21 protein-coding genes (1 of these 21 running past the window's edge) are annotated in these 57,671 nt (G+C 54.9%); 14 read left to right on the forward strand and 7 right to left on the reverse strand.

Annotated features, from left to right (window positions below; genetic code table 11):
- Positions 1 to 338 (forward strand): hypothetical protein (locus tag OEV49_15610; GenBank protein ID MDH3892491.1); only part of this gene is annotated, 338 nt, incomplete at its 5' end.
- On the opposite strand, the gene folE is transcribed toward OEV49_15610, so the two are convergent.
- The 6 genes from folE to OEV49_15640 form a co-directional block, all read right to left on the reverse strand.
- Positions 313 to 882 (reverse strand): GTP cyclohydrolase I FolE, encoded by a 570-nt coding sequence (gene folE, locus OEV49_15615; protein ID MDH3892492.1) that lies wholly within the window; start codon positions 880 to 882, stop codon positions 313 to 315. The two genes, OEV49_15610 and folE, sit on opposite strands and share 26 nt — an antisense overlap.
- A 3-nt stretch (positions 883 to 885) precedes the next feature.
- The gene (gene ftsH / locus OEV49_15620; GenBank protein MDH3892493.1) at positions 886 to 2,745 is read right to left on the reverse strand and encodes an ATP-dependent zinc metalloprotease FtsH; all 1,860 of its coding nucleotides are present in this window, start codon (positions 2,743 to 2,745) and stop codon (positions 886 to 888) included.
- 196 nt (positions 2,746 to 2,941) lie between these two features.
- Positions 2,942 to 3,463 carry a hypoxanthine phosphoribosyltransferase gene (gene hpt, locus OEV49_15625; protein MDH3892494.1) on the reverse strand — a complete coding sequence of 174 codons (522 nt, stop codon included), beginning with the start codon at positions 3,461 to 3,463 and terminating at the stop codon, positions 2,942 to 2,944.
- Complete coding sequence (tilS, locus tag OEV49_15630; GenBank protein MDH3892495.1) at positions 3,450 to 4,844, reverse strand: tRNA lysidine(34) synthetase TilS; 1,395 nt, start codon at positions 4,842 to 4,844, stop codon at positions 3,450 to 3,452. The genes hpt and tilS overlap by 14 nt, the downstream gene beginning before the upstream one ends.
- Before the next feature lie 233 nt (positions 4,845 to 5,077).
- Positions 5,078 to 5,929, reverse strand: coding sequence for a bifunctional methionine sulfoxide reductase B/A protein (locus OEV49_15635; GenBank protein MDH3892496.1), 852 nt, complete (start codon positions 5,927 to 5,929; stop codon positions 5,078 to 5,080).
- Between the two features lie 444 nt (positions 5,930 to 6,373).
- Positions 6,374 to 7,483 carry a hypothetical protein gene (locus OEV49_15640; protein MDH3892497.1) on the reverse strand — a complete coding sequence of 370 codons (1,110 nt, stop codon included), beginning with the start codon at positions 7,481 to 7,483 and terminating at the stop codon, positions 6,374 to 6,376.
- Positions 7,484 to 7,595: 112 nt separating this feature from the next.
- On the opposite strand from OEV49_15640, the gene OEV49_15645 reads away from it, so the two are divergent.
- Positions 7,596 to 8,801, forward strand: a complete 1,206-nt coding sequence (locus OEV49_15645; protein ID MDH3892498.1) for a right-handed parallel beta-helix repeat-containing protein — start codon at positions 7,596 to 7,598, stop codon at positions 8,799 to 8,801.
- A gap of 126 nt (positions 8,802 to 8,927) precedes the next feature.
- Positions 8,928 to 9,884: a hypothetical protein gene (locus tag OEV49_15650; protein MDH3892499.1), complete on the forward strand. Its 957-nt coding sequence runs from the start codon at positions 8,928 to 8,930 to the stop codon at positions 9,882 to 9,884.
- 57 nt (positions 9,885 to 9,941) lie between these two features.
- Here OEV49_15650 and OEV49_15655 read toward each other — a convergent pair whose 3' ends face one another.
- Positions 9,942 to 11,993, reverse strand: a complete 2,052-nt coding sequence (locus tag OEV49_15655; protein ID MDH3892500.1) for a tetratricopeptide repeat protein — start codon at positions 11,991 to 11,993, stop codon at positions 9,942 to 9,944.
- Between the two features lie 625 nt (positions 11,994 to 12,618).
- On the opposite strand from OEV49_15655, the gene OEV49_15660 reads away from it, so the two are divergent.
- The 11 genes from OEV49_15660 to OEV49_15710 form a co-directional block, all read left to right on the forward strand.
- Entirely contained in the window at positions 12,619 to 13,950 is a 1,332-nt protein-coding gene (locus OEV49_15660) for a hypothetical protein (GenBank protein ID MDH3892501.1), read from the forward strand.
- A 294-nt stretch (positions 13,951 to 14,244) separates the two neighbouring features.
- The gene (locus tag OEV49_15665; GenBank protein ID MDH3892502.1) at positions 14,245 to 16,812 is read left to right on the forward strand and encodes a T9SS type A sorting domain-containing protein; all 2,568 of its coding nucleotides are present in this window, start codon (positions 14,245 to 14,247) and stop codon (positions 16,810 to 16,812) included.
- Positions 16,813 to 17,377: 565 nt separating this feature from the next.
- Positions 17,378 to 18,820, forward strand: coding sequence for a T9SS type A sorting domain-containing protein (locus tag OEV49_15670; protein MDH3892503.1), 1,443 nt, complete (start codon positions 17,378 to 17,380; stop codon positions 18,818 to 18,820).
- 58 nt (positions 18,821 to 18,878) lie between these two features.
- Positions 18,879 to 21,614 (forward strand): T9SS type A sorting domain-containing protein, encoded by a 2,736-nt coding sequence (locus OEV49_15675; GenBank protein ID MDH3892504.1) that lies wholly within the window; start codon positions 18,879 to 18,881, stop codon positions 21,612 to 21,614.
- Between the two features lie 22 nt (positions 21,615 to 21,636).
- On the forward strand, positions 21,637 to 37,656 hold the full coding sequence (locus OEV49_15680; GenBank protein MDH3892505.1) for an Ig-like domain-containing protein: 16,020 nt from the start codon (positions 21,637 to 21,639) through the stop codon (positions 37,654 to 37,656).
- A 10-nt stretch (positions 37,657 to 37,666) separates the two neighbouring features.
- Positions 37,667 to 45,196 (forward strand): putative Ig domain-containing protein, encoded by a 7,530-nt coding sequence (locus tag OEV49_15685; protein MDH3892506.1) that lies wholly within the window; start codon positions 37,667 to 37,669, stop codon positions 45,194 to 45,196.
- A 569-nt stretch (positions 45,197 to 45,765) separates the two neighbouring features.
- On the forward strand, positions 45,766 to 49,182 hold the full coding sequence (locus OEV49_15690) for a hypothetical protein (protein ID MDH3892507.1): 3,417 nt from the start codon (positions 45,766 to 45,768) through the stop codon (positions 49,180 to 49,182).
- A gap of 308 nt (positions 49,183 to 49,490) precedes the next feature.
- On the forward strand, positions 49,491 to 52,901 hold the full coding sequence (locus OEV49_15695) for a dockerin type I repeat-containing protein (protein MDH3892508.1): 3,411 nt from the start codon (positions 49,491 to 49,493) through the stop codon (positions 52,899 to 52,901).
- 400 nt (positions 52,902 to 53,301) lie between these two features.
- Entirely contained in the window at positions 53,302 to 55,692 is a 2,391-nt protein-coding gene (locus OEV49_15700; GenBank protein MDH3892509.1) for a S8 family serine peptidase, read from the forward strand.
- A 266-nt stretch (positions 55,693 to 55,958) separates the two neighbouring features.
- Positions 55,959 to 56,867, forward strand: coding sequence for a T9SS type A sorting domain-containing protein (locus OEV49_15705; GenBank protein ID MDH3892510.1), 909 nt, complete (start codon positions 55,959 to 55,961; stop codon positions 56,865 to 56,867).
- 203 nt (positions 56,868 to 57,070) lie between these two features.
- Positions 57,071 to 57,671, forward strand: partial view of a T9SS type A sorting domain-containing protein gene (locus OEV49_15710; GenBank protein ID MDH3892511.1) — the 5' end (the start) only. The gene runs 917 nt beyond the window's last position; 601 of the gene's 1,518 nt are visible here — the first part of the coding sequence; it begins with the start codon at positions 57,071 to 57,073; its stop codon lies off the right edge, out of view.

Raw genomic sequence — 57,671 nt, forward strand, 5'->3', positions numbered from 1 at the left:
GTGACATACTCGACGCGCGAAGCGGGAGGAAGTGGTTCACCACCTTCGACTGCGCTCAGGGTGACATACTCGACGCGCGAAGCGGGAGGAAGTGGTTCACCACCTTCGACTGCGCTCAGGGTGACATACTCGACGCGCGAAGCGGGAGGAAGTGGTTCACCACCTTCGACTGCGCTCAGGGTGACATGCTCGACGCGCGAAGCGGGAGGAAGTGGTTCACCACCTTCGACTGCGCTCAGGGTGACATGCTCGACGAGCGAAGCGGGAGGAAGTGGTTCACCACCTTCGACTGCGCTCAGGGTGACTGTGCCTTTACAAGCCGACTCGCCCTAACATAGTCAGAGCTTCGATGCGCGTGGCGGTTTTGCGCATCATGCCGCGGATAGCTGAAGTCACAATCCGGCTGCCCGGCTTTTTGATACCGCGCATGGTCAAACAGAGATGCTCCGCCTCAACCACGATCAACACACCCTTGCAATCGATAGCTTCCACCAACGAGTCGGCAATCTGTGTGGTCATCCGCTCCTGCACCTGCAAACGGTGCGACAAAATCTCCACCACTCGCACCATGTTCGAAAAACCGGCCACTTTGTCGTGCTGCGGAATGTAAGCCATGTGCACCTGGCCGAAGAACGGTAGCATGTGATGCTCACAAAGAGAATAGAACGAAATATCTTTGAGCGTGATCATTTCGTCTTTGTTGGAAGTAGTATACTTGCGAAGCTCGGCGGTCGGGTCGGCTGTGTAGCCGTCGAGCACTTCGTCGAAATACTCAAAGACCCGTTCGGGCGTGCGCTCAAGACCCTCGCGAAGAGGGTCCTCGCCGATTCCTTCGAGAATCAGCTTGACCCCCTGGGTGATCTTATCGCGATCTATGGCCACCGGTTAGCTCTCCGGTGTCGGGACGGGCGGCTCGACCGGTTCGGCATCGCCGGTCGACTCGCCAATTATGACATCCACTTCGGAGCCGTCGATGATCTCCTTCACCAGTAGCGCCTTGGCCAGCTTGTGCAGGTTGTCGATATTGCCGCGCAGCAATTCCCGGGCGGTATCTTCGGCGCTCTCTATAAAGGCGCGCACTTCCTGATCGATCACTTCGGCGGAGGAGTCTGAATAATCTTTCGGTTGGGCCATCTCGCGCCCCAGAAAAACGTGCTCTTCGGTTTTGCCGAACGTGACCGGTCCCACTTTGTCGGACATACCCCAGTTGCAAACCATCTTGCGAGCCAGTTTGGTTGATCGTTCCAGATCGTTGGCCGCGCCGGTAGCGATTTGTTCGAACACGAGCATCTCGGCCACCCGACCACCCATCAGAACGGCCAGGGTGGTTTCAAGGTATTCGCGCGAAAGGGTGTGTCGTTCATCCACCGGTAACGACTGGGTCAAACCAAGAGCGAGACCGCGCGGGATGATCGTGACTTTATGAATCGGGTCCGCCTTGGGCAGAAGTTTGGCCACCAAAGTGTGTCCGGCCTCGTGGTAGGCGATGATTTTCTTTTCTTCGTCAGCAATCACCAAAGACTTGCGCGCCGAACCCATCATTACCTTGTCCTTGGCCTCCTCGAATTCCACCATGCTCACTTCGGTCTTGTTGTGGCGTGCGGCCAAAAGCGCGGCCTCGTTGACCAGATTGGCCAGATCGGCGCCGGACATCCCGGGTGTACCGCGAGCAACCACCGACATATCGATTCCTTCAGCCAGCTTGATCTTGCGGACATGCACATCGAGAATCCCCTGGCGTCCCTTGACGTCCGGTGTCGGTACCACTATCTGACGGTCGAATCGACCGGGCCGCAACAGCGCCGGGTCGAGCACATCGGGCCGGTTGGTGGCCGCCACCAGGATAACACCTTCGTTGGATTCAAAACCGTCCATCTCGACCAGGAGCTGGTTCAATGTCTGCTCACGTTCGTCATGGCCGCCACCCAAACCGGCGCCGCGATGACGACCGACGGCATCTATCTCATCGATAAAGACAATACACGGTGCGTTTTTCTTGCCTTGTTCAAACAGGTCTCGCACACGGCTGGCGCCGACACCGACAAACATCTCCACAAAGTCAGAGCCGGACATCGAGAAAAACGGCACACCGGCCTCACCGGCCACGGCGCGGGCCAACAGCGTTTTACCGGTACCTGGGGGACCTAACAAAAGGGCACCCTTGGGAATCTTACCGCCGAGTTTTTGAAACTTGGATGGTTCTTTGAGAAACTCGATAATTTCCTGCAGTTCTTCCTTGGCTTCATCGGCACCGGCCACATCTGAGAAGGTAACTCTGGGGCGCTCATCGGTAAGCAGCTTCGCCTTGCTTTTGCCAAAAGAGAACAGCCCTTTGGGTCCACCGGAACCCTGCATCTGCCTGATGAAGAACAGCCAGATCAAAACCAAAATCACCCACGGCGCCGCCGCCACCAAAATCGAGAAAACGTCCGGCCCCTGAACCTTGGCCACTATCTTGGCCCCGGCTTCTTCCAAACGTGTGATCACCGCGTAGTTGATATCGGGAAACGGAATCCTCGTCTTGAACTTGGAGAACGATTGAGTATCGTTCGATGAAGCGAAAACTCTCGGCTCGACCAATCGTCCTTCCACGTCGCGGTCGGTAAAGGAGGCCTCCGAGACGTTCTTGTTGTTGATTTCATCGACAAACTCGGTGTAAGTAATCTCCACCGTGTCCCGGTTGAAACTGGTGTAGTAGCTATAAGCTGCAATTACAATCAAAGAGAATGCGGCCCAGAAGATCAGAGATCTTCCTGCGCCCCGCCAGCCGGTGGGCGGTGTGGGTTTATCGGAGGAGTCTTTCCCTTTTCCGGGAAGACTAAAACGGCCTTTGCCTTGTTTATCGTCGGTCACACATACACCGTAGTTAAAATGTTATCAGCTACCCGTTATACTCTCAAAAAGACTATCTATTCTATTCCTGTCGGCCTTTTCTGATTTCTTAGTGATCAATCACTTTGCCAATAAACGGCAGGTTGCGGTACAATTGCGTGTTGTCCAGACCGAATCCGATCACAAATTCGTTGCCTATCGAGAACCCTTTGTATTTTATATCCAGCCCCACCCGATGGCTGGCTGGTTTGTCCAATAGAGCAACAACTTGCACCGAGGCCGGTTCCTGGGCGGCCAGTTGTTTGATTATCATCGAAACAGTACGTCCGGTATCAACCACACCTTCGATTATCAAAACATGTCGACCCTTCAAGGGCATCGGCACGGCACCGCCGAATTGTACGTTCTCGTCCTGATCGCGACCGTTGCGGTAGGAAGCAGCCGAGACAAACTCTACTTCCATCGGTAAAGAAATCGAGCGCATCAGATCGGCCAGGAAAACGACACACCCCTTGAGCACTCCCAAAAGCACCGGCGTCTGACCTGCGTAGTCGTTATTGATCTCTTCACCCAGTTCGGTTATGCGCTGGGCTATCCTCTTTTGATCCAGCATGAGCTCAAACGGCTGCAACGGCTTTTTTTCTGGGGCGGACGATTTCAATTTTCAATACCTCTTTTGTTGAGCTATCTACCTTCACGCGGTCGGCAATCTCAAAACCGACCAGCCAAACAATTCCATCTGAGTCGCACACTACCGGAATCTCGTCGCGATAAACCGGTGGCACTTTGCGGTCGGTCAAGTAATCACCAACCTTACGAGAGCCTTTCAGACCCAGCGGGCGGAACCGGTCGCCCGACCGAATACTGCGCACGGTCAGCGGCATCTCCAGCTTGGCCAGGTCCAAAACGACCGTCCGTGATCTTCGTTTGCGATCGAGCTGTCCGGTGTACCGTTGCCTGAGACAACGCACGGTCAGCAGCAATCGATCAAGCAGACAATCGACACCTGGTTTCAGCCGAACCGAGAACCTGATCCTCTCGCGTCTATAAAGAACCAGTTTACGGGCGACAATCTCCGCCTGTAGCCTGCCTCGCAGCGAGATCGCTTTGCCTTTGTCGACGGCCAATGTGTCCAGCCGGTCGACCTGCGTCTTGTCCGGTTGCGTGTTGGTGCGCAAACATTCTGCGATACAATGCCTTAGCACACGTCGCCGTAACCATACATCATAAGTACGGAGTTTGACCAAATCAAGTTCAATTTTACCGCCAACAGTTTTGCGCCTGACATTTTTGAGCCGACTACTCGCCTGGGCGGCAAGATAACGTTCCTCCTCCAAACTGGTCTCGGCCAGGTTCAAGAGCGCGCGGTCGACCGAAGGATTCAGCCGCTCTCGAACTTGCGGCAGTAACTGATTGCGAATAAAGTTTCGTGAGTAGTCAAGGGCTGCATTAGATTGATCGATGCAGAAGGCGACCCGCTGTTTTTTGAGATAAGCCAGAATATCGGCTTTGCTGACAGTCAACAGTGGCCGGATAACCATGCCCCTCTTGATAGGGATACCAGTCAAGCCCCGCTTACCGGTACCGCGTAAAACTCGAAACAGAATCGTCTCCACGTTGTCGTCGGCATGATGGCCCAGGGCGATCCTTTTGCAATTGTGTTGATCGGCCAGCTGGGCAAAAACTCGATATCTCAGATCACGCCCAGCTTCTTCCACAGATTTCTTGACCCGCTTGGCCAACGAAGGTACATCCTCGCGCACCATGGTCAACTCGACTTTCAGTTTGTCGCAAAGATGCCGGCAAAACTTCTCCTCCTGGGCAGCCGCCTTTACTCTGATGCCATGATTGACATAGGCGGCGTGAAGGGAGAGCTTCATTGAACGTTTCAGCCGGGACAAAAGATGCAACAGCGCCACCGAGTCGGGACCGCCTGAGAGAGCGACGAGCACCGAATCGCCGGGCTCAAGTAATTCGTGCTCGGCAATAGTCGTTTTGACTTTGTTCAGCATCTTACCGGCAAAGATACCTTCTTTGGTGGAAATTGCGAACTAAAACGGTGGCGCCCATGAATGGGTCTCTTGCGCTCCGCGCCCTGCTCATTTCATGTTGAGCGGAGTCGAGGCATAAGATTGCCGCGCGAATCACGCCGATAGGAGCCACTGGTGGCCGCGGGATTCGCTCGCAATGACTCAGAAGGATGGGCTTTCAACAAACCCACTGTTGTGAGTGCGGGCCGCTATCCTCAAAACCGTTTCTGATAGACATGGCAGTAAGGCTCTTTGCCGGATCGTTCGTAGTAATCCTGATGGTAGTCTTCGGCCGCCCAAAACTTGTCGGCTTGCACCACCTCAGTAACGACCGCGTAGCCGTTGGCCTTCAATAGGCCTATCAGCTTCTCGGTGATCTCTCGCTGATGGTCGTCGACATAGAAGACCGCCGAACGATACTGATCACCCACGTCCGGTCCCTGTCGGTTGACCTGAGTGGGGTCGTGGATTTCGAAAAACAGTTTGGCCAGACTCTCAAAATCGATCTTGGAAGGATCGAACAAAACTTCGACCGTCTCGGCATGACCGGTGCTTCCTGAGCAAATGTCCCGGTAACTGGGATTGTCAATTCGTCCGCCCATATAGCCCGAGCGCACGCCGAGAACACCTTCGGCAGACTGCAGAAGATGCTCAGTCCCCCAGAAACAGCCACCGGCGAAGTACGCTTTGGCGCTTTCAAGCTGAGCCGTCTCGGAAGTGAAATTCATTGAGATCGAGTTGACACAGTGTCGGGTGTTCTTCTCGGTTAATCCTTCGCCGACAAAAACGTGTCCCAAATGAGCCCGGCAAAAGTTGCACACGATTTCGGTGCGGCGGCCGTCGGCATCGGGCACCTGGCTCACCGCCCCTTTGATGGCATCATCAAAACTGGGCCAGCCACAGCCGGAGTCAAACTTGTCGGTCGACTTGAACAAGGGCGCATCGCACCGCTTGCACGTATACACGCCGGCTTCTTTGTGATTGTAGTACTTTCCGGTGAATGGCGCTTCGGTACCTTTATCCACGATGACTCTTTTTTCATCTGATGTGAGCGTGTTCTGTTTCATGGTATTACCGTGCTCTTTTTCACCCTTGACTTTCACACTAAACGGCAGTGCAACCAACAATCCAACCAGAGCTACTCTGTAGAGTATCAATATCGAATGTTGGCTCCAGCGCACCTTTGTGTCAGTCCGGGGGGAGCGTTTTTGATTGAATGTGTGCATGGCTTTATCCTTTGTATCATAGACACACGGAGTCGCCATTTTGTTCCAGCGAAATCGGCGCCGGTGTTCTTGTGGCAAGGTCGATCGAGACCCCTGACCCGAAGGCGAGAGCCACGGCTTGTCCGTGTCGTCTTGAGCGCAGTCGATGCATGAACGAAGTCAGCAGCCCAGAGGATGAGATTGCCGCGTCGTCCCGCGCAGCGCGGCACTCCTCGCAATGACGCGAAACAAGGTTCTTTCGACAACTGTCCACCAACGTGTGCGTCCCCGACTTTCAAAGTGAATTCAGTCGGTGAACGGTACGGTGCGGATTCCGGTGGAAGCGGACAGTTGCTCCGCCTCCGCACTCGTGCGACAGAAACAGGCAAGCCTGTCTTTGGGTATCGCAGAGAAATCGATATCCCCACTGTGTCTGTATTCTTTCTCCTGCCGCCAGTCGGATTTGCTCCCGGCCGATTGTGTCAGCCAGGGTTCGATGACCGAAGGAGGTCCCTCGGCACTTTGGTAGTAGCACACCGGTTTGATTCCGAGGGCGTTTGCCGTCTTGCGTTCAATGCCAATACCGTAAGGTTCGAAGGACATCTGGCTATAGCGAGCGCGCCATCTAATAAGCGGAACCAATTCGCTCGGCCGAAGCGCAGAGAAGCAGACACACCGTGTATTACCCGGCATGTTGTTGCTGGAGGCTACTATCTTTCGGCTGTTCATAATCGACTCGAGCGTGTCAAAACCGCTTCTGGGACACTTCTGTGAGTGCACGACGTCCCGATAGTAATCAACTGCCCGCTCGGTGGGCCAACATGTGTTTGCGGCTCGTGTCCAATGAACGAGATACCTGTCCTTACACGAAAGAATCTCCTCGGTCAAATCTTCCGGCGCAATGGTGTAGCCCAGTTTTCCAACCCGCGTTTCGTGATTGATCCGCCAGCTATTAATAATCGGCTTGCCGTCGGTCTCGGCGGCTGCGACAAGCTCACTCATGACACCGCCCTTTCGGATCGATATAGGGACAACCACATCTGAGTCGAGCGCGATCAATTGATCGCGCTCCTGCATGAGTTTGTGCTTGTCGAACGATCGTTCATCAATGGCCAACAACGCGCGAAAGGTTACAAGAGTCTCATCGAGTGCAAACTGCTCCAAGGTCTGTTTCTTGATCTTGAAGAAGTCAGCTTTTGATGCTGCCGGAATCATCAGAATGAGCGGAAGTTTTTCAACCGAAGCCAACGCCGTGATTAGCTCCCAGGTTTGCACACCGACGGAACTGTGTAACACCAACGAGTTGGCTTTCACCCACCGGACGGCGCTCAAGGTCTGACGCACCCAGGCATCCTGGCCGCACGGTCGCAACGGTTGCCTGGACAGCAAAATGGCCGCTGAGCGTTGTATCTTCATCTGTTTCCTCGATAAGGTTAGTACCGATGGATTATAGAGCCTGCCTGCCCACTTGGCAAGGTGGATTGTTTTTGTTGCGCCGACCTGGGATCTTCGGGATCATTGACAGATCATGCTTTCACGTCGACTCATACCCGGGATACTCGCTTGCACGATCCTTGCCGTTTCCACCCAGGCTGCCACGCTTACCGTCGAGCGCGGCTCGAACCTGCAGTCGGTGATTAATTATGCGGTCGATGGCGACACCCTGCTTCTGGGAATCAAGACCTTCGAAGCGACTCCCTCAGAGTTTGTCGACTCCCTGTGCGGAAACTGTCTCGATCCAAAAACGCTGGTGACTGCCTCCACCGGATTCGTGATCAGAGGTAAGTCGCTGGTTATAATCGGCCGCGACCGCTACCAGACACGCCTGATGACCAAAGCCGGCTATGGTGTCTATATCGAAGACTCCCCCTCGACCAAACTGATCAACCTGACTATCACCGGTGGCCGACGCGATGCCGACGGCAACGCTACCGACGCCGCCGTGGTCGTGCGGCGCTCCAACGTACAACTGGAGAACCTCGAGATCATCGACAACGATCACCGGCTCGACAGTGTGGTTGTCGGCATAGGTGGTGCTTTCGGTCGCGAAGGATCGACCATGATGGTGGCGAACTGCAACATCGTCAACAACGGCTGGGACGGAATCGCGCTCTACCGCGGGGCCTGCGCAACCGTGACCGACTGCTTGATCAAGGGTGGACGCGGCGCCGGCATCGGCGTTACCTGGGATGCATCGTGCGTGGCCTATCGTAACGAAGTAACCGGCTACTGGAAGGGTATCGGCGCCTTTGGAACTTCCTGGGTAATCGCCCGCAATAATCTGGTGCATGACAATCTCGGCTGGGGCATCATCGCCACCGGCCAGTCGTTTATGGATATCGCCAACAACGTCGTGCATCACAACGGCAACTGCGGCGTGGCGCCCTGGTCGACCGAAAGCCGCGGACGGATGGTCAACAACATCATCACCGAAAACGGTTGGCGCGAACAATGGGTGTGCCCGTGTGTCGGTGTCTGGAACTACGGCGACTGGGCCAAATGGCAGTTTTCAAACAACATTGTCTTCAATAATAAAGAGGATGAATACCGGGATATCTGGGACCAAAAAGACATAAACGGCAACCTGGGCGTTGATCCACTGTTTGTGGGCCCCTCAGATTTTCATTTGCAACCGGAATCCCCGGCGCTGAATATGGGCGACTCCACTATATACAATACCGACGGCAGCCGCTCCCATATCGGCCTCCACGGCGGACCCCAGGCAGGCCCGTGAACCGGGCATAAATGACTCTCATCTACACCCGCAATGTCTCCTTTTTTTCCGCCTAAACTCAATCTCGATTTGGGCCGATTCATAAACAAAACCATTTTAATAAACTCTTTACCAAAAGGTTGAATTATGAAGAGGCTGATGTTCTTGCTGCTAACCGGACTGTTGGCAATCTGTACCGCTTTCATGCTCGGATGTGAAGAGGATGCCGCTATTACCGACGATGGCGGCAACCATACCATTCTGACGCCGGAAGACTCCTCAATGGTTGAGGACATGCTGACTGAAGACATGCTCAGCACACCGCTGGACGCCCTCGGCGTCTCCTGGGAACTGGTCGACCATATTCCCGGCGCCCAGGGCGCCAAGTTCTCCGGTACGTCTCTGGCCCTTGGTACCGATGAAGAAGAGATGATCATAACCGATGCCGGCTATGAAGGCTACAGTGACGGCTGGCATATCTTCCACTTCGCCGCGGTGGCTGTCGATCAATACAGCTATGGCGGAGTCGATTACTATGACACCGTATTCATCGGCGGATGGGATTCCATCCAGGTAATTGCCGATGGTGTCCCGATTCAATATCCGAATGACCAAACCGTTGTCGAGGGTCTCAATGAACGTGCCCACGTAAACTGGGAGGACAACGACGATGAGCATACCGGATCGCTCAATCATATCATAGAAGCCGATATGAGCTATGTCGAGGGAGATACTATTCTCACTCTCAACGGCAGTACCGATGACCAGATTTACAGTGGTGAAAACCGTGAATGGGGCGTCTGTGACATAACCATGACCCTGGATCAGACAATCACCAACCTCGTGTTCAACGTCAATGTCGAAGGGGACTGCCCGGAGTCGGGAACCATTTCGTCCATCAGTTCCATTGACGCTTTCTGTACCGGTTTGGATGCAAACGCCGGTGATACCCTTGATGTCAACAGTAGCTGGACAGTTACAGCCACTATAAACGAAGGCGAAGGTACGGTGACCGTCACCTTCACCAGCGGAGCTATCTCCTGGACAGTTACTGAACCCTGCGACGAAGGCGGCGCCCAGGCTACTTCGGGCTGGAACAAGTAGATACTAATTGTTCAGACTCAACCGGTCGTTTGCTTAATGCTCACGACCGGTTTCTTTTTACTTTTTTCGATTCTGAATCGTCTTGGTCAAAGTCCGCCAGGTGGCCTCGACCTTTCGGCGTCGCGATTGACCGACCGCCAGCTCTCTGGCTTTCGATAGGTGTTCAACAGCCAAATCTAACTGACCACTATCGTTAAGGGCCACGGCCAGACTATAGTGCGCCTGAAAACTATTTGGATTCAACTCAACAGCACGGTCTAGCAGGATGATTGTCTGTTGCAGATTGTCAGCCTGGTATTGGAACCCAGCGTAAGCTGTGAGCACTTCGACATCATTACTGTCAAGCTGATACGCCGCTTCGAAGTTCCTCAGACATTCGTCCAGACGGTTGGTTTTCATGAAAAGTATGCCGGCATAGAGACGTGCCTTGACATCCTCATCGAATCGTTGCTCCAAGTGGTCGGCGGTCTGTAGAAGATCGATATCTCCTCCAAAGCGGAGATAGTAAACGGCCAACAACAACGACCGGTCTCGACTGGCGCTCTCACTTTTTAGAAAACCCGGGACATCAACCGGAACATGGCCATCCTGACTACTGTAACCGGTCATCCAGTTCAGATAGTTCAGAATGAAGCTGGAATCGACCCGCTTGTAAGGTGGTTGGTCCCATGCTTGCAGCGCATACTGAAGCCTGCGGTCGGTCAACTCCGGATACTTGCGGGCGTGATCCATGAGGGCGGTGTATTCGTGAATCTGGTTTTTGAACTTAGTCGTCTGTAAGACCTGCGCGAAACGATCCGCCGATAACACAGGCGAACTGTTGACATAGGCGAATGCGAAAGTCGATACCGCTCCAACCAACAACACCGGCAAAACCTGAGGCGGAATCGAACGTTGGGGACGAGCGATGTATCCTATCAGTACGGCCGACGAAATCAGAAACATCGGCAATGAGAACAGATCCCAGTCTCGTGGCCCACCCAATTGGGGTGCAAAGAAAACCACAAACAACCCCGCTGGTACGGCCAGCCAAATGGCCAGCAGTAGTCTTCGATTGAGTTCAGCACCGCTGTGCTTTCGCACCGCCAAGATTGGAAGAAAGAAAAGGATCGGCAACCCCGAAAGAAGCACCCAGTTGACCAGATTCCAGCCGTGATCGGCCGTGAACAGAGCCAGTTCAAATCCTTCCCGTCCGACCAAACCAAGAAGCTGACGCTCCAGACCAAACCAACCCATCGAACGACCCAGATAGCCAAGGCACAGAATCGAAATGAAGAGAAATGACAAACTACGATTGACCCTCGCCACCTTCAGGTCATCAGATCCGTGCGACAAAAGGAAAACCAGGACCACTGGGCCCAAGAAGAGAAAAAAGGCCACCGCATGAACCAGACCCGCTACCAGATATAGGGCCAGGAACTTCCACGCCGATCCATGGCCGTCCACAACTTTAAGCGCCTGCAAAAGCACAAAGGGTAACATCGCCGCAAGAATGGAGTAGCTTTCAATGTACCCAAAGAACAGGACCGTCATCCCCGAACTGATCAAGATCAAAAACAGCTGGATCGACTGCCGGGCAGTCATATAGGCAGCCAGTCGCCAGGCACCAACCACAAAAAACAGGCCACAGGCAACACTGACTACATTATAACAAGTTTCCGCGCTGAACTGGTTTGGGATGAAAAAGACTCGGCACAAAATCGCGTGCACAAAGAAATCACCCATCTCTGTCGGCAGTAGAAGGCGACCATCGTCGATCTGGCTGAGCCTGAGGACAGCATCGCCCAACAAGGTAGCCGAAGACTCATAGTATTTGAACAACGCCCCAATCGCCAACACCAACAGCAGAGGCACAACCAACCGCAAGCGCCTGTTGTCAGCTATTATAGTGGAGACGCCATCGAGCCGACCTTGAATCCCCAAACTCAGGCTCGACCACATTAATAGTACACCGAGAGTCAACCCAACTCCAACCGCGCCGCTGGGAAGGAATGCCCCGAAATTGAATCCCCACAATAGTCTGATCTCTATTAATGTAGCGGCTGCAAACAGAGCCAGAATCAGCCCGCTTGAAATATAAGCTGCCCGATGTTCGGGTTGATTCTTCATTATCCTGAATGAATAACTCAAGCCGTCGAAAAACAAGCGGCCTTTTTCCCACAATCGAGTTCTTGGCGTTGCCTGACTTGCGATCTCATCCTGAGTCCAGAGGGAGCAGGGGCAAGGATTATCAGAAAGTTCCGATACAAGAGATTAGGACGGCCGGTCTCTTTGTACCCGTGAATTCATTGGGACCGCGAGCCGCGATAAGGATGATAGATAAGGATGTGAATCTACTACTTGAGGAGGAGTACGCCCGCGACATAAACGCTACCAAAAAACTTGGCTTTTTGCGCTTGACAACTAGCCCATCTATACCTATATTGGCTCTCGGACGATGGACGACAAACACAGATCGACTCCTTAGGGGTCCAAAACTTCTTTCCGGGTATAGCTGTTCTAGTACTTCGAGTTCGTACTGATTAGGTGTCGGTGCGGATGTTACAAGCAGACTTACTTATACTATACGGAATTAACTGCTTCGAAGAAATGTCATAAGAAGAAGGCGAGTCTCGCTGAGCGCGTGCGTTCGGTCATGGCGGCCACTAACACTCTGTTTGCGGGAGTGCTCCTATTGAGCCTTGGCTAAGGGTTAGCAGAAGTAGGACGATCGAATCTCGATTAGGAGGATTGAATGGCTCTCGGAATGAAGTTTACTGGACTCGTTAGAACGACCTTGATGGTCGGAGTTCTGGCCCTGTTGGTGTTGGCCTGCCCCACGGCCTACGGTCAATTACCTGACCTGATTGTACAAGTCGGCGATACCACCGCTGTGTCTGAAGCCCAAAACACGGTTGTTTCAGTGTATCTGTCCAACTACCATGACACCGTCGCCGGATTTAACATCTGGCTGCAATTGGATCGGCCCGATATCCTGATATTCCAAACCAATGTAGATAGTACTATCGACACCACCAGGTGGCTTTGTCTGGATTATGATCCTGTCGTCACCGACTCATGTGTCGACTCCATTCACGTTACGGGTGACTCGATTTTTTGGCGGTGTGATGTTTGGGAAGGCCCGATTTGTACAGACTCCACAATGGTACCGGCTGATTCTACTCACGACTGGTCACATCCGGCCGAGTGGGACTGGTTTAATGTCGATACCAACGAGGTGCTGGTCGGCAGCATTGATCCTGTCGGCACATTGGTCGAGGATTGGGAATGGGTAGACGCCCGCTCGCTCTCCGGCTATGGAACCGATCTGAATATTGCCGGTATCGCCGATCTTCCCGAGCCACCCTCCACTCCCGGAATCGCTCCTCAGCAGGGCGGGCTTTTGATAAAGCTGCTGGCCGATGTGTTGAGCATACCGGATACTTTGGTGGACCGCGAAGTTAACATGCTGATCCAATCGAATTTCCTGGCTCACTTCAACTTCTCCCGGCCCGATGGCACCTCGATCGGTATTCTCCAGGCCGAGGTTCCCGACACCAACTACTGGTTCTGCGAAATGTGGGCCGGCAACACCTGCCTGACCTGGAAAAGGGTCTCATCGCCGCCGGCCGACTCTATGGAGATCGGTGTCGACACAGTGTCGTATATAGACACTGTCAATGTCTGGTTGGCCGATGGCTCCCTGACTATCGACCCGCCGCCCGACGGCAAGTGCTGCTGGGATGATAACCCTGAGGATTCGGTCAGACTTTGTTCCAATAATATAGAATGGGCCTGCGATACCCTGCCGGACAGCAAGTGGTCAAATGGCGCCGACTGCGCCGTGGCCGATCCATGTCCGCTGGGAATCTGCGGTGATGTCGATGCCTCTGGCTTATGGCCACCCGATATTTCCGATCTGGTATATTTGGTAGACTATATGTTTGTCGGCGGCCCGGTACCCGAGCCCATCTGGACAGCCGACATGGCTGACTGTAATGGAGCCGTTGATATCTCGGACCTGGTGTATCTGGTCGACTTCATGTTCTTAGCCGGTCCCCAACCATGCGATAACTGTGTGAAATGAGAATAACAAGGTAGACATATTTGTAAGCGGCTGTCCTCACCTTCGGGTGGGGCGGCCAGAACCCTTAACTCTAAAAGTAAAGATGGAAAGGAGGACTCTTAAAAGAGGTACTAACTTATGACACACGCTCAAATGAAAGGACGTTGTCTGGTTCTATCCCAAGTCGCAAAAAGCTGCTCTGAGACTAGGTGGCTCTCGTCTGGAGTTCGGTTAGAATGTGACGCGAGGGGGGAGTTTGAATTGGATAAACGTACAACTCATGTTTTTTGCTAACGAAGTAATTAGGAGAACAAAATGAAACGCATTTCCTTGATGCTTGCATTGTTCTTGACCCTTTCATTTGGCATGGCCTTTGCACAAGGTAACGGTAGCTCGGTTAACCTGGACGCTGTTGACGGTCTCCAGGGCGGTGAAATCCCCACTAACCTAGGTGCTGACGTTACTTTCCACTTTGGCTATACTAACGGCGACGGCGCCAACAAGGCCAAAGGTATCACCAACGGTTACTCCCTCAGTGCTACTGGTGGAGCGACCTGGACTAACGGCGCAAATGGCGACGAGTTCAGCTTCGGCCCGGCCCCGGGCAACTTTGACCTCGTTTGGTCAGTCAACACCTTCAGTTGGGATGGCGCCATGTCTGATACCATCGGTTTCGGTGGTTCGGTCATGCTCGGCCCCGGTCTGCCTCCAGGCTATTCCGGCCCGGCTGTATACTTCACCGTGAACTTCGGTACCGGTGGTGGTTTCGATAACGAAACCTTCTGTGTTGACTCCGCCTACTACCCGCCGTCGGGTACCTGGATGTGGGCCTACGGTTCGACCGTTGGTTCCTTCCCGCCTAGCTGGCAGGGTCCGCACTGCTTTGGACTCATTGATGTTCCGAACCTGTGTCCGGACTTCACTGCTGCTCCGACCTCCGGTGGTGGCGATCACTGCGACCTCGTTGTCCTGCAGTACGCTGCTACGGATTTCGAAGGCGATCCGATCACCTTCTCCGTGACCGCCGGTGTTGGTTCTATTGACGCCAACAGTGGTCAGTATACCTATGCTCCCACTCTGGCTGACGTAGGTGCTTCTCTGGGTGCTACCATTCTCGCCGACGACGGCCTGCATGGTGGAGCCTGTAACACTGTCGATCTGGTCCTGAACTTCACCAATGTGGCTCCCACCATCGTTTGTTGCGCTGGTGTGGTTCCGATTGGTCAGGGTAACACCGGTTCACAGTGTTTCTCGACTAACGACGAAGACTGCGACCCGTCCACCGTTTCTCTGGGCAACATCAGCCCGACCCCGGCCGGTAATATCTACATCAGCGGCAACAATGTTGTCTTTGAAACTGATCCGACCGACGGTGGCGCCGCAGGCACTATCTACACAGTCGAAGTTTGCGTCACCGATGGCGTGGACGAAAACTGCTGTGTGGTAGAGTTCAACGTTTTGACCGTTGAGCCGTTTGAAGTCCAGATCGAGAAGACCCACAATACCCTACAGGGTATGCATGTAATCGTCGACGTCACTCTGAACAAGGGTTCAGAGGAAATGGGCGGTTACGACATCCTGATCGCTTATGACGCTTCGGCTCTACACTTCCAGGCCGCCATCCCCGGCGACTTCCACACCCAGTGTGGTTGGGAGTATTTCAACTACCGCTTTGGCCCCAACGGCAACTGCGGTAACCAGTGCCCGAGCGGACTGCTCCGCGTGGTTGCGATTGCTGAGACCAACAATGGTCCCAACCATCCGCTCTGCCTCAAGATCGATCCGCTACCGGCCGTCCTGTTCTCACTCGACTTTGTGGTCAGCAATGACCGTACTCTCGAGTGCATGTACGTGCCGATCCGCTTCTACTGGGCGGACTGCGGTGACAACAGTATCGCCTACCATCCGGCAGACGATCCGCTGTCTTCGGTCCAGGGTGTTTCCCGTTATGTCATCGACTTTGACCTCATCGGTCATATCGAAGACATGTTCACTGGCTTCCCGACCTACACCGGTGTCCAGAGCGAATGTCTGGAAGGTGGCGGTCCCGACAAGCCGGTTCCGATTCAGTTCGTTGACTTCCTGAACGGTGGTGTGGACATTGTATGTGCCGACTCCATCGATGACCGTGGCGACATTAACCTCAACGGTAACTCCAACGAAATTGCTGACGCTGTGCTGTTCAGCAACTACTTCGTTCATGGTATCGGCGTGTTTAATGTCAACTACCAGGGTCAGGTCGCTGCGACTGACGTGAACGCTGATGGTCTGACTCTCAGTGTTGCCGACCTCGTCTACCTTATTCGTATCATCGTCGGTGATGCCAATCCGTACCCGAAACTGGGTGCCGAGGCTGCCTCATACGCTTACGAGAATGGTGTAATGTCTGTCGACTCAAAGATGGGCGCCGCCTTTGTCGTGATCGAAGGCAATGTGAATCCGACCCTCCTGGCTACCGAAATGGAAATGAACTATGCCTTTGACGGCCGTAACACTCGCGTCTTGGTTTCCAAGATCGACCGTGTCGGCTTTGAAGGAAGTTTCCTCCAGTTCGACGGCCGCGTGGTCAGCGTCGAGTTTGCCACTTATGATGGCACTCCCGTTGCCAAGACGGTAATTCCGCGCAGCTACAGCCTGCATCAGAACTACCCGAACCCGTTCAACGGAATGACCAAGATCGCCTTCGGTATGCCGTTTGGTGGTGACTACTCCCTTACCATTTACAACGTAACTGGTCAGAAAGTCGCCAACTTCTCAGGCTCCGCCGATGCCGGTCAGATCACAGTTGACTGGGATGCCTCCAACCAGGCCTCAGGTGTCTACTTCTACAAGCTGGATACCGATGACTTCACCGATACCAAGAAAATGGTATACTTGAAGTAAGCCTGTTTGTGCTTAAATACTCCCCCGGAAAGGTTAATCCCTTTCCGGGGAGTAAAAAACGAAAGGAGAGAAAAAAGGAACCATCTGATATCGATTGAATAGCGAAAAACCAAGCCTGAAATAGACAGGAAAACTACTGTGACCAGATGCCGGGAAAGCTCCGAAACCCCTTGCCAAATGGTCATTTTTTTTTATCTTACAAGCGAGGTGATTTGCGCAATAGCCCTGTTGTGCATAATGTTGCGCGATTGCATAAAGACTGTGACTTTCACGGGAATACAACTCTCCTCGTTGCCCTTGGTCACGCCCGTTACTACAAGGGGACTTTTATAGTCCGAGTGTTCAAAAGTTGACATTGCATCGACAGTAGGCCTTTAAGCCTATACCGCCCATGATGCTGTAAGTCGCCGAAAAAAGGCGTTCGGCGCCCTGCCGCTTGGCCTGTCATGACTGACGGAATATGCGGCCACTGTTGATGAAATGCAGAATCGGTCCGGTAATTGCTGAATAAGGAATCGGCATCATCCGTTTGGCCGGATATGCTGCAAATAGCTTGAGGTAGTTTGTGAGAGTTTTGAGGATCATAGTCACGTTTTTGATGCTTGGGTCGGTTGTGACCTGTATGGTGGTGGCCGAAACCACCGACCGACAGGCAAGCGCCGACCTGGCATACACTCTGTGGCTTGATACGGTACATGTTTATCCGGGCGAGAGTGTCGGATTCGATATCAACCTGACCAACTCAGGACCGGTCGGGTCCTTCAATCTTCTGATTAAATACGATCCCTCTGCCGTCTGGCCGGTTAACCTGACCTTGGAAAACACGCGAGCAGCCGATTTTGAGTACTTCGAGTACACGTACAACGAAGCCGGCCGACCGGGCGAGGTCAGACTGATCGGTATATCCGAACTGGGTGCCGGACCGCCATTGGCCGCCACAGCTTTGCCGCCGGGTGATGGTTCGCTGGCTCGGATTACCTTCACCGTGGCCAATACTCTTGATCTGGCTGGTTTGTACATCCCGGTCAGGTTTGTCTTTCACGACACACCGATCAACGACGACAATACTCTCACCGACGACTCAGGTGTCAAAATCGGCCAGACCGAGATCGAGTACTATGATGGATTCATTGCCGTCCGCGAGATGGGCGAAGTGAATCTCGGGGATGTCAATATCAACGGCTTCGCCTACGAAGTCTCAGACTACGTTTATTTCTCAAACTATTTTGAGAATCCCAACGCCTACCCCATGAACGCTCTGCAACTGGCCAACTCCGATATGAACCTCGACCACATTCCGGCCACCATATCCGACTTGATTACGCTCATAAACAAGATCATGTCCGGCGCAAAAGCTTCACAAGCCGCCGGCGGATCATACGACCTGACCGCAACCATCGAGTCCCGATCCACTCAGACCGCAACCATAGTTGGCTACCAAACCGACTTTGAGGTTGGAGGCATCTTTCTGGCGCTTCGAACCTCACAGCCGGTGGACTTGCAGAGTATCGAGAACCTGAACCAGAATATGAGTATCCGTCTCCTCACCGAAGGAGCTCAGACCCGGCTGTTTATTTATAGCCCGGATGGACACAGTATGCCCGCGGGGTCCAACGACTTTCTGAAAATCAACGGACTGACAGGTGTGGAGATAACATCGATGGATCTTGCCGGCGCCGATGGGCGCACGGCCATGGTATCGTTTGCTCCGACGGCTGCGCCACGGCCGGAGGACTTCACCTTGTTTCAGAACTATCCCAATCCGTTCAATCCGGCCACTCAGATCGACTTTGGTCTGAAGGTGGCATCGGATGTCCGGCTAACCGTCTATGATTTGTTGGGACGCCAGGTAATGACTCTCCTCGACAGCCGCTTGGATGCCGGTCGACACAGCACAACCTGGAACGGACGCGACCAAAACGGACAGGTCGTCTCTTCAGGCGTTTATTTTTATCGCCTCAAGACTCCCAACTCAGAAGAAACCCGCAAGATGATACTTTTGAAATAACCAGTCGCGTACCGCGACTTTTGATGAGATAATAATTGGTCCTTTTGGAGGTCATAAGATGAGATTTAAGAAAATTCCCGCCATCGTACTTTTGTTGTTTCTGGCTTTTGCCGGGTCTGCTTCGGCTCAGGTGGGAGTGTATACCTGTATCAACTCGTACATCGACTGTGGACAGATTAGTAACTCTTCAGTCGACCAGGTTGCAATTCAGGATTTCGCCGGTCGCCCCGGCGACACTGTCTGGATGCCGGTTCACTTGAACACCAACGATACGGTCTCCGGCTTTCTGATTCTGGTTGAGTTCGATTCGGCCCAACTCACCCCGGTCCATTACCCTTTGGATCCGCAATATCCCGATGATACTCTCTTCGTGCAGTATCAGTTGGCCGGTGCTCTTCAGCTGGCTCAGGATCAACAGGATATTATTGATCCGAACAAGGAAGTCTTCTTTGCTCAAATCTCAACTCAGAGCGCCGACAGTGGTTTTCCTACTATTATTTGTGCTTTCAATCTCGGCTTCGGTGGCGGTATAGACTCCACCCAGACCCCGCCAAGGATGAATCCAACGACCGATTTTATATTCCGCCTGCCCTTCCTGGCCAACCCCTCCATGCCCGATGGCGACTCGGCCAACTTCTCATACAGGGAGGTTAACGAGTTTGTGGTCACCAGCGAAGCCTTGCTCGAGGCCTTCTGTGCCGACTGCCGCCGCACCAATATGAGCGTCGACCGAGACTGCGAGGTGGAGGTCTATGACACTCTGGCCACTGTGCCGCAGTTGATAGTCGATACTTTGCTGGATACGGTCACGTGTACTTCGGTGCTCTACCCAACCACCCTTCCCGGCCAGTTCTTCGCCGATGCCACGCCGCCCCCGGAAATCCAGAGCTTTGCATCCACCGCGCCGGGTGACTCGGTCGGTACCGGCGATGGTTTCGTACTGACCTGGACGGTAGTCAATGCCGATTCAATATTCATCACCGGACCCAGTGTCGACTATGCTACCACCATTCTCTCTGATTTCCTGTCGGTGAATGCGCCCGCCACCCAAGGCAGCTTTACCTACACACTGACGGCGATAAATGCAACCGATACGTCTACTGCTGTTCGCACCATGTTAGTCAAAAACCCGGATGACGACCCGCCGGATGATCCGCATCAACCGGTGATCAACGTTAATACTTCGCACTTCATTGATGTCGGAAACACGCTGGTCTTTACAGTATCGGCCACCGACCCGGATGGTGATTTCGTTACCCTTGAGGCCACCGACTTACCGACCAACGCTACTTTTCCAACAGTCACCGGCACCGGCTTAGCCTCGGGGACGTTTACCTTCACCCCGACTTTGAACCAGGCGGGTACAGAAACAGCAACTTTCCGCGCCTCCGATGGAAACACTTCCCCAACTACGGTCACTGTGCAGATTAACATTGCCGAGCCGGCTTTTGACAAACTGTTCACCTCGTCGACCGACAAGAGTGCTTCCGGTGGTATCCCCGGAGTGCCGAGCTTCCTCTTCCCGGTCAACCTTGTGACTTCGCAGACCGTATACGGCGTGCAGTTTGACTTCCTTTTCGATGAAGCCAATTTTAACGTTAGAAACGTGCTGACCAACCATAACACGGCCGAGTACGTTATTTACAGCAACGAAGACGACTCGCCCACACCCGGAGAAGTGCGAGTGATTACCTTCGGTATGGCCAACGAACCGATCGGCACCGACGGTACAGAGGTTCTATTGATCGAGATGGAGGTAGAGTCAGGAGCCCTGCCGGGACAGTATCCTGTCTACTTCAACTATGCCTGGGAATCAGTCAATCCCGATCCGAATTTCCCCTCGTTACCGTTGATTGCCGACACAGGTGTCGTTCAGGTCGACATGTTTGGCGATGTAAACCTCAACCTTAATGTCGACGTTGCCGATTTGGTGAGTATAGTGGGACATATTATTGCAGCCTACACCTTGAACCAGAGACAGATCGACGCCGGTGATGTGAACTTCGACGCCTCGGTCAACGTTTTTGACTTGGTTGCAATCGTCAATTCGATACTTTCCGGTGTCCCATTGGAGGGTTCGCCGAGTTTGCTCTATGAAGATCAGTACGCCAAGGTCCAGCTTGACTTTGACGACCTACAGCAGGGGGAATCCGATCTGATAGTGGTGCGCTCCGACCTGCCGACCGACATTGCCGGTGTTGAGTTGGAAATCCTCTATGACCCGGCCACGGTCTACCTCGGTCGACCGGAGCAGGGGGAGGATGCTACCACCATGTCGATAAACTCATCCAACAACGGCGGTGGGAAACTCAAAGTACTGCTGCACTCAGGCAACCCGTTCGCCGCCGGCGGCAGTATCAATTCAGGCGAGGTGGAGTTGGTAACGATACCGATCACCACCAACGAAGCCGTCGCCAGAGGTGATACCACCCAGATCAAGCTCAGCCAGGCGCTGTTGTCCACCTCGTCGGCTACCGCCGTTCGGGTCGAAGGGCTGGATGCACCGTTGCCGACCTCGTTCAGAGTCGCCCAGAACTATCCCAATCCGTTCAACCCGTCGACCACCATTGAATTCTCGTTCGGACCCATTGGAAAGAAAGTCAGGCTGGAAATCTTCAACATTATTGGACAAAAGGTAACCACTTTGGTCGATGACTTCCTCTCACCAAGGGACTATAGCGTGGAATGGAATTCCACCGACGACAACGGACAAAAAGTTGCCTCCGGGGTCTATCTGTACAAACTACAGGTTGGCACGGAAAGCCAGACCAAAAAAATGCTGCTCTTGAAGTAAGGACCCAGGAGGTACTTCACTGATGTATTTTAGACACCTGTCGATTGCATTTGCCTTGGTAATACTGATGGCGCTCGGAGCCGCGGCTCAAACGGCTCCGCCGGTCTTGAATCCGATAGGCGCTCAGTCATCCGACGAGGGTGTGAATCTGAACTTCGGGGTCACTACCAGCGATGCCGATGCCACCATCCCGACTCTAACTACGTCGACGCTGCCCGGCACGGCCACCTTCAATGACAATCTCAACGGCACCGGTACCTTTGACTGGACACCCACTTTTGCCGATTCAGGCACATATCAAGTGACTTTCTATGCCAACGATGCTGTGACAGCCGATATCGACTCGGAACTGGTCACGATCACGGTCACCAACGTCCTCCAGTCGCCGGTAGTATCAGGTATACCCGATCAATCGGTCGCTGAGGGTTCAACGACTTTCGCTCCGATCAACCTCGATGATTACGTAACCGACGCCGACAATCTGGACTCAGAGATCAGTTGGAGTTATTCGGGCAATAGTGCACTGACGGTGAGTATCGTCAGTCGCGTCGCTACTATCAGTATTCCATCAGCCGACTGGAACGGGGCAGAGACGATAACCCTTACGGCCACAGATCCCGATCTGCAGGCCGATTCCGACCCGGCTTTGTTCACGGTCACTGCTGTCAACGACTTGCCGGTACTGGCGCCGATAGGTCCCCAATCAATCTTCGAAAACGCCGGCTTCATTCTTGGCACGTCAGCCTCAGACGCCGATGGCGATACGCCGGTAATGTCATCATCGACTCTTCCCGGCGCGGCTACTTACACAGACAACGGCAACGGCACGGGCACCTTTGACTGGACTCCGACCTTCAGTGATAGTGGTACATATCTGGTGACCTTCTACGCGGCTGATTCAGCTTTCCCGCTGGTGATAGATTCAGAGCAAGTCACGATCACCGTCACCAATGTCAACCAGGACCCGATACTGGCCGCTATCGGAGCCCAGGCAACATCTGAAAACGTTAACCTCAACTTCGGAACATCAGCCAGCGATCCCGACGGCAACACACCGGTGTTGACAAGTTCAGCCTTACCCGGCACTGCTACTTACATTGACAACGGCAACGGCACAGGCAGTTTCGACTGGACACCGGCCTTTGCCGACAGTGGAACCTACAACGTTACATTCTATGCCGCCGACTCAGCTTTCCCGCTGGTGATAGATTCAGAGCAAGTCACGATTACGGTCAATAACGTCCTCCAGCCGCCGGTGGTCGCAGACATACCCGATCAATCGGTCGCTGAGGGTTCAACGACTTTCGCTCCGATCAACCTCGATGACTACGTAACCGACGCCGACAATCTGGACTCAGAGATCAGTTGGAGTTATTCGGGCAATAGTGCACTGACGGTGAGTATCGTCAGTCGCGTCGCTACTATCAGTATTCCTTCAGCCGACTGGAACGGGGCCGAGACGATAACCCTTACGGCCACAGATCCCGATCTGCAGGCCGATTCCGACCCGGCTTTGTTCACCGTCACAGCGGTAAATGATAATCCGATTCTGGCGCCGATTGGTGCTCAGTCGACTGACGAGAACGTCAACCTGAACTTCGGGACCAGTGCAAGTGACGCCGACGGTAACACGCCGGTGCTGTCATCATCGGCCTTACCCGGCACGGCGACATACATAGACAACGGCAACGGCACAGGCAGTTTCGACTGGACACCGGCCTTCGCCGACAGTGGAACCTACAACGTTACTTTCTACGCGGCTGACTCGGCCTTCCCGCTGGTGATAGATTCAGAGCAAGTCACGATTACGGTCAATAACGTCAACCAGGACCCGATACTGGCCGCTATCGGAGCGCAGGCAACATCTGAAAACGTTAACCTCAACTTCGGGACCAGTGCAAGTGACGCTGATGGTAACACGCCGGTGCTGTCATCATCGACTCTTCCCGGCACGGCGACATACATAGACAACGGCAACGGCACAGGCAGTTTCGACTGGACACCTGCCTTCGCCGACAGCGGAACTTACAACGTTACTTTCTACGCGGCTGATTCAGCTTTCCCGCTGGTGATAGATTCGGAACAAGTCACGATCACCGTCACCAATGTCAACCAGGACCCGATACTTGCCGCTATCGGAGCCCAGGCAACGTCTGAAAACGTTAACCTGAACTTCGGGACATCGGCCTCCGACGCTGATGGTAACACGCCGGTGCTGTCATCATCGACTCTTCCCGGTACAGCTACATACATAGACAACGGCAACGGCACGGGAACCTTCGACTGGACACCGGCCTTTGCCGACAGTGGAACCTACAACGTCACTTTCTACGCGGCTGATTCAGCCTTCCCGCTGGTGATAGATTCAGAGCAAGTCACCATCACGGTAACCAATGTCAACCAGGACCCGATACTTGCCGCTATCGGAGCGCAGGCAACATCTGAAAACGTCAACCTGAACTTCGGGACCAGTGCAAGTGACGCTGATGGTAACACGCCGGTGCTGTCATCATCGGCCTTACCCGGCACGGCGACATACACAGACAACGGCAACGGCACAGGCAGTTTCGACTGGACACCGGCCTTCGCCGACAGTGGAACCTACAACGTTACTTTCTACGCGGCTGACTCGGCCTTCCCGCTGGTGATAGATTCGGAACAAGTCACGATTACGGTCAATAACGTCAACCAGGACCCGATACTGGCCGCTATCGGAGCGCAGGCAACATCTGAAAACGTCAACCTCAACTTCGGGACCAGTGCAAGTGACGCTGATGGTAACACGCCGGTGCTGTCATCATCGGCCTTACCCGGCACGGCTACTTACACAGACAACGGCAACGGCACAGGCAGTTTCGACTGGACACCTGCCTTCGCCGACAGCGGAACTTACAACGTTACTTTCTACGCGGCTGACTCGGCCTTCCCGCTGGTGATAGATTCGGAACAAGTCACCATCACGGTAACCAATGTCAACCAGGACCCGATACTTGCCGCTATCGGAGCGCAGGCAACGTCTGAAAACGTTAACCTGAACTTCGGGACATCGGCCTCCGACGCTGATGGTAACACGCCGGTGCTGTCATCATCGACTCTTCCCGGCGCGGCTACTTACACAGACAACGGCAACGGCACAGGCAGTTTCGACTGGACACCTGCCTTCGCCGACAGCGGAACTTACAACGTTACTTTCTACGCGGCTGACTCGGCCTTCCCGCTGGTGATAGATTCAGAGCAAGTCACGATTACGGTCAATAACGTCAACCAGGACCCGATACTGGCCGCTATCGGAGCGCAGGCAACATCTGAAAACGTCAACCTGAACTTTGGGACCAGTGCAAGTGACGCTGATGGTAACACGCCGGTGCTGTCATCATCGGCCTTACCCGGCACGGCGACTTACATAGACAACGGCAACGGCACAGGCAGTTTCGACTGGACACCGACGTCAAATGACAGTGGAACATACAACGTCACTTTCTACGCCGCCGACTCGGCCTTCCCGCTGGTGATCGACTCAGAGCAAGTCACGATTACGGTCAATAACGTCAACCAGGACCCGATACTTGCCGCTATCGGAGCCCAGGCAACGTCTGAAAACGTCAACCTGAACTTCGGGACCAGTGCAAGTGACGCCGACGGTAACACGCCGGTGCTGTCATCATCGACTCTTCCCGGCACGGCGACTTACATAGACAACGGCAACGGCACAGGAACCTTCGACTGGACACCGACGTCAAATGACAGTGGAACATACAACGTCACTTTCTACGCCGCCGACTCAGCCTTCCCGCTGGTGATAGATTCAGAGCAAGTCACGATCACCGTCACCAACGTCAATCAGGACCCGGTGCTGGCCGCTATCGGAGCGCAGGCAACATCTGAAAACGTTAACCTGAACTTCGGGACATCGGCCTCAGACGCTGATGGTAACACACCTGTCTTAACTGCTTCGACGCTTCCCGGTACAGCGACTTACATAGACAACGGCAACGGCACAGGAACCTTCGACTGGACACCGACGTCAAATGACAGCGGAACTTACAACGTTACATTCTATGCTGCCGATTCAGCCTTCCCGCTGGTGATAGATTCAGAGCAAGTCACGATCACCGTCACCAATGTCAATCAGGACCCGGTGCTGGCCGCTATCGGAGCGCAGGCAACATCTGAAAACGTCAACCTGAACTTTGGGACCAGTGCAAGTGACGCTGATGGTAACACGCCGGTGCTGTCATCATCGGCCTTACCCGGCACGGCGACTTACATAGACAACGGCAACGGCACAGGCAGTTTCGACTGGACACCGACGTCAAATGACAGTGGAACCTACAACGTTACTTTCTACGCGGCTGATTCAGCTTTCCCGCTGGTGATAGATTCAGAGCAAGTCACGATTACGGTCAATAACGTCAACCAGGACCCGATACTTGCCGCTATCGGAGCACAGGCAACATCTGAAAACGTTAACCTGAACTTCGGGACATCGGCCTCAGACGCTGATGGTAACACGCCGGTGCTGTCATCATCGGCCTTACCCGGCACGGCGACATACATAGACAACGGCAACGGCACAGGAACCTTCGATTGGACACCTACCTACATCGAAAGTGGTGTCTTCAATGTTACGTTCTATGCCGCCGACTCAGCTTTCCCCTTGGTGATCGACTCAGAACAGGTCGTCATCACGGTAACCGACGCCGGCAACCAGGCACCAGTGCTGGCGACTATTGGAGCCCGGGCTGTTACCGAGGGCAACACACTCGCCTTCGTGATCTCTGCAGCAGATGCTGAAGGCATCCCCACAATTTCGGCGAACAATCTCCCTTCGGGCGCCACGCTGGTTGACAACTTAGACGGTACGGCCGACTTCAGTTGGACCCCCGGATTCCTTGAGAGTGGCAGCTACAACGTCACTTTCTTCGCAACCGATGATTCCGGCTCCATTGATGGAGAGTTGGTAACGATTACTGTGAATGACGCAGGTAATCAGCTCCCCGTGCTGGCCGCGATCGGCGCCCAGGTTACACTTGAGAATGTGAATCTCAGCTTTGGCCTTAGCTCGACGGATGCAGAGAGCACACCTGGTCTGTCCACCTCGACCTTGCCGACCGGTGCTTCCTTTGTTGACAATGGTGACGGCAGTGGCAGTTTCAATTGGACACCCACGTTCACCCAGTCGGGCATCTACAATATCAGTTTCTATGCCACCGACGATTCGGCTGCGGTTGACTCAGAACAAGTTACGATTACCGTCAACGAACCCGGTAACCAGGCGCCCGTACTGACTTCGATAGGTGCGCAATCGACAACCGAGAACATCCAGTTGACCTTCGGTGTAACGTCATCGGACGCCGAAGGCACATCACCGGTGCTGGCGACATCGACTCTGCCCAGCGGTGCTGTCTTTACCGATAACGGCGACGGCACCGGCGATTTCGACTGGACGCCAGACTTCCTTCAGTCAGGCATTTACAATATCAGTTTCTATGCCACCGACGACTCGGCGGCTGTTGACAGTGAGCAGGTGACCATCACGGTCAACGAAGCAGGCAACCAGCTACCGGTCTTGACCGCTATCGGCGCGCAATTGACAACTGAGAATGTCCTGCTCAGTTTCTCGGTGATAGCATCCGATATTGAAAGCACACCGGTTTTAACGACGTCGACCCTGCCGACCGGTGCAACGTTCATAGACAACGGCGACGGCAGTGGCGATTTTGACTGGACGCCTGATTTTCTTCAGTCGGGAATCTACAACGTTACATTCTACGCCACCGATGACTCGGCTGCCGTTGATTCAGAGCAAGTTACTATTACCGTTAACGAAGCGGGCAACCAACAGCCAACGCTGGTCGCCATTGGCGCCCAGGGCACTACCGAAAATGTCCTGCTGAATTTCTCAGTGAGTGCTTCTGATATCGAAAGTACGCCGGTTCTGACTACGTCGGCTTTGCCTTCCGGCGCATCATTTGTCGACAACACTGACGGCACCGGATCGTTCGACTGGACGCCGGGATTCCTGCAGTCCGGAATTTATAATGTCACTTTCTATGCCACCGACGATTCGGCCGCGGTCGACTCAGAACAAGTTACCATTACCATCAATGAAGCCGGCAATCAACTTCCGGTGCTGGCGGCCATCGGCTCACAATTGGGCACCGAGAATGTGAATCTTGCTTTCGGCGTCTCAGCCTCCGATGATGAAAGCACAGCCGCCCTGACCAGCTCGGCTTTGCCGACCGGGGCGACTTTTGTCGACAACCTGGACGGCACCGGGACGTTCGACTGGACACCGGGCTTCACCGACGCCGGATTGTACAACGTCACTTTCTACGCCACCGACGATTCGGCGGCTGTCGACTCAGAGCAGGTGGCCATAACCATAGCCGAGGCCGGTAACCAGACTCCGGTGCTGGCTGCTATCGGGGCGCAAGCAACGACAGAAAACGTAAATCTGAATTTCGGCGTGTCCGCTTCGGATGCCGATGCCACCATCCCGACACTGACAACATCGACCCTGCCGACCGGTGCTACTTTTGTCGACAACGGTGACGGCACCGGCGATTTCGACTGGACGCCGACTTTCTTACAGTCCGGCAGCTATCAGGTCATGTTCTACGCCACCGATGCTTCAGCAGCGGCCGACAGCGAGCAAGTCATTATCACTGTCAACGAAGCCGGCAACCAACTTCCGATACTTACTGCCATTGGAGCGCAGAACGTCACCGAAGGTGTCAATCTGAACTTCGGTTTGTCCGCTTCGGACATCGAGAGCACTCCCTCCTTCAGCAGCACGGCCCTGCCGACCGGGGCCACGCTGACCGACAACGGCGACGGGAGCGCGACCTTCGATTGGACGCCGGTCTTTGTGCAGAGCGGTGTACATAATGTTACGTTCTACGCAACCGACGACTCAGCCGCCGTCGATAGTGAGCAAGTAACAATCACGGTCAACGAAGCAGGCAACCAGACTCCTGTGCTCACGACAATCGGATCGCAAGTTGTTCTCGAAGGCATCAGTTTGAACTTGCCGTTAACGGCCAGTGATGCCGACAGCACGATTCCCGCCCTGTTCTCATCCACCTTGCCGTCCGGTGCGACCTTCCTGGACAACGGAGACGGCACGGCCGACTTTGACTGGCTGCCCGACTACACTCAGAGTGGCGTCTATGTGGTGCTGTTCTATACTTCTGATGGTACCGTGGACGACAGTGAGTTCGTGACCATCACCGTCACCGACGCCGGGAACCAGAATCCGGTACTGGCCGCGATCGGCGCCCAGGCTGGAACAGAAAACAGCCTCCTGACATTCTCAGTGTCGGCAACCGACGGCGAATCTGTTCCGTCGCTGTCGACATCAACTCTTCCGACCGGTGCAGCTTTCGTTGACAACGGAGACGGCTCCGGCGACTTCAACTGGACACCTGGTTTCACCGACGCCGGTGTCTACCCCGTCACTTTCTATGCGACTGATGACTCGGCTGCCGTCGACTCCGAACAGGTTGCAATAACGATCAACGAAGTCGGCAACCAGTCGCCTTCGCTTGCCGCTATCGGCGCGCAGAGCACCACCGAAGATGTTAACTTGAATTTCTCGGTGACGGCCACCGATCCGGACGCCACCATTCCGGCCATGACTACGTCCACTCTACCCACCGGTGCAACGTTCGTCGACAACGGTGACGGTTCCGGTACGTTTGACTGGACACCCGGCTTTACCGATGCCGGGGCGTATAACGTCACTTTCTACGCAGACGACGGCGCCTTGATCGACAGTGAACAAGTGGTGATAACGGTCAACGAAGCCGGCAATCAATCGCCTCTGCTGGCCGCAATCGGCGCCCAGAGCACAACCGAGACAGTAAACCTGAATTTCGGCATAAATGCCTCTGATCCTGACGCAACGATTCCAAGTCTGACCACTTCCACCCTGCCGACCGGGGCGACGTTTGTGGACAACGGCGACGGCTCCGGAACGTTCGATTGGACGCCGACCTTCACCGATGCCGGGATCTACAACGTCACATTTTATGCGGACGATGGGGCCTTGATTGATAGTGAACAGGTGGTCATCACAGTCAACGAAGTGGGCAATCAGCTGCCGGTGTTAGCTGCTATTGGAGCACAAAACACCAGTGAAGGTGTCAACCTGAACTTCGGGACATCGGCCTCAGACGCCGACGGCGATACACCGGTCTTAACTGCTTCGACGCTTCCCGGCACCGCGACATACATAGACAACGGCAACGGCACAGGAACCTTCGACTGGACACCGACGTCAAATGACAGCGGAACCTACAACGTTACATTCTACGCGGCTGATTCAGCTTTCCCGCTGGTGATAGATTCAGAGCAAGTCACGATTACGGTGACCAATGTCAACCAGGACCCGGTACTGGCCGCAATCGGAGCGCAGGCAACGTCTGAAAACGTGAACCTGAACTTCGGGACCAGTGCAAGTGACGCTGATGGTAACACGCCGGTGCTGTCATCATCGACCTTACCCGGCACCGCTACATACATCGACAACGGTAACGGCACAGGAACATTCGACTGGACACCGACGTCAAATGACAGTGGAACCTACAACGTTACATTCTACGCGGCCGACTCGGCTTTCCCCTTGGTGATCGACTCGGAACAAGTCACGATTACGGTCAATAACGTCAATCAGGACCCGGTGTTAGCCGCTATCGGAGCGCAGGCAACAAGTGAGAACGTTAACCTGAACTTCGGGACCAGTGCAAGTGACGCTGATGGCGATACGCCGGTGCTGTCATCTTCGGCCTTACCCGGCACGGCGACATATATAGACAACGGCAACGGCACAGGAACCTTCGACTGGACACCGACGTCAAATGACAGCGGAACCTACAACGTTACATTCTACGCGGCTGATTCAGCTTTCCCGCTGGTGATAGATTCAGAGCAAGTCACGATTACGGTGACCAATGTCAACCAGGACCCGGTACTGGCCGCAATCGGAGCGCAGGCAACGTCTGAAAACGTGAACCTGAACTTCGGGACCAGTGCAAGTGACGCTGATGGTAACACGCCGGTGCTGTCATCTTCGGCCTTACCCGGCACAGCTACATATATCGACAACGGTAACGGAACCGGCACCTTCGACTGGACACCGGCCTACAGTGATAGTGGTACATATCTGGTGACCTTCTATGCGGCTGATTCGGCCTTCCCGCTGGTGATCGATTCTGAACAAGTAACTATCACAGTAACCAATGTCAACCAGGACCCGATACTTGCCGGTATCGGAGCGCAGGCAACATCTGAAAACGTGAATCTCAACTTTGGGACCAGTGCAAGTGACGCTGATGGTAACACGCCGGTGCTGTCATCTTCGGCCTTACCCGGCACGGCGACATATATAGACAACGGCAACGGCACAGGAACCTTCGACTGGACACCGACCTACGCAGACAGTGGAACCTACAACGTTACATTCTATGCTGCCGACTCAGCCTTCCCGCTGGTGATAGATTCGGAACAAGTCACGATTACGGTCACAAACGTCAACCAGGATCCGGTACTGGCCGCCATCGGAGCGCAAAACGTTGCCGAAGGCGGTACGCTTTTATTCTCACCATCTTCGTCCGACGCCGATGGTGACATTCCGGTTATGACCAGTTCCGCCCTGCCCGGCACAGCCACCTATATTGACAACGGCGACGGCACCGGTTCGTTCGCCTGGTCGCCGTCATTCCTGGAGGGTGGGACATATCCTGTAACTTTTTATGCAACCGACGGTGTCTTCCCAAGCAGTATAGATTCAGAGCAGGTTGTTATCACCGTCACCGAAGCCGGCAACCAATCACCGGTGTTGGCCGCTATCGGTCCTCGGTCAACAACCGAGGATGTTAATCTGAACTTCGGTGTCACGGCCAGCGACCCGGATGCAACTATCCCCGCCTTGTCCACATCCACTCTGCCGACCGGTGCGACCTTCGCGGATAACGGTGACGGCTCCGGTACTTTCGACTGGACGCCCGGTTTCACCGATGCCGGGACACATAATGTCACTTTTTATGCCGATGATGGTGCTCTGATAGACTCCGAACAGGTGGTCATCACGGTCAACGAAGCCGGTAACCAATCTCCGGTGCTGGCTGCAATTGGTGCCCAGAGCATTACCGAAACGGTCAACCTGAATTTCGGCATAAATGCCTCTGATCCTGACGCAACGATTCCAGGTCTGACCACTTCGACTCTGCCGACCGGTGCAACGTTCGCAGACAACGGCGACGGTTCCGGTACTTTCGACTGGACACCCGGCTTCACCGATGCCGGGGCGTATAACGTCACTTTCTACGCCGACGACGGCGCTCTTATAGACTCCGAACAGGTGGTCATCACCGTCAACGAAGTCGGCAATCAGTCGCCGGTGCTGGCGGCTATCGGACCGAGATCGACCACCGAGACGGTCAACCTGAACTTTGGCGTGAGCGCCACCGATCCGGATGCGACCATCCCTGCGCTGTCGACTTCGACTCTACCTACCGGCGCAACCTTTGTCGACAACGGCGATGGTTCCGGCACCTTTGACTGGACGCCGGGCTTCACCGACGCCGGAACGCACAACGTGACATTCTATGCCGACGACGGCGCTCTGATAGATTCCGAACAAGTTGTCATCACGGTCAACGAGATCGGCAACCAGCCGCCACAGCTCGATCCGATTGGACCGCAGGTCACCACAGAGAATATCAACCTGAACTTTACCGTGACCGCTTCGGACCCTGATGCTACTATTCCGAACCTGACCACCTCGGCTCTGCCTAGCGGCGCATCGTTCGTCGACAACGGCGACGGTTCCGGTACCTTCGATTGGACGCCCGATTTCACTCAGGCGAGTGTCTATAATATCACTTTCTTTGCCGACGATGGTTCCTTCATACACAGCGAGGTTGTCGCAATAACTGTTAACGAAGCCGGCAACCAATCACCTCTATTGACGGCGATAGGAGCGCAAAGCACAACCGAAGATGTAAACCTCAGTTTCGGCGTCACCGCCACCGATCCCGATGCAACGATTCCGACCCTGACAACCTCCACGCTGCCCACCGGCGCAAGTTTTGTTGACAACGGCGACGGCTCAGGAAGCTTTGACTGGACACCCGGTTTCCTTGATGCCGGCGTTTACAACGTCACCTTCTACGCTGACGACGGCGCCCTCATAGACTCAGAACAGGTTGCAATCACCGTTAACGAAGCCGGCAACCAGTCGCCACTGCTGGCCGCGATCGGCGCCCAAAGTACGACCGAAACGGTCAATCTGAATTTCGGCATAAATGCCTCTGATCCTGACGCAACGATTCCAAGTCTGACCACATCGACCCTGCCGACCGGTGCAACGTTCGTAGACAATGGCGACGGCTCCGGAACCTTTGACTGGACACCCGGTTTCACCGATGCCGGGACGTATAACGTTACTTTTTATGCCGATGACGGCGCTCTCATAGACTCCGAACAGGTTGTCATCACCGTCAACGAAGTCGGCAACCAATCACCGGTTCTCGCTGCAATCGGTGCTCAGTCAACAACCGAAGCTGTTAATCTGAATTTCGGCATAAGTGCCTCTGATCCTGACGCAACGATTCCAAGTCTGACCACTTCGACCCTGCCGACCGGTGCGACCTTCGTAGACAACGGCGACGGCTCGGGGACGTTCGACTGGACGCCGCACTTTGCTAACGCCGGGATATATAACGTCACTTTTTATGCCGACGACGGCGCCCTCATAGATTCCGAACAGGTCGTCATCACAGTCAACGAAGCCGGCAACCAACCGCCGACTTTGGATCCGATAGGACCACAGGTGACAACCGAGAACGTGAATCTCAACTTCATCGTGACCGCAACCGACCCGGATTCGACTATCCCGGCCTTGTCCACTTCGGCCCTGCCCGCAGGCGCGAGCTTTGTTGACAACGGCGACGGATCAGGAACGTTCGACTGGACACCCGGGTTCACCCAAGCCGGCCCCCACAATGTCACCTTCTTTGCCGATGATGGTTCTTTTATCCACAGCGAGGTGGTCACCATCACCGTCAACGAAGCGGGCAACCAGTCACCTCTACTGGCCGCGATAGGTGCCCAAAGTACCTTCGAAGATGTCAATCTGAACTTCGGCGTGACCGCCACCGATCCTGATGCCACGATACCAGCGCTGTCAACATCCACGCTGCCGACCGGTGCCGGCTTTGTTGACAACGGCGACGGATCAGGAACCTTCGACTGGACGCCCGGCTTCACCGACGCCGGGACGTATAACATTACTTTCTATGCCGACGATGGTGCCCTGATAGACTCCGAACAGGTTGTGATTACGGTAATTGAGTCCGGCAATCAGTCGCCGGTTCTCGCTGCTATCGGTGCCCAGAGCACTACAGAAACGGTTAACCTGAACTTCGCAGTCACGGCCACCGATCCGGACGCTACCATCCCTGCCTTGTCGAGTTCGACGGTACCGACCGGTGCAACGTTCGTCGACAACGGCGACGGTTCCGGTACCTTCGACTGGACACCGGGCTTCACCGACGCCGGGACGTATAACGTCACTTTCTACGCCGACGATGGTGCCCTGATAGACTCCGAACAAGTTGTAATCACCGTCAACGAAGTGGGCAACCAGTCGCCTTTGCTTGCTGCCATAGGTGCCCAGAGTACGACTGAGGACGTGAACCTGAACTTCGGCGTAAATGCCTCTGATCCTGACGCAACGATTCCTGGTCTGACCACTTCGACCCTACCGACCGGCGCGACCTTTGTAGACAACGGCGACGGATCAGGAACCTTCGACTGGACGCCGGGCTTCACCGATGCCGGTACATACAACGTTACGTTTTATGCCGACGACGGCGCTCTCATAGACTCCGAGCAGGTCGTCATCACCGTCAACGAAGCAGGCAACCAAGCGCCTCTGCTGGCCACAATCGGTGCCCAGTCTACGACCGAAGATATTAACCTGAACTTCGTCATAAATGCCTCTGATCCTGACGCAACGATTCCAAGTCTGACCACTTCGACCCTGCCGACCGGCGCAACTTTCGTCGACAACGGTGACGGCTCGGGCAGTTTCGACTGGACGCCCGGCTTTACCGACGCCGCTGTCTATAACGTGACTTTCTACGCCGATGACGGCGCCCTTATAGACTCCGAGCAGGTGGTGATTACTGTCAACGAAGCAGGTAACCAATCGCCGGTCCTGGCCGCAATCGGTGCCCAGTCTACGACCGAAGATATCAACCTGAACTTCGGCATAACTGCTTCTGATCCTGACGCAACGATTCCAAGTCTGACCACTTCGACCCTGCCGACCGGGGCAAGTTTCGTGGACAACGGCGACGGTTCCGGAACCTTTGACTGGACACCGATCTTTACCGATGCCGGGACGTATAACGTCACTTTCTACGCCGATGACGGCGCTCTGATAGACTCCGAGCAGGTGGTGATTACTGTCAACGAAGCAGGTAACCAATCGCCGGTTCTGGCAACTATCGGCCCTCGCTCGACTACCGAAAACGTCCTCCTGAACTTCGGTGTCTCGGCGTCCGACGTCGATGCCACTATTCCGGCTTTGTCGACATCCACTCTGCCCACCGGCGCAACTTTTGTAGACAACGGTGACGGCTCCGGCGCCTTTGACTGGATACCGACATTCACCGACGCCGGGACGTACAATGTCACCTTCTATGCCGACGACGGCGCTCTTATAGACTCCGAACAGGTTGTGATAACGATCAACGAAGCAGGCAACCAGCCGCCCACACTGGACCCGATCGGACCGCAGGCGACAACTGAAAACGTCAACCTGAACTTTACAGTAACGGCTTCGGACCCCGATGCTACCATTCCGAATCTGACAACATCGGCGCTGCCGAGTGGCGCCACGTTCGTCGACAACGGCGATGGTTCCGGCACTTTCGACTGGACGCCCGACTTCACCCAGGCGGGTCCCTACAACGTCACCTTCTTTGCTGATGACGGTTCATTTATTCACAGTGAAGTGGTTGCGATAACGGTCAACGAAGCAGGCAACCAGTCTCCGGTCCTGGCCGCTATCGGACCACACTTCACCACCGAAGGGATTCCTCTGAACATACCGGTCGGTGCAACCGATCCTGACGGGACGATCCCCGCCTTGTCCGCATCGACGCTTCCAATCGGCGCGAGTTTTGTCGACAACGGTGACGGCACCGGCGACTTTGACTGGACACCGGGCTTTACCGACGCCAGTATCTACAACGTCACGTTCTACGCCGACGACGGCGGCCTCACAGATTCTGAACAAGTTGTCATCACGGTCAACGAAGCCGGCAACCAATCACCGATATTAGCCGCTATCGGTGCACAAAGCACAACTGAAACAGTCAACCTGAACTTCGGCATAAATGCCTCTGATCCTGACGCAACGATTCCAAGTCTGACCACTTCGACGCTGCCGACAGGCGCGACTTTTGTGGACAACGGTGATGGCTCCGGAACATTTGACTGGACACCCGGCTTCACCGACGCCGGGACATATAACGTCACCTTCTACGCCGATGACGGTGCCCTGATCGACAGCGAACAAGTAGTCATTACCGTCAACGACGTCGGCAACCAGTCACCGGTACTCGCCGCCATCGGACCACAAGCTACCGACGAGAACGTTAACCTGAGCTTCGGTGTCAGCGCTACCGATCCGGATGCTACTATCCCCGCTCTGTCGACCTCAACGCTACCGTTCGGTGCAGGATTCATCGACAACGGTGATGGCTCCGGATCATTCGACTGGACTCCGGACTTCGATCAGGCCGGGGTGTACGTGATTACATTTTATGCCACCGACGGCGTTCTGATCGACAGTGAGCAGGTACAGATAGTCGTTACCGATATCAACCGCGGACCGACCGCCGATGCCGGGAGCGATCAGTTCAATGTCCCGGTCGGTAGTCTGGTGACTCTTGACGGCACTTTCTCATCCGATCCCGACGGCGACTTGCTCAATTATAACTGGCTGCAAATCGGCGGCACGGCAGTGGTTCTTTCCAACAATGCTGATTCTATGCCGACATTCACGCCGCCGGTTACGGATACCTATCTTTTCGAGCTTACTGTCAACGACGGTCTGCTGCCTTCGACGCCTGATACCGTTTCAATCGACGTCGTTAACGTCGCGCCACCCGTCGCGGTGAGTGATCTGGCCATTCAAATAAACGCAGACGCCGTCGACCTTACCTGGAGCCTGAGTGTTTTGGATACGGCCGGCTTTGCCACCAGCGTGGATCGTTACGTTATCTCCCGCGGCACGGCGGCCTACTTTACGCCACTGCCGGGCGATTCAATCGGCTTCACCGACAACCTGACCTCAGCTTTCACCGACGCTGATCTGGCCGGCGCCAACGTCGTTGGCGACACACTCACGCAGTACTTCTATGTGGTCGAGGTGGTCGACATATACGGCAATCGTTCCACGCTCTCCAACCGGGTTGGCGAGTACGACTACCAACTGGTGACCACGGCTACCACCAACTACAACCTGGTTGGTATCCCGTTCTCCAACACAGGAATTGTCGATGCCGACGCCTTGATCGCTGCTATCGGCAGTGGTAATGTATTGACAGTCAACAACTTCATCGCCGCCTCGCAGAGCTACGAGGCCCGCTTCGCAGCCGGTTTCGGTACCAACTTTGCCATCACCATCGGCGGTGTCTATCAGGTCAACTCAGCTACCGACACAATTTTCAGTGTGGCCGGATCGATCCCCGATTCGGGCACTGTTTCCTATAGCATACAAACATCCCCAACGACCGACTTCAACTTCCTGATGATTCCTTTCGAACTCGAAGGAAACTTCACGGTCGCGCAGGATTTGCTTGATTCGATACCGGGAGTCTTGAACACTCTCAATAATTTCGTGGCCGGTTCACAGAGTTATCAGTCTCGTTTCGCAGCAGGCTTCGGGACCAATTTCCCAGTGAAAGCCGGTAAACCATATCAGGGTAACGCCGCCACGGACGGTGTCTTCCCGGGACCATAGGGAGGTGGTTATGGATTTGAAAAAAAGTGACGTTATAATAGATGGAGGTTTGGTGGTGAAGAAAAAGAAAACAGATCGCAGGTCAAAATACCTGTATGCGCTGGTGCTGGCAGTGGTGGCGGCAATGCCGTTGTCTGCCTTCGCCCAGGGTTCCATATTCGGGACCGTGCAAAACACCGATCTGTCTACACCGGCCAATGGCGATATTAGCTTTGTAGGTTTCCTGGATGATACGGACGAAGAGATCAGGATCGAATCCTCAACCGGTGCCGGCTACGATGCCGGCAACTGGTTTGACGATTTCCAGAACTATCTTACCGAAGCACCCGGAAATCCATACGATTATTACTTCTACAATCTGGCCAACGACGAAGGGTTCCATTTGGGCAAGGCTATTCCCAACAACTCGTTCCAGCAGGAGAATATCCAGTTGGCGGCGGTGGCCTGGCCGTTCAAACCGACCGGCCTTACGGGCATGGCCGTATCAACCAGCTCGGTAGTGATCGGATGGAACTCATCCCCCGGCATGACCTACCATGTTTACCGACGGGTGGCTACCTCCAGCGGTTCTTTCTTCCGCGTTGATGATCCCACTGGTTCGCTGGCCAATGCAGGCGTTTCGGACAGCTTCTTTGTCGACGTCACTGTTGACGGTGTCAGTTCGTACAATTATCTGATCGTCGCCGAAGATGGCTCCGGCAACTATTCGCAGCACTCCGATGTAGCCACCGTTAATTCCTCTGTGGTGGCGGCGCCGGTTGTGGTTGCTATCAACCCCGACAGCGGCCTGACCCTGGGTGGAACGGTGGTGACTATCACTGGTTCCGGTTTTGATATGGCCGGCGCCGGTGCGCTGGTGGGCGCCGCCTCTCTGACCGGTGTCACGGTCGTCTCACCGTATGAGATCACCGGTACCACGCAGGCGGGAACTGCCGGACTGGCCGACGTATCCGTGACCAACCTGGCCTCGGGGCAGTTGTCCAACATACTGGTTGGTGGATACAACTACATCTCGAACTCGCTACCCATCCTGGCCGCAATTGGACCTCAAAACGTCACCGAGGGACAACTACTGGCCTTCACCGCGACCGCGACCGATGCCGACGGCGGCTTCCCGGTAATGACCAGTTCCGCCCTACCCGCCGGTGCGACATACGTCGACAACGGCGACGGCAGTGGTAGTTTCGACTGGACGCCTGGTTTCTTCGACGATGGTGTGTATAACGTCACATTCTACGCCACCGACGACCTGCAACCGAGTCTGATTGATTCAGAACAAGTGGTAATCACAGTTATCGAAGCCGGTAACCAGCTTCCGGTATTAGCCGCGATCGGTCCGCAAGTGGGAACAGAAAACAGTCTGCTCACATTCGCCGTCTCAGCTACTGACATTGAAAGCACGCCGGTGATGACCACCTCCACGCTACCGAGCGGCGCTTCTTATGTAGACAACGGCGATGGCTCAGGCGATTTCAACTGGACTCCCGGCTTCACCGATGCCGGTACCTACAATGTCACGTTTTATGCGACCGACGACTCGGCGGCGGTTGACTCCGAGCAAGTCGTGATAACTATTAACGAAGTGGGCAATCAGTCACCCGTGCTGGCCGCTATCGGTGCGCAAAGTACGACTGAAAACGTGAACCTGAACTTTGGCATAAATGCCTCTGATCCTGACGCAACGATTCCAAGTCTGACCACTTCGACCCTGCCGACCGGTGCGACCTTTGTTGACAACGGTGATGGTTCCGGCACGTTCGACTGGACGCCGGGCTTCACCGATGCCGGGGCATATAACGTCACTTTCTACGCCTCCGATGGACCGGCTGTTGACAGCGAAGCCGTTGTCATCACCGTCAACGAAGCAGGCAACCAATCACCTGTGCTGGCCGCCATTGGCGCCCAAAGCACAACTGAAGACGTCAACCTGAACTTCGGTATAACTGCCACTGATCCTGACGCAACGATTCCAAGTCTGACCACTTCGACTCTGCCGACCGGTGCGACGTTTGTAGACAACGGTGACGGCTCCGGCACGTTCGACTGGACACCGAGCTTTACCGATGCCGGGACGTATAACGTCACATTCTATGCCGGCGACGGCAGTGCAGCTGACAGCGAGGCTGTTGTCATTACTGTCAACGAATCCGGTAACCAGTCCCCGATACTGGCTGCGATCGGTGCCCAGAGCACTACCGAAAACGTCAACCTGAACTTCGGGATAAGTGCCTCTGATCCTGACGCAACGATTCCAAGTCTGACCACGTCGACCCTGCCGACCGGTGCGACCTTTGTAGACAACGGTGACGGCTCCGGAACCTTCGACTGGACACCGAGCTTTACCGATGCCGGGACGTATGACGTCACCTTCTATGCCGACGACGGCACGGCCTCTGACAGCGAAGGCGTTGTCATCACGGTTAACGAGGCCGGAAACCAGTCACCTGTATTAGCCGCGATTGGTGCTCAGAGCACGACCGAAGACGTCAATCTAAACTTCGGCATAAATGCCTCTGATCCTGATGCAACGATTCCAAGTCTGACCACTTCGACCCTGCCGACCGGCGCGACCTTTGTCGACAACGGTGACGGTTCCGGGACCTTCGACTGGACACCCGGCTTTACCGATGCCGGTGCGTACAACGTTACCTTCTACGCCGACGACGGCACGGCCAGCGACAGTGAAGCTGTTGTCATCACGGTCAACGAGGCCGGTAACCAGTCACCAATCCTGGCCGCCATTGGTGCCCAGAGCACTACCGAAGACGTCAACCTGAATTTCGGCATAAATGCCTCTGATCCTGACGCAACGATTCCAAGTCTGACCACTTCGACTCTTCCGACCGGTGCGACCTTCGTTGATAATGGCGACGGCTCGGGAACGTTCGACTGGACACCCGGCTTCACCGATGCCGGCGCCTACAACGTGACGTTCTACGCCGACGACGGCACGGCCGCCGACAGTGAAGCGGTTGTGATTACCGTCAACGAGGCCGGAAACCAGGATCCGGTGTTGGCCGCTATAGGTCCCCAGGGAACCAACGAAGATGTCAACCTGAACTTCGTGGTAACCGCTACCGATCCGGATGCGACCACCCCCGCCTTGTCGACCTCGGCCCTGCCGACCGGCGCGACCTTTGTCGACAACTTGGACGGTACGGGCACGTTCGACTGGACGCCCGGATTTACCGATGCGGGCATCTACAACGTCACCTTCTACGCCTCCGACGGACCGGCTGCCGACAGCGAGGCGGTGGTCATAACCATTGCCGAATCCGGCAACCAGTCACCTGTCCTGGCCGCTATCGGCGCTCAAAGCACGACTGAAAATGTAAACCTGAATTTCGGTGTTACGGCCACTGATCCGGATGCTACTATCCCGACGCTGTCGACCTCGACTCTGCCCACCGGTGCGACGTTTGTTGACAACCTGGACGGCAGCGGTACCTTCGACTGGACACCCAGCTTCATCGATGCGGGCAGCTACAACGTGACTTTTTACGCCGACGACGGCGCCCTGATTGACTCAGAACAGGTCGTGATCACGGTCAACGAGGCTGGTAACCAGTCCCCGGTTCTGGCCGCAATCGGACCGCAATTAACAGTTGAGGATGTTTTGCTCAACTTCATTGTGACTGCGACTGATCCTGACGCCGACATACCGACCCTTACAACCTCAACGCTGCCTACCGGTGCATCTTTCGTCGACAACGGCGACGGTTCAGGCTCATTTGACTGGCTGCCCGGCTTCACCGACGCTGGAACGTACAACGTCACTTTCTATGCCGATGACGGTGCTCTGATCGATAGTGAACAGGTTGTCATTGATGTGCTTGACGCTGAAAACCAAATTCCGGTTTTGGCTCTGATCGGTCCGCAAACCATTGACGAAAACGTCAATCTGAACTTCACCGTTTCGGCAACCGACCCGGATGCTACCATCCCGGCACTCTCGATATCCACACCCCCGACCGGTGCGACATTTGTCGACAACGGCGACGGCAGCGGTGTTTTCGATTGGACACCCGACTTCACTCAGGCCGGGATACACAACATCACATTCTATGCCAACGACGGTTTGCTGGTCGACAGCGAAATCGTTGTGATAACCGTCAACGAAGTCGGCAACCAGCCGCCCGTACTTGCGCCTATCGGACCCCAGACGATCACCGAAGGGGCCAACTTGAACTTCGTTGTCACTTCCAGCGATCCCGATGGCACTATCCCGCTCATGACCAACTCAATCCTGCCGGCGGGAGCCACCTATACTGATAATGCCGACGGCACCGGCACTTTCGACTGGACGCCTGATTTCACTCAAGCCGGAGCCTACAACGTTACTTTCTATGCCGATGATGGCCTGGTAGCCGACAGTGAAGCTGTTACCATAACGGTCAACGATGCCGGAAACCAGATCCCGACCTTGAACGCTATCGGCCCGCAAACGGTTGTTGAAGGACTCAACCTCAACTTCATCGTGTCAGCCACCGATCCGGATACGGATATCCCGTTGCTGTCTACCTCCACGCTGCCGACCGGCGCCACGTTTGTCGATAACGGCGACGGCACCGCTGTCTTCGACTGGACGCCCGACTTCACCCAGGCTAATGCCTACAATGTCACTTTCTACGCCGATGATGGTGCTCTGATCGACAGCGAACAGGTAGTCATCACGGTGACCGAATCCGGTAACCACGACCCGGTACTCGACTCGATCAGAGCCAGGGTTGCCTTTGAAGGTATCAACCTGAACTTCCTGGTTACGGCCAGCGATTCAGACGGCACCATACCGGCCCTGTCGGCTGTCTCATTGCCGACCGGCGCCACCTTTGTGGACAACCTGGACGGCACAGGTAACTTCGACTGGACGCCCGACTTCTTATCGGCCGGTGTTTACAACGTGATGTTCTACGCAGACGACGGTGTAGCCTTGCCGGACAGTGAACTGGTACAGATCACCGTGAGCGAGTCCGGCGACCAACCACCGGTCATCACAGCTATTCCCGACACTTCGGTGGCCGAGGGAGACATCCTTGAATTGGTCATAACGGCATCAGATCCCGAAGGTGGATTTGTCTCCATCGCCGCGAGTACACTCATGAACCACGTCACCTTTGTCGACAGCGGAAACGGAGTGGCCGTGCTGACCTATGCGCCGGACTACTTCGACGCCGGTGAGGACTCGGTACTCATTTTCGCATCCGAAGTGGCGCCGCCATACCAGGCCAGTTCGCAAACATTCGTTGTCACCACGCTGGAAGCCAACCAGCCGCCTTTGTTTGACTCAATCGGGCCGTTCACTGTGGCTGTCGAAGACTCCTTGACTTTCCTGGTCACAGTCACCGACACCACCGACGCCGACACGGCCGGAATCGTCCTCATGACCATGCTGGTTTCGCCGCCCAACGCTACTTTTGTGGACAACGGCGACAACACCGGACGCTTTATCTTCCATCCCGACCACGGCATGGAAGGTCTCGACACCGCCACCTTCCTGGCCGTCGACCAGGGCACGCCCCAGTTGAGCACGACCATGGATGTTGAAATCACGGTGGTGGGCACTAACATCCCGCCGGTTCTTGACTCTATCGGTCCCCAAGCGGTCACCGAGGGTAATACTCTGGTAATCAATGTTTCCGCCAGCGATCCGGACGGTGGCCTGCCGATTTTCCTGTCGGTCGACTCCCTGATTGACAACGCCGCGTTTATCGACAACCTCGACAACACCGGCCTGTTCACCTTCAGCCCCACTTTCCTCCAGGCAGGGCTGTACTCGGTCACATTCATGGCTGATGACGGTGTGGACGTCACCGAAGAACTGGTGCTGATACAGGTTGTTGAAGCCGGCAACCAGGCGCCGGTCTTTGATCCCCTGCCGTCACCGTCTGTTACCGAGGGCACCACCCTGGTCGACAGCATCACGGCCCAGGACCCCGAGCTTGAACTGATAACATACAGCATAGATTCATTGACCATGCCGTCGAACTTCACCTTCACAGACTCAGGCAACGGTGTGGCCTGGTTCGGGTTCGCTCCCGATTTCGTGCAGGCCGGCATTTATGATATTACACTGTTCGCTCACGACGGCGCAGACTCGACAGCCGCGGTTCTTACAGTCGATGTGGTCGAGGCCGGAAATCAGTTCCCATCGTTGTCGCCGCTTTCAAACGTGACCGTTGATGAATTAAACACTGTTTCCTTCCTGGTCGGAGCTGCTGATATCGACGGCCCGCCGCCGATCATGACTACTTCGGCCCTGCCGGGCACGGCTACCTTCGAAGATCCGGATGCCGACAACATCTATGTCTTCGAATGGACCACCACCCAGGAGGACTCAGGCAGTTACAGTGTCTGGTTCTACGCCACTGACGCTGACTTCCCGAGTGATATCGACTCGGCCGAGGTGATCATCACGGTGGTCGATGTCAATCGTACACCATGGTTCCTGATTCCGTTCAACCAGCCGGACTCGGTCATGGAGCTCGACACGCTTCTGTTCACCTTTATGGCCTGGGACGATGACGGCTCGATCCCGAATATCGAGATCGATGTTAACGGTACCGGTGGGCTCCTGCCCAATATGACGGTGGATTTGACCTGGGACGGCGCCATCAATAACGGCGTGCTGACCTTTGTCCCCGATTACTCCCAGGGAGACGATAATCCGACTTTTGTCTTTATGAAAGTCCACGTGATTGATGAGTTCGATCCGCTCCTGAGAGATTCCTCGGGCACCCAGACGATCAAGGTATATGATCGCAATCAGGCGCCGACCATGCAGTTCTCAGACGGCATCGGACCGTTCAACCTGACCGAAGGTCAAAACCTGAACTTCAATGTTCAGGCCGCCGATGACCGCGATGTCCCGCTCTTGAGAGTGGAAGGCCTGCCCGACAGTAACTATACCATCACGCAACCTTCCAGTGACATCGTTCTGTTCGATTTCACGCCGGACTTCACTCAGGCCGGGCAATACTCCCTGTCGTTCATAGCCGATGACCTGGAAGGTTTGTCGGACACGCAGTTGGTTGACATCATTGTTGTCGAAGCCGGCAACCAGCCGCCTGTCTGGTCGGTTGTCCTGCCCGATACCATTGATGTGTTCATCGGCTTCCCGTACACTCAGGCGCTGGCCGCCAGCGACCCCGAAGCCACGCCGGTAACACTGGATGCGGCGCCATTTGTGACCAACGCCACTTGGTCGGTGGTCGGTGATACCGGGACCTATTACTTCAACCCCGAACTCTCCCAGGTGGGTCAGGTATTCCAGATAACATTCACGGCTACCGATTCGACCGGTCTGGCAACCCCGATGGTCACCAATTTCGCCGTACTCAGCGCTCTTAGAGGCGACATTGACGGCAACGACAAGTACACCTTGAATGACGTTGTCATGCTGGCCGGGTATATTTTCCGGGGCGGTGTCGCACCCAATCCCATGGAGGTTGGCGACGCCGACATGAGCGGCACGGTCGATGTGGCCGATATCGTTTATATGATCAACTTCCTGTACCATGCTGGTCCACGACCGCCGCAATAATTGCGCCGACCGAATCCGATAATCACCGAATAGCCGCTCTCGCAGCGGCTATTCGGCTGATATTAACCAGCCCCAAAAAGCCGTTTCAGACCCAGTTTTGTCCATATATCATGCGAAAATACTTGACAACTTTCGCATCAGAAGTTATCTATAGTGTGACCTTCGTAGGTGAAAAACGACCAGTGACTTTTAGGTCTTACGTTTTTGTCGCTTGGTACTAGCGATTTTCACGAAGCTTACATCTGAGATGGCCGTGGTCGGCTGTCTCTGCATGCATTGCCTTGAGGTATGATAAGCTGTTATAGCTTGTTGAGAATTTACTTCAACATCTTGAGTGCAAGGACGATCAAACCGAAAACCTCCCCGAAGTTCCGCCTGGGGTGTTAAGGAAGGTTTTAGGAAAGGAGGTGTCTCGCAGAAATAGTAAACGTAGTGATTGCATGGCATTCGGAACTGATTCTTTGAGCAATCTGCCTATCGGTTTCGAAACCGATGCCGCTTCGCTCAAAGATTAGTCTTGAAGGCAGAAATAAGTTGGGAACTATTCATCTCTCGAAAGGAGCACTTGAATGACAAGGAGAATTTCGACGATTCTGATCCTCTCCTTACTAGTGGTTGCTTTTGTGGCGATGTCGGCTCAGGCCGTCAAATCGCCGGAAGAGTCGCCGCGAGTGATCAACCCGCTGGTGTATAGGTCGCTCCAGTACGCATTCCCGGACGCGACCAACTCCGGTACGCTCAACGCCAATCCGGCCACCGAGCTGGGCGATGGCGTCTCACTAGGTAACGCCGTAAGTGCCGCTCCGCCATGGCCCGGTGTTAAGCTTGGTGATACCTACTACGACTACCAGCATAACGGTCGTATGACCCGTATGGTAGACTGGGGCAATGATGTAGCTGGCGGTGAAGGCTTCATGGTCCACTTTGAGTGGATGCGTTTGGCCACCGAAGTGACGGAAAACCGCCACTATACCTACAACGCGTATTATGCCGGCGGTGGCCAGGCCGGCACATTCCTCGGTCAGGTTAAGATTCAGCCCGACGGTGAATACGCCGGTTATGTTTCTCTGGATGTCACTCAGGACGGCCGCGCCGTTCTCGGTGGTCACAACAACCAGGGTTCAGGCTACCAGGCTCATACCTACTGGGACTTCGGACCCGGTTTTGCATTCTTTGGTATGAACCGTCGTGTACCGGACACCACCTTGGCCGCCGGTACCGGTCAGGATCCCAACGACTCCCTGAAGTCGGCTATCTGGCCGTCAATTCGCTATCATGAGACGCCGGGCAAGGCCGATCCGGTCACCCACGTCTTCACTCAGGTTTCCGAACCGGGCGCTGGTGATGCACAGGCTGTCATCTACTTCCGTAAGGTCGGTGCCGATGATACCGGCGAATGGGATTTCCCGCCATACGTTCCTGACACGGTGTTCGACATCGCGCAGGATGTGGCTTGCTCCGAGACTTCGGGCAAGGTCGCTCTGACCTGGATTGCCAACCGTCCCGACGACGGTGACTGCGACACCTGTTCCAGCCAAAACGGCCAGAACTTTGTCCAGTGGGACAACGACATTTACTATCAGATCTCAATGAACTACGGCGCCCCGGGCTCCTGGCTGCCGCGTGTCAACCTGACTCAAAAGCAGGATGGCGTCGATGGCTACCGCCCGTACACCGACATGCAGGCCCTGATCACTTCCGATGATGATCTGCATATCGTTTGGGGTTCACGTTTCTGGCCGGCCGACGCCAACAGTGGCGGGCAGGCTGGTCTCTTGCGTGGCCGTATCTTCCATTGGGGTGAGAATCTGGGCTTTGTGAAAGCTACCGGTAACATCCGCACCGCGGCTAATCTCGAATGGGATCAGACCACGTGTAACGGTGGTGCCTGGCAGCTTAACGGCTCCAAGATGAACGTCGGCGAATGCGACGGCAAGCTGTACGTGATCTGGACCCAGTTCAACGACGTTGCCAACGGTATCGAAGAAGACTGTCACAACCGCGCCTTCGGCGCCGGTGGTGATGCCTTCGGTTCGGCCAACGGCGACCTCTATATGGCTGTTTCCGACGACGGTGGTCTCACCTGGGACGCCGCTCGTGACTTGACCAACACCCGCACACCGCACTGCGACTCTGCGACCGGCGCGGTTGGCGAGTGCCGTAGTGAGCACTGGTCCTCCATGAACCGCATTGGTACCAACCTGGGCGGTGACATGTCCGGTGCTGTGGTTGTCGATCCTACCGGCAGCTACACCGGCGCTTACTTCCTCGATGTACAGTACATCGGCGATCCCGATCCCGGTGGTATTGTACAGGACGAAGGTACCTGGCAGCAGGCCGACGTGCGTTGGTTCCGTCTGCCTTGTGTCGAGCCGGTTCCGACTCCGGGCTGGGCTCCCTCCTGGACCGAAATCGACTATCCTGAGTACACCAAACATGGTACTCAGTATGACAAGCCGCTGACTATCGAGAATCCCGGCAACACGGCCACCAACTTTACGATGGCCTTGAACGAAGATGTCGGTCCGCATAGTGGCTGGTTGTCCGTTTCAGCTTCACTTTCGGCTGGAACCATCAACTCAGGCGCGGCCAATACCGTTAGCGGTACTGTTACCATCAACGCCGGTGGCACAATCAACCTTCCCGGTACGGTTGTGAACCTGACGGGTAACATGACTGCGACCGGTAACCTGATCGGTTCACCTTATGTGTTCCCGATCAACTTCTTCATCGTTGACACAATCGTGCCGCCGATCTTTGATACCATTACCACCGGTTGCTTCTCGTTGGTCGTATCCAACATGGGTAACTGGGGTAACCAGGGCGCCGGTCATGTCAACCTTGACTTCTTCGACTTTGGTGACTGCGACGACCTGGAAGATGCTGAGGATACCATCCCCGGCGACGCCACGGTCTATGCCTACGACGCCTCCCCGGTCATCTGCTGGCCGGACGGTGACTCGGTCATCTGTAACTGGTCGATCTTCGGTACCACTTACATCTCCGACGAAGGCTTCGTGCCGGTCGGTCACACTCCGGTAACGCCGTTCCTCTACGGTCAGGACTGTGAAGACCCGCCGAACGACCTGTATTACAACGAAGCCTACTTGTCTCAGTTTACCACTCATGACACCGGTATCCTGATTGAGAAGTGGTGGATCGCTCCGGATCAGAGTGCTCAACAGGGTTCCAACTGGATCATTCAGATTCTGAAGATCACCGTGATCGATGGTCAGACACACACTGACCTGAACATCGGTGAAGCCATCGACTGGGATATCCCGGCTGACTCCGCTTCGCGTAACCGTTCAGGCTTCAGTCCGGCTGAAAGGCTGGTCTACCAGCAGGGTTCTGAATACGATGAAGACCCTGAAGAGTGTCAGGAAAACTCAGACCGCTACGGTGGTATTGAGCTTCTTGAGATCAGAGAAGACGATGGTGGAACTGTCACCGAGAGTTCCGATCCTTACGGCGCCTGGTCCGGTAGTAACGCCCTTTGGGTGTACCCGGCTGGTGGCTATATCCCTGAAGAGCTGGACAGCTTGATGACCGCTCGCGAGGGATACGTCCTTTCGGATTCACTTGATGCCGATCTGCACTCGGTTATGACCTTCAGGTCCGGCTACACGCTTACCCCGACCAAGACGCTCTGGATCTTCAAATGTTTGATCACCAGTCGTTTGGGCTTTGCGGCGTTTATCGCCTCGGCTCAGGAGTGTCATACCTGGTATGCGGATAATCTGAAATCGCCGTCCTGCGGATGCTGCATCCCGCCGATCCGCGGTAACGTCGATTACGACGGTGCCGATGCCATTGACATCTCCGACCTCGTTTACCTGGTTGACTTCATGTTCACCGGTGGCCCGGCGCCGCCTTGCTTCGACGAAGCAGACATGAACGGCGACCTGGCGATCGACATTTCCGATCTCGTCTGGCTGGTCGACTTCATGTTCACTGGTGGTCCGCCGCCGGTTGCATGTCCATAAAAGGTTAGATCACACAGGACCTATAAGGTCCTTCAGATAAACCTGAAGCCGCCCCCGTCATCTACGGGGGCGGCTTTCTTTTTTGCTTGGAAAAACGCCAAACTTGACTATATTTAATAGTGAGTTCTCACGGATAGACCGCCGGCACGAACAATGGTGCCGAAATCACGGTTGAGAACATCCTCACTACGCATTTGGGATTTCCATGCGTCTGCCGGTCGGTGCCCCACCCGATGCCGCTTCGCCCCAAGGTTAGTCTTAGAAGCAGGAATAGATCGGGAATCATCTGTCTCGAAAGGAGTAATCGAATGACAAAGAGAATTTCGACGATTCTGATCCTCTCCTTACTAGTGGTCGCTTTTGTGGCCCTGTCGGCTCAGGCCGTTAAATCGCCCGAAGAGTCGCCGCGGGTAATCAACCCGCTGGTGTACAAGTCACTCCAGTACGCATTCCCGGACGCGACCAACTCAGGTACGCTCAACGCCAACCCGGCCACCGAGCTGGGCGATGGCGTCTCGCTGGGTAACTCAGTAAGTACCTCTCCGCCGTGGCCCGGTGTCAAGATTGGTGATACTTACTACGACTACCAGCATAACGGTCGTATGACCCGCATGGTAGACTGGGGCAATGACGTAGCCGGCGGTGAAGGCTTCATGGTCCACTTTCTGTGGACGCGTTTGGCCACCGAAGTGACGGAAAACCGCCATTATGCCTACAACGTCTACTACGCCGGCGGTGGCCAGGCCGGCACATTCCTCGGTCAGGTTAAGATTCAGCCCGACGGTGAATACGCCGGATATGTTTCTCTGGATGTCACTCAGGACGGCCGCGCCGTTCTCGGTGGTCACAACAACCAGGGTTCAGGTTACCAGCCTCATATTTACTGGGACTTCGGCCCCGGTTTCGGCTTCTTTGGTATGAATCGTCGTGTACCGGACACTACTTTGGCCGCCGGTACCGCTCAGGATCCCAACGACTCCCTGAAGTCGGCTATCTGGCCGTCAATTCGCTATCATGAGACGCCGGGCAAGGCCGATCCGGTCACCCACGTCTTCACACAGGTTTCCGAACCGGGCGCCGGTGATGCACAGGCTATCATCTACTTCCGTAAGGTCGGTGAGAATGACACCGGCGAATGGGATTTCCCGCCATACGTTCCTGACACGGTGTTCGACATCGCGCAGGATGTGGCTTGCTCCGAGGTCACCGGCAAGGTCGCTCTGACCTGGATTGCCAACCGTCCCGACGACGGTGACTGCGACACCTGTTCCAGCCAGTCCGGCCAGAACTTTGTCCAGTGGGACAACGACATCTACTATCAGATATCAAACAACTACGGCGCCCCGGGCTCCTGGCTGCCGCGTGTCAACCTGACTCAGAATCAGGATGGCGTCGATGGCCACCGCCCTTACACCGACTTGCAGTCCCTGATCACTTCAGACGAAGACCTGCACATCGTGTGGGGTGCACGTTTCTGGCCGGCCGACGCCAACAGTGGCGGCCAGGCCGGTCTCTTGCGTGGCCGTGTTTTCCATTGGGGTGAGAATCTGGGCTTTGTGAAAGCTACCGGTAATATCCGTACCGCGGCCAATCTCGAATGGGACCAAACCACGTGTAACGGTGGCGCCTGGCAGCTTAACGGCTCCAAGATGAACGTCTCAGAATGCGACGGCAAGTTGTATGTTCTTTGGACCCAGTTCAATGATGTCGTCAACGGTATCGAAGAAGACTGTCACAACCGCGCCTTCGGTGCCGGTGGTGATGCCTTCGGTTCGGCCAACGGCGACCTCTATATGGCCGTCTCCGACGACGGTGGTCTCACCTGGGATATCCCTCGCAATCTGACCAACACCCGCACACCGCACTGCGACTCTGCGACCGGCGCGGTTGGCGAGTGCCGTAGTGAGCACTGGTCCTCCATGAATCGTCATGGTACCAATCTGGGCGGTGACATGAGCAGTGCTGAAGTTGTCGATCCTACCGGCAGCTACACCGGCGCTTACTTCCTCGATGTACAGTACATCGGCGATCCCGATCCCGGTGGTATCGTGCAGGACGAAGGCACCTGGCAACAAGCCGACGTGCGTTGGTTCCGTCTGCCTTGTGTCGAGCCGGTTCCGACCTCTTGCTGGTGTCCCAGCGGCTGGACCGGCATCGACTATCCTGAGTACACCAAACATGGTACTCAGTACGACAAGCCGCTGACTGTCGAGAACTTCGGTAACGTGCCTGCCAACTTTGAAACACAGTTGAACGAAGATCCTGGCCCTTACTCCGGTTGGCTGTCCGTTTCTCCTTCACTTGAGTCTGGAACCATCAACTCAGGCGCCAATAACACCATTAGCGGTACTGTTACCATCAACGAAGGTGGTACAATCAACGCTCCCGGTACGATTGTGAACCTGACGGGTAACATGACTGTCACCGGTAACATGAACGGCTCGCCCTATGTGTTCCCGATCAACTTCTTCATCGTTGACACAATCGTGCCGCCGGTATTCGACACAATTACCACCGGTTGTTTCTCGCTGGTCGTATCCAACATGGGTAACTGGGGTAACCAGGGCGCCGGTCATGTCAATCTTGACTTCTTTGACTTTGGTGACTGCGACGACCTGGAAGCTGCTGAGGATACTATCCCCGGCGACGCCACGGTCTATGCCTACGACGCCTCCCCGGTCATCTGCTGGCCGGACGGTGACTCGGTCATCTGCAACTGGTCGATCTTCGGTACCACTTATATTTCCGACGAAGGCTTCGTGCCGGTCGGTCACCTTGCGTCGGTGCCGTTCTTCCGCGGCATGTCCTGCGACTCCATACCAGAGTCTCTTTTCATCGACGATACCTACTTTTCTGAGTTCACAACTCATGACACCGGTATCCTGATCGAGAAGTGGTGGGTACATCCGGATCAAAGCGCTTCCCAGGGCTCCAATTTCATAATTCAGATCCTGCGGATCACCGTGCTTGACAGTACGACGCATACCGATCTGAACATCGGTGAAGCCATCGACTGGGATATCCCGGCCGACACTGCATCGCGCAACCGTTCCGGCTTTGAGGCCGGCGAGCGGCTGGTCTACCTACAGGGTTCTGAGTACAATGAAGACCCCGAAGAGTGTCAGGAGAACTCAGACCGCTACGGTGGTATTGAGCTTCTCAGGACAATGGAGATCGATGGAGTTGATACTACCGAGAGCTCCGATCCTTACGGCGCCTGGTCCGGTAGTAACGCCCTTTGGGTCTACCCGGCCGGTGGCTTTATCCCGGAACAGTTAGACAGCTTGATGACCGCTCGCGAGGGATATGTCCTTTCGGATTCACTCGATGCCGATCTGCACTCGGTTATGACCTTCAAATCCGGCTACACGCTTACCCCGACCACAACGCTCTGGGTTTTCAAATGTTTGATCACCAGTCGTTTGGGCTTTGCGGCCTTTATCGCCTCGGCGCAGGAGTGTCATGATTATTTTGATGAATACGTGCCCAAGCCGACTTGTAGTTGCTGCGTAGGCATTCGCGGTGACCTTAACGGTGACGGTAGGATCGACATCTCCGATCTCGTCTGGTTAGTGGACTGGATGTTCACTGGTGGACCGCCGCCGCCCTGCCTCGAACAAGCCGATGTAAACGCCGACGGCGTGATCGATATTTCCGATCTCGTCTGGCTGGTCGACTTCATGTTCACTGGTGGTCCGCCGCCGATCCCATGTCCGTAGCAGGTTAGATCATCCAGAGTCTAAAAGACTCATTAGATAAACCTGAAGCCGCCCCCGTCATCTACGGGGGTGGCTTTCCTTTTTTGCTTGGAAAAACGCCAGATTTAGCTATATTCAACAGTGTGTTCTCACTGATAGACCGCCAGCACGGATAATGGTGCCGAGCAAACAGTTAGTAACGTCTTTTTTCTGTAAAACGGCACTGAACACGGAATTAGAAAGTTCGTTGGACCTGTCCGGGCGGTCAGAGAATCGGAAGACAAGCCCCAAATGATACTTGCGTTTGAAGACACGCCTGTATAATCAACGTTAACTTTTCGATCCAATTGGACGTTATTCTAAATGGACGATCGAGTGAATGAACAAGAGAATCATAGGTGAAATAGGAGTAGGTAGCAAGATGACAAACAGATGGACAAAGGTGCTCTTTGGTCCGCTTCTTCTGACAGCGGCGCTGTGGGCTATGCCGACTGATGGACATAGCGTGATAAGCCAGAGCGGGAATACCCCCAAACCCTACATAATCGAGGGTAAGGTGACGGTTGTCTTCGAAGAAGGCGTCGACCTCTCTCGGCTCAACAAGGGTTTCGGTCGAGTGAGTTTTGCTCTGGGCAGTCTCGATCCGATTCTGGATCAGTTTTCGGTCACCGAAGCCCATGAGATTTTCCCCGGCTCCAAGCCGCGAGAGATAAACTCAGGCTTGCCGGATTACACCCGGTTTTATGAGTTATCCTTTCCGGAGGAGACACCTGTCCGCGAAGTTGTGGATGCCTTGCTGCAAAACCCGAATGTTAGAACGGCCGAGCCGGTCTGGGCCATGCCGTTGGCAGTCACACCCGACGATCCGCAATTCAACAGTCAATGGCACATGACCTCGCTGAACGTCAATGTCCGGGCCGCCTGGGACCGGGAGGCCGGCTCTGATTCTATTATCGTGGCCGATGTCGATTCCGGCGTTAACTATAACCACTCGGACCTCAGAGACAACATCTGGGTCAACCCGGGTGAGGATATCGACGGCGACGGCGTACCTTACGATATCGATGATCTCAACGGTATCGACGACGACGGCAATGGTACCGTCGACGATCTGATCGGCTACGACTTTCTCACCGGTATCGGCAGTGCCGCAGCCTACGAAGATAATCACACGCCGGACCCCGACCCACAAGATCGTAATGGTCACGGCACCCATGTCGGCGGCATCATGGCCGAAGTCACCAACAACGGCGTTAACGGCTCAGGCATGGCCGGTGGCTGGTTGGGCGGTAACCGCGCCTATCGCGGCGTGCGCATTATGTGCCTCCGGGTCGGCGCCACCGGCTCCGACGGTAACGGTTACGTTAACTCCAACAACTGCGGCACCGCCCTCCAGTATGCTGCGCGCAACGGCGCCAAGATTGCAAACGCCAGTTGGGGTTCCTCCGGTACCACTACTATGAACGCAGCCATGCAGCTCTGCGATTCGGCCGGTATGACGGTGACTCACGCCGCCGGCAACGACAACATCGATCAGCCCGACTATATGGATTACGATCCTTTCGGTTTCGAGGTGTTGTCGGTAGCTTCAGTCGAAAGCAACGACTGCAAAACCGGCTTCTCCAACTTTGGTTACTGGGTTGATATCTCAGGTTACGGCTCAGCCATCCTTTCCACTGCGTCCAACAGCAATGCCGCACCCATTATGGCCACTTACTGGGGTACGTCGATGGCTTCACCTCATGTTGCGGGTCTGGCTGCCTTGATACGCTCCCAGATGCCCAGCCTGACCAAGTACCAGGTGGACTCGATAATTATCAACACCGCCCACGACGTATATGCCGGATCATGCAACTCAAGCTACATAGCCAAGCTCGGCTCCGGACGAATCGACGCCGAAGCAGCCATGGCCGGACTGGCCTGCGCCCTGTTTACCTCCGATGTGGATCAAGGCGAAGCGCCGCTGACCGTCAATTTCAGCGATCAGTCGCCGTACTCACCTACCTCATGGGATTGGAGCTTCGGCACCGGTGATATATCTTCGGATCAAAACCCCACATACGTTTACAACGACCCGGGTGTTTACGATGTCTCTCTGATCGTCGACGACACCAGCTCCCTTGGACCGGGTGAGGAACACTTGACCAATTACATCTGGGTCACGGCCGATACCGTCGACATTGCCGATGTGGTGGCCCCAGCCGGCTTCCAGGCGGTTCTACCGGTCTACATGCACAATACCGCCCAGATCAAGGAAATCCAGTTCAGTTTCTACATGGAAAACACGCTGGGTGTTACTTTCGACAGTATTTCGACGGAAGGTCTTCGCACCGCATATTTTGAGAGCATCACCAACAACTCGCTGGTGACAAACAAAAAATACGGTTTCCTTTTGAAGACAGATGATCCGGCCAGCGGTGGCTCCAACTACCTACAGCCCGATACCGGAGCCATCCTTAACATCTTTTTCAACGTGCCTCCCAGCGCTACGGGCGGCGAGGTAATGGCTGTGGACTCGATAACCGCCTCCGGCAAGCGGCCGCGCTATGAAGCCCTCTGGGGCGAGTTGGTTCCGGTTTTCAGCGCCGGTTCTATCGAAATCCAAGGCTGCATTCGCGGAGATGTAGACTGCTCCGGCGGCGACATCAACATCGCCGATCTGGTTTACCTGGTGGATTTCATGTTTAACGCCGGCCCAGCCCCCGATCCGTATTTTGTGGGGAACATCGACGGCCTGCTGTTGATCGACATCGCCGATTTGGTCTATATGGTCGACTTTATGTTCAACAGTGGCCCCCCGCCACCTCCGTGATCGACTATCTGAGATAACTCCAGGGCGGGCCTAAGGCCCGCCCTTTTTTCATGCTTAGTTTTTTGCTCGCAGCTACCAATTTTTATTGACTCCGATCAGCCAAATTCCTATCATGCGACCAGTTATGGTTCGTATTTTAGGGTGGAATGCGAGATTGTACCTGGTGAACGAGGAGGTGATTGGACAAATAGAGCGGTAAATTCGTCATGTACTGTGTTGAGACTTTAGGACTTGAAAAACATATATATCTGTTCGGAGGATAGTAAATGATATCGAAAGTACTCTTGCTGGTCGGAGCGTCACTGTTGTGCACAGGAATAGCGATGGGACAATCCGGCAACATCACCGTTGATCTTGTAACCGGACTGCAGGGGTCGTCAGCCGACACCCTGGCTCTCGGCGGTGAGGCGACGTTCTACATCAGAGTGAACAACAATACCGGCTTCGCTTTAGATGGAATCACCAACGGCTACAGAGTTTATTCAGACGACGGCGCCAATTGGGACACGGTGAAGACGGCTTCGCTGGGAACGATTACAGCGGCCATGTTCGACGGCAGTTCTGGATTGCAGATGTATCCAAATGACCAGGCCGGTCAGGTGAACGGAAGCATTTCCGACACCGTCGGCTTTGGTGGATTCAGGTTCTTCTCAGCTGGCTTGCCCGCGGGCTTCGATGACACCGCCTACACAATTACGATCGGTCCTATCGGGGGGGGATCTATTGTGAACACGACAACTATCTGTGTCGATTCCGCCTATTATGGATCGGCAGGCACATGGAAATGGGCGGCCGCCGGTGGCAATGACTTCTTCCCGGCCTGGGGCGGTCCTTATTGCTACTTTGTCGAGCCTGACCCGGCCGATGTTAAGGTGACCGACGATAACAGCCTCCCCACCACCTTTTCACTCGGACAAAATTATCCCAACCCGTTCAACCCGAGCAGCAGTATTGCATTCGATCTCCCAATCGTTACTCATGTGCGGCTGACCGTATACAATGTGTTGGGGCAAGAAGTCACCACGTTGGTCGACGAGAAACTCGGACAAGGAAGTTATGAGGCAGAGTGGAACGGTCGTTCATCCTCCGGCAACCATGTCTCCTCGGGCATCTACTTCTATCGCCTACATACCGAACAGTTCACACAGACCAAGAAAATGGTTTTGCTGAAGTAGACAGGCTCTTTTACGGCGAATCACAACCCCCGGCCAACCGGGGGTTTTTTTATCGAGATTTGTGCCTGCTCGCTACTACGTTACCGTCCCGGTTTCACGTTGACATAGTGCCTGGAACCGGTATCTTACAACCCTTGATCCGGTTGGATTGTGTATGAACCTGCGGCCTGTCTGAGGTCACTTCGATTTGGAGCCATGATTAGATGAAATCTGTTTCTTTGCCTCTTTTGCTACTGCTTCTGATGCTCTGTTCGTCCGGTGCGGCCGCCGACTTCGCTATCTCACTTGACAGCGTGGTGGGCTTGTATGACCCCAATACTCTTAATACCGATCAGCAGATAACCTTCTATATTCGCTTGACCAATGACGGTGCGTATGCCATGAAAGGTATCACCAACGGTCTTCACGTCTATTCTCCAAACGGCGCCACCTGGGATACGACGGTAGGTGACAATGATCTCGGAACTATCGGCTCAAACGAATTCGATCTGCTTTGGACGATTAATAGGTTCGGGCTTACCGGCTCCGGAGCAGACACCCTGGGTTTTGGTGGGATTCGTGGTGCCTCAGGTACCGGCCTGCCGGCAGGATTCGATGATACCGCCTACACCATCACCATAGGGCCGATACTTGCTCAGGACCACGGTAAGACTGTCTGCCTGGACTCAGCGTTCTACCCACCCTCCGGACCATGGCTGTGGGCGGGGGGAACTGTCGACAGCGTTTTGGTGGGTGATCGTCTGCCCGCCTGGGATGGACCTCATTGTTTTACAGTTTTGGATTCCAACGGGACACAGCGTTTGG

The organism is Candidatus Zixiibacteriota bacterium (assembly GCA_029860345.1).
Taxonomy (GTDB): Bacteria; Zixibacteria; MSB-5A5; order GN15; family FEB-12; genus JAJRTA01.

Coding starts and splice junctions, on each gene's coding strand:
- OEV49_15675 (MDH3892504.1), top strand. CDS start 18,879: ATGAGATTTAAGAAAATTCCCGCCATCGTACTTTTGTTGTTTCTGGCT.
- OEV49_15640 (MDH3892497.1), bottom strand. CDS start 7,483: ATGAAGATACAACGCTCAGCGGCCATTTTGCTGTCCAGGCAACCGTTG.
- OEV49_15700 (MDH3892509.1), top strand. CDS start 53,302: ATGACAAACAGATGGACAAAGGTGCTCTTTGGTCCGCTTCTTCTGACA.
- tilS (MDH3892495.1), bottom strand. CDS start 4,844: ATGCTGAACAAAGTCAAAACGACTATTGCCGAGCACGAATTACTTGAG.
- OEV49_15635 (MDH3892496.1), bottom strand. CDS start 5,929: ATGAAACAGAACACGCTCACATCAGATGAAAAAAGAGTCATCGTGGAT.
- OEV49_15695 (MDH3892508.1), top strand. CDS start 49,491: ATGACAAAGAGAATTTCGACGATTCTGATCCTCTCCTTACTAGTGGTC.
- OEV49_15660 (MDH3892501.1), top strand. CDS start 12,619: ATGGCTCTCGGAATGAAGTTTACTGGACTCGTTAGAACGACCTTGATG.
- OEV49_15690 (MDH3892507.1), top strand. CDS start 45,766: ATGACAAGGAGAATTTCGACGATTCTGATCCTCTCCTTACTAGTGGTT.
- OEV49_15685 (MDH3892506.1), top strand. CDS start 37,667: ATGGATTTGAAAAAAAGTGACGTTATAATAGATGGAGGTTTGGTGGTG.
- OEV49_15680 (MDH3892505.1), top strand. CDS start 21,637: ATGTATTTTAGACACCTGTCGATTGCATTTGCCTTGGTAATACTGATG.
- OEV49_15655 (MDH3892500.1), bottom strand. CDS start 11,993: ATGAAGAATCAACCCGAACATCGGGCAGCTTATATTTCAAGCGGGCTG.
- OEV49_15665 (MDH3892502.1), top strand. CDS start 14,245: ATGAAACGCATTTCCTTGATGCTTGCATTGTTCTTGACCCTTTCATTT.
- OEV49_15645 (MDH3892498.1), top strand. CDS start 7,596: ATGCTTTCACGTCGACTCATACCCGGGATACTCGCTTGCACGATCCTT.
- OEV49_15650 (MDH3892499.1), top strand. CDS start 8,928: ATGAAGAGGCTGATGTTCTTGCTGCTAACCGGACTGTTGGCAATCTGT.
- OEV49_15705 (MDH3892510.1), top strand. CDS start 55,959: ATGATATCGAAAGTACTCTTGCTGGTCGGAGCGTCACTGTTGTGCACA.